Here is a 41,477-nt window from a genome sequence, read left to right on the forward strand (position 1 = left end):
GGAAGGGCGCGCCGATGGCGATCGCCACGGTCGTCTCGACCTGGGGATCGGCGCCGCGGCCAAGGGGCAGCCATATGCTCGTCCATGCCGATGGCCGTTTCGAGGGCTCGGTCTCGGGCGGCTGCGTCGAGAGCGACATCCTCGCGACCGCAGCCGAGGTGATCGCGGGCGCGCCATTCCAGGTGAAGACCTATGGCATCGCCGACGCAGCCGCCTGGGAAGTGGGCCTGCCCTGTGGCGGCGAGATTTCAGTAATGGTCCAGCCGGTCTCGGCCGAGGGTTTCGACCCCGAATTGTTCGACCGGATCGCCGAGGCGCGCGAGGCAGGCAAGGCGCTCACGATCGCCACCGACCTTGCGACCGGGCACAGCGATGCGCGGCCGATCGAGACGGGCTCGGCCTTCATCAACCGCTATGATCCGCCGCGCCGCTTGCTCATCGTCGGCGCCGTGCAGATCGCCCAGGCGCTGGCTGGTCTGGCGCGCGAGCTTGGCATCGAGACGGTGGTAATAGACCCGCGGGCGCGTTTCCTGACCGAGGAGCGGTTCCCCGGCGTGGCGCTCAATGACGGCTGGCCCGACGAGGCAGTCGCCGCCTATGCGCCCGGGCCTTCGACCGCTGTCGTCACGCTCAGCCATGACACCAAGATCGACGATCCTGCGCTGATCGCCGCGCTGGCCGCGCCGACTGCCTATGTCGGTGCGCTGGGATCGCGGCGCAGCCATGCCGCGCGGCGGGAGCGGTTGGCGGCGGCGGGAGTGACCGAGGCCGATCTCGACCGGATCGATGCGCCGGTCGGGCTCGATATCGGCGCGATCGGCCCGGCGGAAATCGCGCTGTCGATTGCCGCGGCGATGGTGGGCGCGTTCAACGCCCGCGAGGACAGGAAAAAGGCATGATCGCTGCCGAAAAGACCGCCCTGATCCTGCTCGCCGCCGGCCGTTCGAAGCGCTTTGGCGAGGCCGACAAGCTCGAGCAGCTGTTCCTGCGCAAGCCGCTCGCCTTTCATGTCGTGACCGCGCTCGAGGCTATTCCCTTCCAGGCCCGCTTCGTGGTCAGGAACGGCACCAATCTCGATTTCGAAAGCCGGGGCTACCGCCTGATCCACAATGACGCGCCGGAAATCGGCATATCGGAATCAGTGAAGCTCGGCGTTGCCTGCGCGAGGGCCGAGAGCCCGGAAGCGGTATTGATCGCGCTTGCCGATATGCCGCGCGTCACGGCGACTCATGTCTATAACCTGCTCGATGCGGCCGACAGTGCCGACGCCGTCGTCGCTTCGACCGACGGGGTGAATCCGTGCCCGCCGGCAGTGTTCGGCGCCGGCCGGTACGAGGCGCTGCTGGCACTGGAGGGCGATGCGGGCGCGCGGGCGATGGTGCTCGCCGGGCGCCATGTCTACGCGCCGGCGCGCGAGTTGATCGACATCGATACGCCCGAGGACCTGGAGCGGCTGCGGGCGCTGCGATAATCCGTCACTCGTGCCGAAGCGCATCGATCGGGTTGAGCGACGCAGCCCGGCGCGCCGGGAAATAGCCGAACACGACGCCGATCAGCGCCGAAATCGCAAACGCGATCACGTTGATCTGCGGCACGAACAGGAAGCTGACCTTCATCACCGGCGCGAGCGAAACGACCGCGATCTGCGCGATGACCAACCCGATCACGCCGCCCAGGCACGACAGGGCCACTGCCTCGACCAGGAACTGGAGCAGCACCTCGCGCGCGACGGCGCCGATCGCGAGTCGGATGCCGATCTCGCGGGTCCGTTCAGTGACCGAGACGAGCATGATGTTCATGATCCCGATTCCGCCGACCAGCAGCGAGATTGCGGCGACCGCTGTCACGATGCCGGTCAGCAAGGTCGTCGTGCCGGTCAGCGTGTCCGAGATCTGCTTGGTGTCGAAGATGTTGAAATCGTCTTCCTTGCTGCCGTTGATGTTGCGGCGTTCGCGCAGCAGATCCTCGATCGAGGACTGGACCACTGCGGTCGAATAGGCTTCGTCGACGCCGACCAGCATCAGGCGGATATCGCGGCTGCCGGTGAAGCGGCGCTGCACCGTCTTGATCGGCATGATGACGACATCGTCCTGATCGCCGCCGAACCCGGCCTGGCCGCGCGTCGACAGCGTGCCGATCACGTCGCACGAAATGCCGCCGAGACGGATTCGCGTGCCGATCGCCTCGCCGCCATTGAACAGATTCTTGGCGACGGTGCTGCCGACGATGCACACCGCCTTGCCGGCCTGTTCCTCGATCGTGGTGAAATAGCGGCCGCTGGTGAGCGGCCAGGGCTGGACGTCGAAATAGGCGCTGGTCGTGCCGTTGATCGTCGTCGACCAGTTGGCGCCTTCATAGATCGCCGTGCCGGTCGACTGGGCCTGCGGCGCGACGGCGGTGACGCCGGCGATCTGGTTGGCGATCGCCTCGACATCCTCGGGCTTGAAATCGGGCGGACGCGGGCCGCCGCCGCCGCGGCCAAAGCCCTGGCCGGGGCGGACCTGGAGGACGTTGGTACCGAGCGACGCGATCGACTTCTGCACCGCGGCGGTGGTCGCCTGGCCGAGCGTGACCATGGTGACGACCGCCGCGACGCCGATGATGATGCCGAGCGTTGTGAGGAACGACCGCAATTTGTGGCGCGCGATCGAGCGGATCGCGAGGAGGAAGGTGGTGCCGAGCATTATATTCCCCCCTCCCCTTCAGGGGAGGGACTGGAGGCGGGGGGCGCTGGCGGGCTGTCGAGTGAGCCTACCCCGACCCCTCCCCTGAGGGGGACAGACTCGTCTGCCGACACCCGCTCCCCGCGCGCGCGCTGAGTCTCGATCCGTTCGACCAGCCCGTCCTTGAAATGAACGATGGTGTGCGCGAAGGCGGCCATTTCCGGCTCGTGAGTGACCATCAGCACGGTGATGTTGCTGTCGCGGTTGAGCCCGCTGAGCAATTCCATGATCTCGACCGAACGCTCCGAATCGAGATTGCCGGTCGGTTCGTCGGCGAGCAACACGTCGGGCGAGGTGACGATCGCGCGGGCGATCGCGACGCGCTGCTGCTGGCCGCCGGAAAGCTCGGCCGGCGTGTGATCCCACCAGGCGGCAAGCCCCACCTTGTCGAGCGCGGCCATCGCCGCGTCGTGCCGATCCTTCTTCGCATCGCCGCGATACAGCAACGGCAGCTCGACATTTTCGAGCGCTGTGGTGCGGGCGAGCAGGTTGAAGCCCTGGAAGACAAAGCCGAGATATTTGCGGCGCAGCAGCGCGCGCTGGTCACGATCGAGCGTCTCGACATGCCGGCCCCGGAACAGGAAGGTGCCGGCACTCGGCACGTCGAGGCAGCCGAGGATGTTCATCATGGTCGACTTGCCCGAGCCCGAGGCGCCCATCACCGCGACGAGATCGCCCTGGGCGATGTCGAGATCGACTCCCTTCAGCGCCTGGAACGCCGTTGCGCCCTCGCCATAGATTTTGGTGACGCCGCGCAGCGAGATGATCGGCGCGGCGCGCGCGGCACCGGCGCCCGTCGCGGTCGTTACGGGCGCATTACTGGCCACTGCGCTGTCCGCCGCCAGCGGCCGCGCCGCTGCCCGCGCCCGAGCGCCGTTTCTTGCTGCTGCCCGACCCGGTGCCCGAAAGCTGGCCGGTGATCACCTGCATGCCGGGCTGGAGGTCGCCGCCGACCACCTCGGTCATGGTACCGTTGGTCACGCCGGTGGTGATGCTGACCGCCCTGGGCTGGCCGCTATCGTCCTTTACATAGACGGTCTGCGAACCGCCGCGAACGACCGACGCGTCGCCCCTGGCGCCGGCGCCGCCGCGTGGCCGTCGCGGCATGAGCGCGCCCGCGATTCCGCCGCTGGCGGCAGCGCTCGGCGTGGCAGTCGCAACGGGCTTGAAGCGCAGCGCCGCATTGGGGACGAGCAGCACGTTGTTCCGGGCGGTCGTCACGATATCGGCGGTCGCGGTCATGCCGGGGCGAAGCTGCTGATCGGCATTGGAGACGCTGAGCGTCGCGCCATAGGACACGACCTGAGCGGTCGTCGTGCTGGTCGTCGACGAGGTGCTCGACTGCGCGCTCAGGTTCGAGCCGAGATCGACCCGGGTGATCGAGGCGGGGAAGGTCTTGCCCGGAAAGGCGTCGACGGTGAAGCTTGCCTGCTGGCCCTGCTTGACCGAACCGACATCGGCCTCGTCGATCGCGACCTCGAGCTTCATCGAACTCAGATCCTGGGCGATGACAAACAGGGTCGGCGTGCTGAACGAGGCGGCCACGGTCTGGCCCGGCTCAATCTGGCGGGTGAGGACGACGCCGTTCACGGGCGAGCGGATCACCGTCTTGGTGAGCTGGGTGACGTTCGAGGAAAGCGTCGCCCGTGCCGACACGACATTGGCCTGGGCCGCACGGAGATTGGCGACGGCGCGGTCGCGGTCGGCGATCCCCTGGTCCATCTCGGTCTTGGCCGGGACGCGCCCGCCCGACAACCTGCTCACTTCCTGGAAGCGCGCGAGCGTCGCCTTCGACTGGTCAAGCGACGCCTGGTTCTGCGCGACCGTCGCCACCGCCGCGTCAAGGGCTGCCTTGCTCTGGTTGACGGTATCATTGAAGCGCGACGGATCGACCAAAGCGAGCGGCTGGCCTGCCGTCACCCGATCATTAACGTCGACGACGACCTTGGTGATAAGGCCGGACAGTTCGGAGCCGACTTCGACCTGGTTGGTCGGCGCGAGCTTGCCGGTCGCGGAAACGGTGACCGAAAGCGATCCGCGCGCGACCGGCTCAGTCGCATATTGGACGGTGGTCGTCCCGCCGAAAAAATGCAGGCCGAGCAGGACCAACAGGATGACGCCGACGCCAACGAGCGCCCATTTCGCGTAACGCTGCCACCAGGGCACTGGTTTCGCACCCAGGAATTCGTCGAGATTTTCATTGTCGATAGTGGCCATCGTCATTCCCGGGGCGATTGCGCAAGCGGTGCCTGCGGAACGCTGTTGCTGTCCCAGCCGCCGCCAAGCGCGAGATAAAGTTGAACCAGCGCCTGGGCCTGATCGGCCCTGGCGTTGGAGAGACCGTTCTGGGCCGACAGCAACGCGCTCTCATTCGTGTTGAGCGTGGTGATGTCGGTGAGCCCGGCGCGATACTGGCTGCGCGAGAGGATCGCTGCGTTGTTCGAGGCGTCGAGCGCGATCGCGAACTGAACCTGGCGATCCTTGGCGGCCTGGAGCGCAGTGAGCGCATTCTCGACATCCTCGAGGCCGGTCAGCACGACCTGCTTGTAATTGGCGAGGGCGCCCTCGGCAGCCGCTTCCTGCGCGCGGACCCGCGACCGGGTGCGGCCGCCATCGAAGATCAGCTGAGTCAGCCCGGCGAACAGGCTGCCGGTGACGACACTGGCCAGCCCGCCGATCGAGCTGGCGGCGGTGCCGATATTGCCGGTGATGTTGAGCGCCGGATAAAGCTGCGCCTTGGCGACGCCGATCTGGGCGGTCGCGGCGGCGAGCTGGCGTTCGGCGGCGCGGACATCGGGGCGCTGGCGCAGCGTGTCGACGGGGATGCCCACAGCGAGCGAGTCAGGCCCCTTGGGGATCGGCGCGGTCGCCTCGAGCTCGGCCTTGAGCGCGCCGGGGGCCTGGCCGGTCAACACGCCGAGGCGATTGACCGCTGTCTGGTAATTCTGCTCGAGCGTCGGAATGGTCGCCGCGGTCTGGGCGCGCTGCTGGCGTGACTGTTCGCTGTCGAGCGAGGAGACGAGCCCGGCCTGGACGCGGAATCCGGTGATCTCGAGATTGTCGTCCTGAATACCGAGCGAATTGCGCGCAATCGCCAGGTTCGCCTGCGCCTGGCGGGCAAGGATATAATTGCGCGCCGCCTCGGCCTCGATCGAGGTCTGCACCGTCGCGAGATCGAAGCCGCTTGCCTGGTAGGTCGCGCGCGACGCCTCGATACCGCGTCTCACGCCCCCGAACAGATCGGCCTGGTAGGAGACATCAGCGCCCAGCGAGAAATTGTCGCGCGCGCCGACAGCATCGAACACGGCGCGATTATACCCGGCCGAGCCCGAAACCGAGGGCAGCAGGTCGGCCCGCGACTGGATCAGCGATTCATGCGCCTGGCGGAGCCGCGACACGGCCTGGGCTATGTCGAGATTGCCGGCACGGGCGCGCTCGACGATCGCGACAAGTTCGGGATCGTTGAAGTTTGTCCACCAGGACCGGATGTCGGCCGGCTCACCCGCAGGTGCCGGGGTCGAATAGGTTGCCGGGACGCCGAGCCCGGCCGGCGCGGGCGGCGCATAATTCGGGCCGACCGCGCATGCCTGGAGCGGCAGCGAGACGACCAACAGCAGAGCGATGCGCGAGCGAAACATTTGGCTCAAATGGCTATCGAGCCGATTTTGGTCCATCGAAATATTGTCGCAATTTGTATCCTTGCAGCGCAACGATCGGTCTCGAGCCCGGCCCGAGGCGAGCGCGAACCGCTATTCCATCTCGAGAATCACCGCGTCCACGGCAAGGCTGTCGCCCGGCGCCGCGTTGATCAGTTTGACGGTCCCGGCCTTTTCCGCGCGCAGGATATTTTCCATCTTCATCGCCTCGACGACCGCCAGCGGCTGGCCGGCCTCGACCTTGTCGCCCGCGGCGACATCGAGCCGCATCAGCAGGCCGGGCATCGGCGCGAGGAGGAATCGCGAGAGATCGGGGGGGATCTTCTCGATGAGATGCGCCGCATAAGGCGCGACGTGAGCGGGAAGGACGCGGGCGACATGGCTCGCGCCGTGCGCGGTGAGCTTGAAGCCGGCGCGGACCCGCGCGATCTTCACCACCAGGTCGTCGTCGCCGAGCTCGGCCTCCACCACCCGGTCGCCGGGCGTATATTCAAGCGCAATCTCGAGTGCCTCGCCATCGACCAGGATGCCGTCAGTCGAAACCGAGACCTGATGCTCGGCGCCTTCGATCTTCACGCTCCATTCGGCGGGCGGCCGCAGGCGCTTGCCGAGCTGGCCGTCGATCCGCCGCGCCCGATCAGCCTCGGCCGTCGCAGCGAAGGCAGCGATCGCGGCGAGGCTCCGAAGCAATTCTGGCGACGCCGGGGCGCCGTGGAACCCATCGGGATATTCCTCGGCGATGAAGCCGGTGGTCAGCGCGCCCGCACGGAAGCGCGGATGCTGCATCAGCGCCGAGACGAAATCGATATTGTTGCCCGGTCCCTCGATCTCGAAGGAATCGAGCGCCGCGATCTGCTGGTCGATCGCCTCGAGGCGGGTCGGCGCCCAGGTGATCAGCTTGGCGATCATCGGATCGTAGAACATCGAGACCTCGCCGCCTTCGCTGACGCCGTCATCGACGCGGACATAAGCATCCGCTTTCGGATCGACCGGGCCGTAAGCGGGCCGGCCGTCCTCGGGCGGATTGTAGCGGATCAGTCGCCCGATCGAGGGCAGGAAGCCACGATAGGGATCCTCGGCATAGACCCGGTTCTCGATCGCCCAGCCGGTGAGCCTCACATCGTCCTGGGTGAGGCCGAGCGGCTCGCCCGCCGCGACCCGGATCATCAGCTCGACCAGATCGAGCCCGGTGATGCATTCAGTGACGGGATGCTCGACCTGGAGCCTTGTGTTCATCTCGAGGAAGTAGAAGCCCTTGCCCGAGGTGTCGGCACCCGAGACGATCAGCTCGACGGTGCCCGCCGAATAATAGCCGACCGCTGCCGCGAGCGCGACTGCCTGCTCGCCCATTGCCCTGCGCATTTCAGGCGTGACGAAAGGCGACGGCGCCTCTTCGACGACCTTCTGGTGGCGGCGCTGGACCGAGCATTCGCGCTCGCCCAGATAGACGATGTTGCCGTGCTGGTCGCCCATCACCTGGATTTCGATGTGGCGCGGGCTCTCGATGAACTTCTCGATGAACACCCGGTCGTCACCGAAGCTGGCCAGGCCTTCGCGCTTGGTCGCCTCGAAGCCTTCGCGGACATCCTGCTCCGAATAGGCAAGCCGCATCCCCTTGCCGCCGCCGCCGGCCGAGGCCTTCATCATCACCGGATAACCGATGTCCGAGGCAATCCGGACTGCGTGCTCGGTATCGTCGATCTCACCGAGGAACCCGGGGACGACATTGACGCCGGCCTGCTTGGCAAGCTTCTTCGATTCGATCTTGTCGCCCATCGCGGCGATCGCGTGCGGCGGCGGACCGACAAAGGCGATGCCCGCGTCGGCGCAGGCCCTGGCGAAACTCTCGCGTTCGGACAGGAAGCCATAGCCCGGATGGATACAATCAGCGCCGGTTTCCTTCGCGGCGAGCAGGATCAGATCGGCCTTGAGATAGCTCTCATTGGCGGGTGCCGGCCCGAGCCGCACGGCTTCGTCGGCCATCAGCACATGCGGGCTGCGCGCATCGGCATCCGAATAGACCGCGACAGTGGCGATCCCCATCTTCTTGGCGGTGCGCATGACACGACAGGCGATCTCACCACGATTGGCGACCAGGATTTTCTTGAACAAACTCTACTCCCCTTCCGCAAGCCGGGCCGGGGGATGGGCGCCCGGCCTACCACAAACGGAAATAATTGCGGTGAGCGCGAGCCCACCCCCTGCCCCCTCCCGCAAGCGGGAGGGGAATAAATTCATTCGGCCGCGACCCGCATCGGCTCCTCGCCTTCCATCGGCTTGAGCCCCAGCTTGGCGAACAATGCCGCGTCGGCGCCGCCGCCGGCGTTGCCCGTGGTCAGCAGCTTCTCGCCGGTGAAGATCGAATTGGCGCCGGCGAGGAAGCACAATGCCTGGGTCGCCTCGCTCATGCTCTCTCGGCCCGCCGAGAGGCGCACCATGCTCAGCGGCATGGTGATGCGCGCGACCGCGACGGTGCGGACGAACTCGATATCATCGATCTTCGCCATGGGCGTGCCAGCGAGCATGTCGCCGAGCACCGTGCCGCGAACCGGCACCAGCGCGTTGATCGGCACGCTTTCGGGATGGCGTGGCAGGGTCGCCAGCGCATGGACGAAGCCGACCCGGTCGGCGCGGGTCTCGCCCATGCCGACAATGCCGCCGCAGCAGACATTGATGCCGGCCTGGCGGACATTCTCCAGCGTATCGAGCCGGTCCTGGAAAGTCCGGGTGGTGATGACATCGCCATAATGTTCGGGCGAGGTATCGATATTGTGGTTGTAATAATCGAGGCCGGCATGGGCGAGTTGTTCGGCCTGGTGCGGCTCGAGCATGCCCAGCGTCATGCAGGTTTCGAGGCCCATCGCCTTGACGCCCTCGACCATCGCGACCACCGCGCCCATGTCGCGGTCCTTGGGGTTGCGCCACGCCGCGCCCATGCAGAAGCGCTGCGAACCCGACGCCTTTGCCTCGGCGGCGGCGGCGAGGACTGCGTCCACCTCCATCAACTTCTCGGCCTTGAGGCCTGAATCGGCGGAAGACGATTGCGAGCAATAGCCGCAATCCTCGGGGCAGCCGCCGGTCTTGATCGACAGCAAAGTGCAGAGCTGGACTTCGCCGGCGGCGTGATGGGCGCGGTGGGTTTCGGCGGCGCGGAAGACGAGTTCGGTGAAGGGGAGATCGAACAGGGCGGCGATGTCGGCGCGGGTCCACGTCTTCTCCCCCTCCCGCTCGCGGGAGGGGGCCGGGGGGTGGGCGCCCGGCTCCAACGAACGGTCCGCCTGAGGAGAGCACGAGCCCACCCCCGGCCCCTCCCGTAAACGGGAGGGGAGTTCAGAAACGTCACTCATTCCGCGGCTTCCTCGATCGGGGGCTGGTTATGCCCAAGCAATTTCAACACCTCGGTCGCGGCGTTCACCAGATTGGTGCCGGGACCGAAAATCCCCTGCACGCCAGCATCGCGCAGATATTGATAATCCTGCGCCGGGATCACCCCGCCCGCGATCACCTTGATGTCGCTCCGGCCAGCGTCGCGCAAATGGCCGATCAGCTCCGGGATCAGCGTCTTGTGGCCTGCCGCCAGCGACGACGCGCCGACGACATCGACATCGGACTTGATCGCCAGATCCGCGGCCTCCTTGGGCGTCTGGAACAAAGGCCCCGGCACCACCTCGAAGCCGAGATCGCCGAACGCCGAGGAGACGAGGTTTGCGCCGCGATCATGCCCGTCCTGGCCCATCTTGGCGACGAGCAGGCGTGGCTTGCGGCCCATGCGGTGAGTCAGCGACCCGACCCCGTCGAGCAGGCCACGCCAGCGCGCGTCGAACTCGTGCGCGCCGCCATAGATGCCGGAGACCGGCGTCGGATTGGTGCCGTAGCGCCCGAATACATCCTCCATCGCCTGGCTGATCTCGCCGAGCGTCGCACGCTGGCGGGCGCATTCGACGGCCAGGCCGAGCACATTCTCGGTGCCGCGCGCACCTTCGCGGAGCGCATCGAGCGCCGCCCGGCACTTCGCTTCGTCACGGCCGGCCTTGGATTTCTTGATCCGCGCGATCTGCGATTCCCGCACCGCGACATTGTCGACGTCGAGGATGTCGATATCATCCTCTTCGGCGAGCTTGTACTTGTTGACGCCGACGATCACGTCCTCGCCCATATCGACCCGCGCGGCGCGACCCGCCGAGGCCTCTTCGATCATTGCCTTGGGCCAGCCGGCCGCGACAGCTTTCGCCATGCCGCCCTCAGCCTCGACCCGCTCGATGATCTCCCAGGTCTTATCGTAGAGCTCCTGGGTCAGGCTCTCGACATAATAGGAGCCGCCAAGGGGATCTACGACATGAGTCATGCCCGTCTCTTCCTGGATCACGATCTGCGTGTTGCGCGCGATCCGGGCGGAGAAGTCGGTCGGCAGCGCAATCGCCTCATCGAGCGCGTTGGTGTGCAGAGACTGCGTACCGCCGAGCATCGCTGCCATTGCCTCGATCGTGGTGCGGATGACGTTGTTATACGGATCCTGCTCGGTGAGCGACACGCCCGAGGTCTGGCAATGCGTGCGCAGCATCTTGGAGCGCTCGTCCTTCGCGCCAAGATCGGTCATCACCCGGTGCCAGAGCTTGCGCGCGGCGCGGAGCTTCGCGACTTCCATGAAGAAGTTCATGCCGATCGCGAAGAAGAAGGACAGCCGTCCGGCAAAGGCGTCGAGATCGAGCCCCGAGGCCATCGCCGCCTTGGCATATTCGCGGCCGTCGGCGATCGTGAAAGCGAGCTCCTGGAGTTGCGTCGCCCCGGCTTCCTGCATGTGATAGCCGGAGATCGAGATCGAGTTGAACTTCGGCATGTGGCGCGAGGTGTAGCCGATGATGTCCGAGATGATCCGCATGCTCGGCTCGGGCGGGTAGATATAGGTGTTGCGGACCATGAACTCCTTCAGGATGTCGTTCTGGATCGTGCCGTCCAGCAATTCCTGAGGGACGCCCTGCTCCTCGCCCGCGACAATGAAGAAGGCGAGGATCGGGATGACCGCGCCGTTCATCGTCATCGACACGCTCATCTTGTCGAGCGGGATGCCGTCGAACAGGATCTTCATGTCGTCGATCGTGTCGATCGCGACGCCGGCCTTGCCGACATCGCCCGTCACACGCGGATGATCGCTGTCGTAACCGCGGTGCGTGGCGAGATCGAAGGCGACCGACAATCCTTTCTGCCCGGCGGCGAGGTTGCGACGGTAGAAAGCATTGGAGGCTTCAGCGGTCGAGAAGCCGGCATATTGGCGGATCGTCCAGGGCCGGCCGGCGTACATCGAGGCGCGCACGCCGCGGGTGAACGGCGCGAAACCCGGCAGGCCGGGATCGATACCGGCGACGTCCTCGGCGGTGTAGAGCGGCTTGACGTCGATCCCTTCCGGCGTGTGCCAGGTGAGATCCTTGCCTTTCACTTCCTTTGCGGCGGCAGCCTGCCAGGTGTCGATGGTTGGCTTGGCGGTCACGATGTCACGCCCCCCGGAACGCCGGCTTGCGCTTCTGCAGAAAGGCGATTCCGCCCTCCAGCGAATCCGCTGAACCGCGCGCAGCGCGCTGGTTTTCGGCCTCGTGCTTCATCGCCGTCGCGTAATCGACCTCGAGCGCATGGGCGAGGCCGCGCCGCATCAGGCCGAGCGCCACCGTCGGCCCCGCCGCCAGCCGCTCGGCGAGCGCAAAGGCTTCGGCATCGAGCGCATCGTCGGCGACGACCTTGTGGATCAGGCCCCAGTCGAGTGCCTTCGCCGCCGGCACGCGCTCGCCGAGCATCATCATCTCGGTGGCGCGGGCCTTGCCGATCAGCCGCGGCAACATCCAGCTCGCACCGCCATCGGGCACAAGGCCGATATTGACGAAGGCCTGGAGGAAATAGGCAGTCTCGCTAGCGACACAGAAATCCGCCGCGAGCGCGAGGCTGCAGCCGATCCCCGCCGCCGGCCCGCGCACCGCGCTGACCACCGGCACGGCGAGATCGGCGATTGCCGCGATCGTCGTGTTGTAGTGTCTGGTCAGCGCCTGAAAGGTCGTCTCGGCCGGATCGCTATCGGTCGCGAAGGCGCCGCCGGCGACATCAGCGCCCGAGCAGAAGGCGCGGCCGGCGCCGGTGAACAGCACCGCGCGGGCGCCGTCCAGCCTGCCGATCGCGTCCCGCAACTCGTCGAACATCGCAGGCGGCGCCGCGTTGAGCCGGTCGGGCCGGTTGAGGGTGAGGACGAGTACATCGCCCCGTCGCTCGCTCAGGATCATCTCGTACGCCATCAATGCCCTTCCCGGGGTGTTTCCATCAGCTCGACCAGGGTGCCGCCCATATCCTTGGGGTGGACGAAGACGATCAACGTGCCGTGCGCGCCGATCCGCGGCTCGCCGAGCACCCGTGCGCCCTTGGCACCAAGCTCGGCTATCGCGACATGGATATCGGGCACCTCGAAGCAGATATGGTGCTGCCCGCCTGCCGGATTTTTCGCGATAAAGCCTGCGATCGGCGATTCGTCCGAGAGCGGCTCGATCAGCTCGATCTGCGTGTTGGGCGTGTCGATGAAGCAGACCCTCACCCCCTGCGCCGGAAGATCGAACGGCGCATGCACCCTCGTTGCCCCGAGCAGGTCGCGATAGAGCGCGATCGACGTCTCGATCGACGGCGTCGCGATACCGATATGGTTGAGGCGGCCCAGGTTCATGGGTTCGGCGCCGCCGGCGGTACAGCTTCGCGCACGGGCACCACGCCAAAGGTGTAGCCGCACGCTTCGACGACCTGCCTGATCGGCGCGTCGCTCGGCGGACCGGCAAAGGTCGCGTCCATGGTCTTTTCGGCTGGATCGATCGCATGGACCTTGATCACCTTGCCGTGCGCGATAGCGAGGGTGAGGTTGGTCACGATCGTTTCATCCGAAACCACTGCGCCCCGTCCCGGGAAATCCCAGTTCGCCCCGAGCGCGGCGCCGCCATCGATGGCGATCGACACCGGCCGCGGCGTCGCTGCAGCGAAAGGCGGGGTCGGGATGAACTGAATCGACACGACATTCTCGTCGCGGCGATCGCAGCGGACCACCAGCCGGCTATTGCCGTCAGCCGAGGTTACCGAGACCGAGCCAGACGTTTTGTTGGTCACCGGATCCAACCGCATCCGCGGCGTCCAGGGTGGCGGCGGTGGTGCGGGCGGGGCCGCGGCGGCTGGCGCCGCCGCCTGAAGGGCCATGGTCAGGAAAAGGAGCATGCTTCACCACCTGTCTCGAGTTGCGGCACGAACCCTGCGCCAAAGCCGACACCGAGTGCAAGGGAGCGCCGCCTGAGAGGCGCCGGGCGCGCGCATGATGAGGATGGCCGGGTCACAGCGGTATATTGTCGTGTTTCTTCCACGGATTTTCGAGGCTCTTGCCACGCAGTTTCCGCAAGCCGAGCGCGACCCGCCGCCGGGTCGAATGGGGGAGGATCACCTCGTCGATGAACCCCTTCGATGCGGCCACGAACGGGTTGGCGAAGCGGGCCTCATATTCAGCGGTGCGTTCAGCGATTTCGGCTGCGCTCTTGCCGCGGAAGATGATCTCGACCGCGCCCTTGGCGCCCATCACCGCGATCTCTGCGGTCGGCCAGGCATAGTTCAAATCGCCGCGCAGATGTTTCGAGGCCATCACGTCATAGGCGCCGCCATAGGCCTTGCGGGTGATGACGGTGATCTTGGGTACGGTCGCCTCGGCATAGGCGAAGAGCAGTTTCGCGCCGTGTTTGATAATACCGTTCAGCTCCTGCGCGGTGCCCGGCAGGAAGCCAGGCACGTCGACGAAGGTGATGATCGGAATCTCGAACGCGTCGCAGAAACGCACGAACCGCGCCGCTTTTTTCGAGGAGTTGATGTCGAGGCAGCCGGCCAGCACCATGGGCTGGTTGGCGACGACACCGACCGTGCGCCCTTCGATCCGGCCGAAGCCAATGATGATGTTGCCGGCATGAGTCGGCTGCACTTCGAAGAAATCGCCCTCGTCGACTGTCTTCCGAATCAGCTCGTGCATGTCATAGGGCTGGTTCGCGTTCGCCGGGACCAGCGTATCGAGGCTCTCCTCGATCCGGTCCCAGGGGTCCGAGCTCGGGCGTTCGGGCACTGCCTCGCGGTTCGAGGCAGGAAGGAAGTCCACGAAGTCGCGGGCCGCGAGCAGCGCCTCGATATCATTCTCGAAGGCGATGTCGGCGACCCCCGACTTCGTGGTATGCGTCACCGCTCCACCCAGTTCCTCCTGCGTGACAATCTCGTTTGTAACGGTTTTCACTACATCCGGGCCGGTGACGAACATGTAGGAGCTATCCTTCACCATGAAGATGAAGTCGGTCATGGCCGGAGAATAGACGGCGCCCCCCGCGCATGGCCCCATGATCAGCGAAATCTGGGGTACGACCCCCGAGGCGAGCACGTTGCGCTGGAACACCTCGGCATAGCCACCGAGCGAGGCAACGCCTTCCTGGATGCGCGCGCCGCCCGAATCGGCGATACCGATCACCGGCGCGCCGACCTTCATCGCCATGTCCATGATCTTGCAGATCTTCTGCGCGTGCCGCTCGGAGAGCGAGCCGCCGAACACGGTGAAATCCTGGCTGTAGACGAACACCAGTCGCCCATTGACGGTGCCCGATCCAGTCACGACGCCATCGCCCGGAATGATCTGGTCGGGCATGCCGAAATCGACGCAATTATGCTCGACATACATGTCGAGCTCCTCGAACGATCCCTCGTCGAGCAGGATGTTCAGCCGCTCGCGCGCCGTCAGCTTGCCGCGTGCATGCTGGGCGGCGATCCGCTTCTCGCCGCCACCCAGGCGGGCGGCCGCGCGCTTGCGCTCGAGCTCGGGAATCGTCGACGACATGTATACTCCGGGGACAAGGCAGGCCCCTCCTCTTTCAAGCCGGACAGCGATTTGCAAATGTGAATTTGCGAAGTTGCGAATATCTATTTTGCGAAGTAGGCGCGAATGAGAGTGGAAATTTTTTCACGCGAAGGCGCGAAGACGCGGAGAGGATCTGGTCCGACGGCTCTTCCGAAATCCTTCGCGCCTTCGCGTGACATTCTTCAAGGACGGTGAACATGAGTCCGATGGTCGCTGTGGAAAAGCCGTCATGCCCCGCCTGACCGCCCGCCTCTACGCCGGAGAACAGCTCCGTGCGCTGCGCCGTTCGGCCGGGCTCAACCAGGCAGCGATGGCGGCGCGGCTCGGGATCTCCGTCAGCTATCTCTCGCAGCTCGAAAGCGGCGACCGACCACTCACGCCCGCGGTGACCGCCGCGCTCCGGCGGCGTCATCCGGGAGCGCTGGCCGCGATCGAGAGCGCAGCCCCGGCGCTGCGCCTGTCGGGCCTTGCCGACGCGCTCGCCGATCCGGTGCTGCCCCCGGCACCCCCACCAGAGGCAATCGCCCGGCTTGCCGAGGAACGGCCCGAAATCGCCGATCGGATCATCGCCCTTCACGGCGCGGTGCGCGCGGCCGAGGAGCGGTTGCAGATGGTCGAGGAGAGCATGGCCGCCGGCGCATCGGGCGCGGGCGCCCGCATGCCATGGGAGGCGGTGCGCGACTGGTTCCACATTGCCGGCAATTATATCGATCCGCTCGACCGCGCTGCCGAGGCACTCGCCGAGGAGCTCGGATCGGACGAGGCTGCGCTGGTCGCCCGCCTGGCGTCGCACGGCATCACCATCGTGACTCCCGCCGACGACGACGCGCCCTTGCGCGCGCTCGATCGCCGGCGCGGCACGCTGACGCTGGGCGGCGCCTTGCCGCCCGAGAGCCGCCGCTTCCTGATCGCCCACCAGCTCGCGGCGACCGCGTTCAAGGGAATGATCGAGTCGATCGTCGAGAGCGCCGCTGTATCCAGCACCGAGGCCCGCAACCTGCTCCGTATCGGCCTCGCCAATTACGGTGCCGGCGCGCTGACCATGCCCTATGCCCGGTTCCGCGCCACCGCCCGGGCAATGCGCCACGATATCGACCGGCTGTGCCGCCGCTTCGGGGTCAGCTTCGAACAGGCCTGCCATCGGCTCTCGACGCTGCAGCGACCCGGCGCGAAGGGCGTCCCCTTCTATTTCTGTCGGGTCGACATGGCCGGCAACATCACCAAGCGGCATTCGGCGACGCGACTGCAATTCGCGCGGTTCGGCGGCGCCTGCCCCTTGTGGATCGTGCATGAGGCCGTTGCGATCCCCGACCGGATCATCGTCCAGCATGCCGAGACGCCCGATGGCGTGCGCTATGTCTCGATGGCAAAGGGGCTGGTGAAACCGTCGGGCAGCTTCACCCGAATCCCGCGCCGTTATGCAGTGACGCTCGGCTGCGAGGCGGAGCATGCCGGCGACTTCGTCTATGCCGATGCGCTGGACCGGAGCGCGCCGCCGATCCCGATCGGCATCTCGTGCCGGCTATGCCCGCGCGACGATTGCGACCAGCGCGCCTTTCCGCCCGCCGATCGCGAGATCAGCGTCGATCCCGATATGCGGGGCACGGTGCCCTATCGGGTCGTGTGAGCCCCTTTCCCCGGGTGCCGGGATTTGGCACAGCATGAGAATGTGCATGGATCATCTTCCCGAAGCCGAATGGCCACAAGAGGGGCGCGAGCGGATCATCGTCCCGGCGCCTGTGGCGATCGTCGGCACCGGGCAATCGACCGGCGAGCATGAGGCGCTGGCCCGGCTGGGCCCCGATACGGTGATGATGATGGGCGACAATCCTGCATTGCCGCGGATGCCCGAGGCGCCGACCCTACTCGATTTCTTCCGGCTGCGGATCACCGGCATCACCGGCCGCCACCTGCTGACCGCAGCGAAGCGCGCGATGGACGAAGGTCAGGAGGAAAAGATCGTCCTTGCCTGCCTGCTCCACGACATCTCGAACGCATGCCTGATCCGCTCGGACCATGGCTATTGGGGGGCGCAGATGATCGCGCCCTATGTCGACGAGGAAGTGGCCTGGGCAGTGCAGCAGCATCAGGCGTTGCGCTATTTCGCCGATTCGTCGGTGGGCTATGAGTATCCGGAGAGCTATCACCGCTTCTTTGGCGCCGACTATGTTCCGCCCGATTATATCAGGCGCGATGCCGAGGCTGCTCGAGCGCATCGCTGGTATATGAGTGCGCGGCTGGTGACGCTCTATGACCGTTATTTCTTCGACGAGGTGCCGGTACCCGATCCGGAATTCCTGACTGACGTGATCGGCCGCAATTTCCGCCAGCCGGCCGAGGGGCTTGGCTTCGACGGCTCGCCGACCGCCCATATGTGGCGGACGATGATCTGGCCGAACAACTTCCTGTAGCGCAGCCTTATCTCGATCTCGCCGCCGGACTCGCAAAGGGAAATTCGCGGCCGAGCGCCAGATCGGCAAGCAGCCGGTCGATCGTGACCCCCGGCGTGCCGAGCGGCCGCTGCCACGGCGCGAAGGGCAGCATCAGCTGCGCCAGGCTTTCGCACGCCGCCAGCGCCTCGGCCGCCGTCATCGGACAGGATTGCGGGTCGGCGATATGGCGCTTCAGCAGCGCGGCGAGCGATTCCTTGCGCACACAGGTGTCTGCAGTGAAGATGCGCAGGCAAACAGCGTAGCCGCCCTTGATCCAGTCTGCCCATTCCCGCGCTGCCTGCGCGCCGGCGGCAGCGGCAACCACCCCGCTCGCGTCGAAACAATCGGCATAGGCGATCCGGGCCTCGGGCAGTTGCGCCAGGGCGGCGACGAATTCATCCTCGAACAGCACCTGGTTCAGTCGCGCGGCCGCTTCGGGCGAGGCGCCCTGGCGGCGCGCCAGAACCGCGCGCCGCAGCCCCCACACAGCGGCCGGCGCGAACCAGCACTCGGCGCCGGGCGGTGGCGGCCCGGCATGGCCGCTGCGGTGACCGCCAAGCGCGCTCCACCAGCCATGCTCCCTGCTGAACGCGTAGATCGCGCCGGGCGCACAGCCGGCGCCGATCATTTCGCCCAATTCGGCCGTGGCAACGCCCACTGCCTTTGCGAGCATCTCGAGGTCCCAGAACCAATCGGACACATAGCGGCGGTCCAGGTCCGTCGTGATATCGTTGCCCATCCCGCCTCCACCGACTGAAAGCGCCGTAAATAGCGACGGGATCAGCAGCATTGGTTCGGCAGAGATCGAACTATGCCCGCGCTCAGACCTTGACGATGCCCCGGTCGATCAGGCTGCGTGCGGTCTCGATGATCGAATCCTCGGCGGGCCTCGGCACCCAGCCAAGCACGTCACGGGCATGGCTCGAATCGGCTGCGCGCGTCCGGCCAAGTTCCCCGGTGACTTGCCTGATGCTCGCGTCGAACAGCGCCATCAGCTTGATGACGAAATCGGGAACGACGCGCTTCGGCACCTTGTTCGCCTCGGAGCCGAGCCGCTCGCGCAGGATCGCACCGACATCCTTCATCATCAGGAAGGGCCCGGCGCCAATGAAGCGCTCATTCGCCATGCCCGGCGCATTAAGCGCGCGGACATGGAGATCGGCCAGATCGCGCACGTCGACAACCGCGAACCCAAGCCGCGGGAAGCCCGGCATCGATCCGTCGATCAGGCGCTTCACGAATTCGATCGAGGCGGAGAAGTCGTCGCTCAGCAAGGGACCGAGAACCGCGGATGGGTTGATCGTGCAGAATTCGAGTCCGCCGCCATTGGCCGCCACCCACTCCCGCGCGGCGCGCTCGGCGACTGTCTTGGACTTTACATAGGCGCCAAGGCCGGGCGCGTTCACGTCAGTCCAGTCGGCCTCGGTATAGGTTCGCGCGTCCCCTTTGTGGCCATAGGCGATCGCCGCCACCGAGGAGGTCATCACAAAACGCGTTACCCCGGCTGCAGCGGCGAAACGCAGCGCCCGCAGCGCGCCTTCACGCGCCGGCACGATCAGATCGTCCTCATGTTTCACCGCACCCGGCGGGAAGGGCGAGGCAACATGCGCGACATGGCTGCACCCGGCGACCGCCTCGGCCCAGCCGGCATCGTCCATCAGGTCGGCAGCGAAGAAGCGCAGGCTTGCCTCGGGTACGCCGAGCGCCGCGCGCACCTCAGCCTCACGCTTCAGCGACCGCACGGTGGTGTTGACCGTCCAGCCTTCGCTGGCCAGCTGGCGGATCAGGAAACCGGCAATATAACCGCTGCCGCCCGTCACCAAAATCGTGCCTGTCATCGCCCGCCTCCCGATTTTTTTCGCGATGGGTTTTACCTTGAAACCCACTCAGCACCAAGCCGGGCTTGCATTCACTGCCCTCCCCGGCAAATGGAGGTTCAGGAGAACTCTATGCCCGATCAGGACCTCTATCCCGTACCCCCGGAATGGGCGAAGCGCGCCCGTGTCGATGCGACTGGATATGAGAAGCTGTATGGCCGTTCACTGGCTGATCCGGGCAGCTTCTGGCTTGAACAAGCGCGGCGGCTCGACTGGATCAAGCGCCCCGAGATCGCCGGCGACTGGTCGTTCGCCGAGAAGGATTTTCGCATCCAGTGGTTCGCCGACGGCAAGCTCAATGTCGCCGCGAACTGTCTCGACCGACATCTGGCGAAACGCGGCGACCAGATCGCCCTGATCTGGGAGCCCGACGAGCCGGGCGAGGAACCGCGTCGCTTCACCTATCGCGAGCTTCATGCCGAGGTCTGCCGCTTCGCCAATGTGCTCAAGGACCAGGGCGCCAGGCGGGGCGACCGGGTCACCATCTACATGCCGATGATTCCCGAGGCTGCGTTCGCGATCCTCGCCTGCGCGCGGATCGGCGCGATTCATTCAGTCGTGTTCGGCGGCTTCTCGCCCGAGGCGCTCGCAGGGCGAATCACGGATTGCGACAGCGCCTTTCTGGTCACCGCCGATGAGGGTCGGCGCGGCGGCAAGCGGATTCCCCTGAAAGCCAATGTCGATGCAGCGGCCGAGCGCGCGCCCGCGCTGAAGACGGTCATCGTCGTCAAGGCGACGAGCGGCGCGGTGACGATGCACGAAGGCCGTGATATCTGGTATCACGAGGCGGCCGAGAGCGTACCCGCCACCTGCTCGCCGGAGCCGATGGGTGCCGAGGACCCGCTGTTCATCCTCTACACCTCGGGCTCGACCGGACAGCCCAAGGGCGTGTTGCACACGTCGGGCGGCTATCTGCTCTGGGCAAGTCTCACGCATGAACTCGCCTTCGATTACCGGCCGGGCGACGTCTGGTGGTGCGCCGCCGATATCGGCTGGGTGACCGGCCACAGCTATATCCTCTACGGTCCGCTCGCCAATGGCGCGACGACCCTGATGTTCGAAGGCTTGCCGACCTGGCCCGATGCGAGCCGGATCTGGCAGGTGGTCGATCGCCACAAGGTCCATACCATCTTCACTGCCCCGACGGCGCTGCGCGCGCTGATGAAGGAGGGCGATTCGTTCGTCGCCGCGACCAGCCGCCAATCGCTGAAGCTGCTCGGCACGGTCGGCGAGCCGATCAACCCTGAAGCGTGGCGCTGGTATTACGATGTCGTCGGCGAGGGTCGCTGCCCGATCATCGACACCTGGTGGCAGACCGAGACCGGCGGCGCGATGATCGCGCCGATGCCGGGCGCGACTGATCTCAAGCCGGGCTCGGCAACCAAGCCGATGCCCGGGGTCGACCCGCAGCTGGTCGATACCGAGGGAGAAGTGCTGCAGGGTGCGACCTCCGGCAATCTCGTCATCGCCAAGAGCTGGCCGGGGCAGATGCGCACCGTCTGGGGCGACCATAATCGCTTCTTCCAGACCTATTTCACCACCTATCCCGGCAAATATTTCACCGGCGACGGGGCGCTGCGCGACGAGGACGGCTATTGGTGGATTACCGGCCGGGTCGACGATGTGATCAATGTCTCCGGCCATCGCATGGGTACTGCCGAGGTCGAATCGGCCCTGGTGCTCCACCCGATGGTCGCCGAGGCAGCGGTCGTCGGCATGCCGCACGACATCAAGGGCCAGGGCATCTATGCCTATGTCACGCTCAATTCGGGCGAGACGGCGTCGTCCGATCTCCGGGCCGAACTGGTCAAATGGGTCCGCGCCGAGATCGGCCCGATCGCCGCACCCGACAAACTCCAGTTTGCGCCCGGCCTGCCCAAGACCCGTTCGGGCAAGATCATGCGCCGCATCCTGCGCAAGATCGCCGAGGGCGATGTGTCGAGTCTCGGCGACACCAGCACGCTGGCCGACCCCTCGGTGGTCGATGACCTGGTGGCGAATCGGGTCGTGTAGCCAGCTTTTCGAGGGCGCTTGACTTATCGGTTAGTGATGACTTACGGTTAGTCATGACTAACCGAACTGCTCGCGCTTTTGACATGCTCGCCGATCCCACGCGCCGGGCAATCCTGGAGCGAATCGGGCATGCCCCGGCTGCGGTCGGCGAGATCGCGGCCGGCCTCCCCGTTTCGCGCCCCGCGGTCTCGCAGCATTTGAAGCTGCTCAAGGAGGCGGGGCTGGTGACCGAAACCGCCGCCGGCACACGCCGCATCTACCGCATCGATCCGCGCGGCCTCGGCGCCATGCGCGACTGGCTCGACCAGTTCTGGAGGACCAGCCTCGACAATTTCGCCGCCTATGCTGAAGCCCAGGCCAAAGAGGAGGAGAAGGAATGAGCATTGCTCCCATCGTCCAGTCGGTGACCGTCAGCCTGCCGCCGCAGCGGGCATTCGACATCTTCGCCACCCGGATGGGCCGCTGGTGGAAGCCCGGCATGACGATCGGCGCGCAGCCGCATGCCGATATCGTCATCGAGCCCGCGCCGGGCGGACGCTGGTTCGAGCGCGATGCCGATGGTGCCGAAACCGAATGGGGCAAGGTGATCGCCTGGGATCCACCTGAGCGCCTGTTGCTGGCATGGCAGCTCGACGCAACCTTCTCCTACGATCCCGATTTCGAGACCGAGGTCGAAGTCCGGTTCGAGGATCTGGGCAACGGTACAACCCGCGTCACGCTCGAGCATCGCAACCTCGAACGTTTCGGCCCGACAGCACAGAAAGTCGCCGAATCGCTCGGCAGCGGCTGGCCGGGCCTGATGCAGCTTTATGCCGACCTGGCTCGATCAGAGGAGAAAGCCCAATGACCGACTTCGTCCTTCATGGAATCCCCGGCAGCCCCTATGTCCGCACGGTGGCGCTGACGCTCGAGGAAAAGGACTTGAACTGGCGGCTCGCCGCGGTCCCGATGGGCGGCCACCGCACGCCTGAGTATCGTGCGATCCATCCCTTCCACAAGATCCCGACGCTCGATCACGGGGATTTCCGCCTCTACGAGACCATCGCAATCCTGCGCTATCTCGACAGCATGGCCGATGCCCCGGCGCTTGTTCCGGGCGACGCGCGAAGCGTGGCCCGGATGGACCAAGTGATCAGCATCACGGCGTGCTATGTCGCGCCGCGGATCAGCGGCGCGCTGAGCTTTCCGCGCCGGGTCGGCCCGATGATCGGCATGGCGGTCGACGAGGAGGCATTGGCCGCGGCGATCGAGCCCGCAGCCGAGACGCTGGAGGAGGTCGCGCGTCTACTCGGCGACCAGCCCTTCCTCGCCGGCGACGCGATCACCCTCGCCGATCTGATGCTCGCGCCGCATATCTCCTTCCTGCCCGAGTTCGAGGAAGGCCGGCAGCTCCTGGCGCCCCACGCCAATATCGATGCCTGGATCACCCGCATGGAGACGCGGCCGGGCATGGTGGCGACGACCTGGGAGCGGATGAATGCAATGGCTGCAGCTCGGGAAACCGTCGCCGCCTGAACCCCGCCGCTGGACAAGCGCGCATCGAGCGGGTTGAGAGAAACATCTCCAGCCCGCGCGAGGCCGCATGAAACCGCTCGACAACGCCGCCGCGCCACTCCCGCTCGACCTTCAGCAACCACGCCCGCCAGTTCGGCGGGATCTTGCCGATGACTGAGGCGCGCATACTTCCATCGCCCGCGCGCTGGGGGCTGCTGCTCGGCCTGTCGGTTGCATTCGGCGGCGCGCTCGAAGCGATCGGCCTGCCCGCTGGTCTGCTGATCGGGCCGATGATCGCAGCGATCATCGTCGCGGTGCGTGGGCAGGCAGTGGCGGTGCCGGGCCTGCCCTTCCAGGCAGCGCAGGCGATCGTCGGCTGCCTGGTCGCCTCCTCGTTCAACGCAGCGACCATCCATATGGTGATCGCCCATTGGCCACTTTTTGTCGGCACGACCGCGGCGACTCTCTCGGTGGCCGTGCTGATCGGCTGGGCGATCGCGCGGCTCGGCTGGCTGCCGGGCAGCGTCGCGATCTGGGGCTGCATGCCGGGCGGCGCGGCGGCGATGGTGCTGATGGCGCAATCCTATGGCGCCGAATGGCGGCTGGTCGCAGTGATGACCTATAGCCGGGTGGTCTGCGTCGCCGGCACTGCCTCGATCGTCGCCTTGCTGTTCGGCGCACATGCCGGGGGGCACAGCCCGACGGCCGACTGGTTCCCTGCGATCGACCCGGTCGCCTTTGCCTGGACGCTGGCGATCGCGGCGGCGGGCGCCTGGGCCGGGATCAGGTTGAGACTGCCGGCCGCCCCGATGATCGGTGCCCTGATCCTCGGCGCAGCGCTCAACATCGCCGGGCTGGTGCGCTTCGAATTGCCCGGCTGGCTGCTGGCGATGAGCTATGCGGTCGTCGGCTGGCGGATCGGCCTGCATTTCACCCGCGACATCGTCCAGGCGGCGGCGCGCGCCCTGCCGCGCATCCTGCTGTCGATTGCCCTGCTGATCGGCTTTTCGGCTGCGCTCGGTTTGCTTCTCGCCAGGGTCGGCGGCGTCGATCCCGTCACTGCCTATCTCGCCACCAGCCCCGGCGGCATGGATTCGGTCGCGATCATCGCCGCCTCGACAAAGGTCGATGTGCCCTATGTGATGGCACTCCAGGCGCTCCGTTTCTTCGCCTGCGTGATCGCGGGGCCGGCACTGGCGCGTTTCGTGGTTGGACGACGAGGCGCCAAGACCGCCTAGTCAAGGAATAGGCGGGCGTTCTGCGTCTTGTGGGCAATGCGGGTGGTTTCAATTCGATGCTCGATGATCCGGCAATAGGCGTAATGCCGGCGCCATCGGTAAGCGAAATGCTCAGCCGTGCCATGGCTCCATCCTGCAGATTCGCGCGGACTTATTGATCTCAGCGCAGCAGCACCAACTCCTCCGCCATGGTCGGATGCAGCGCGACCGTATCGTCGAACGCGGCCTTGGTGAGGCCGGCCTTCACTGCGATCGCCGCCGCCTGCAATATTTCGGGCGCATCGGGGCCGATCATGTGAAGGCCGAGAATCTTGTCGGTCTCGCTGTCGCAGACCATCTTGTAGAGCGAGCGCTCGTTGCGGCCGGCCAGCACATTCTTCATCGGCCGGAAGTCCGAGGTATAGACCTTCACCGAACCGAACTTCGTCTTGGCCTGCCCCTCGGTGAGCCCCACGCTCGCGATCGGCGGATGGCTGAACACGGCGGAAGGGACATTGGCATAGTCGACCCGGCTCGGTTTGTTGCCGAACAAGGTGTCGGCAAAGGCCTGCCCCTCGCGGATTGCGATCGGCGTCAGCTGGATTCGGTTGGTGACGTCGCCCACCGCATAGATGCTGTTGCAGGTCGACCGATTGTCGTCATCGACCTTGATCGCGCCCTTCGCGTCGAGCTCGACGCCCGCCTTCTCGAGTCCGAGCCCATCGGTATTGGGATCGCGGCCGGTCGCGAACATCACGCAATCGACAATCATCGGCTCGTGCCCCGACATGGTGACCTTGAGGGAGCCGTCCTCCATCTTCTCGATGCCCTGGAAATCGGCATGGAAGCGGAAGTCGATGCCCTTCATCATCGAAATCTGGAGCAGCCTGTCACGGACCGATTCATCATAGCCGCGCAGGATCACGTCAGTGCGGTTGATCAGCGTCACATGCGCGCCGAACTGGTGGAAGATGCCGGCGAACTCATTGGCGATATAGCCCGCGCCCGCGATCAGGATGCGCTTGGGCACTGCCTCGAGATGGAAAGCCTCGTTCGAGGTGATGCCGAGCTCATGGCCCGGGCATTTCGGCACCGACGGCGTGGCGCCGGTCGCGACCAGAATGGTTTTCGCGGTTACCTCGCGTCCATCGCCCAGCTTGATGCCATGCGGGCCCGTAATCGTGGCACGATCGAGGATGATGTCGACGCCGTGGTTGGTGAGCGTACCGGAATAGGCGGCGTTGATCCGGTCAACCTCCTCGAAGACGTTCTTCGTCAGAACCTGCCAGTCGAATTCGCATTCGGGCACTTTCCAGCCGAAGCGCCGCGCATCGGCAAGGTCCTCGGCGAAATGCGCGCCGTAGATCAACAGCTTCTTGGGCACGCAGCCGCGGATCACGCAGGTGCCGCCGATGCGGTATTCCTCGGCAACTGCAACCTTCGCGCCATGCGCCGCGGCGACGCGCGACGCGCGCGTGCCGCCCGAGCCGGCGCCGATGACGAACAGATCATAATCGTATTTGGCCTCGGCCATCATCGCTTCCCTCGTCGTCCCGGACTTTTCCGGGGTCCATTATTCCACAGTCACCGATGCGCCTTGGCGCACGGCGAACGCCGGAACCCCCGCCTGCGCGGGAGCAGGCAAGTCCGGCATGACGGCAACTAGCCGAACGCCCGCTTGATCAGATCCTCGGTCGAGACATCGAACTTCTGGCCGCCCTCACCCGCCGCCTTGGCCATTTCCTTGCCAAGCTCAACCCCGAACTGATCGAAAGGATTGATCCCGAGCAGAGTCGCATTCACGAACACGCGCTGCTCGTAAAAGGCGATCAGCGCGCCGAGCGTGCGGGCATCGAGATCGTCGAGCAGGATGGTCGAGCTCGGCCGGTCCCCCGAATAACTCCGTGCCGGATCCTTGTCGTTGGCGCGGCCCTTCATCAACGCTGCGCCTTGCGCAAAGGCGTTCAGGAGCAGCTGGCGGTGATGGTCCTCGGCAAGCGTGTCGCCGGCCTCGATCACGGCGACGAATTCGACCGGCACGAGATGCGTGCCTTGGTGGAGAAGCTGGAAAACCGCATGCTGAGCGTCGGTGCCGACCCCGCCCCAGGTGATCGCGGCGCTCGGTCGGTCGAGCAGCGTGCCGTCGACCGTCACGCCCTTGCCGTTCGATTCCATCTCGAGTTGCTGGAGATAGGAGGGCAGCAACCGCAGCCTCTCGTCATAGGCAAAGGTCGCGCGTGTCTCGGCGTGGCGGACCTGGGTATAGTAAAGATCGGCGAATGCCGCGAGCGCGGGGGCATTCTCCGAAAGCGACGCGAGGCGGAAATGCCGATCCATCTCGGCGGCGCCTTCGAGCAGTTCCTCGAAGCAATCCCAGCCGAGCGCAAGCGCTGCCGGAAAGCCGATCGACGACCAGAGCGAATAACGCCCCCCGACTGAATCGGCGAAGGGCAGCACCCGCGTTTCGTCAACGCCCCATTCGATCGCCTTGTCGGGCTCGGCGGTGAGCGCGACGACGCGGCCATAGACGTCCTCGACGCCGTTTTCGCTCATCCATTGCAGCACCGATTCGGCGTTGAGCAATGTCTCGGTGGTGGTGAAGGTCTTCGAGGCGACAACCAGCAATGTCGCTGCGGGATCGAATTTCGCGAACGCCTCTTCGAGCGCCATGCCATCGACATTCGAGACGATCGCGACGTCATAGCGCCCCGAATCGCGGCCGAGCGCGTCGACCAGCAGATGCGGACCGAGCGCCGAGCCACCGATGCCGACATGGAGAACATGGCGGATCGGGCCGAGCGCCTCGGCCTCAATCGCGTCGATCAGCGCGCGCATCCGTGCATGAAGCGCGCGGGCGAGCCCGACATCCTCGGCCTTGCCCTCGCCGCGCTCGGCGACATGGGTGGCGGCGCGGCCTTCGGTGACGTTGACGATTTCGCCGGCGAACAACGCCTCGCGCTTTCCGGCGAGATCCTGCGCTTTTGCGAGCTTCTCGAACGCAGCGATCGCTTCCGACGTCAGATGAGTCTTCGACCAGTCGAAATGGAGCCCGGCGACGTCGAGGCTCAACTTGCTCAACCGGTCGGGATCGTCAGCGAACAATGTTTCCAGCCGGGGCGAAGGCAAAGCTTCGATCGAAGTCCAGTCGGCAGCCATGGTCACCTCTTATGTCGTCGGGGTCGGAGCGAATCCCGCCTCAGATCGCCCTAGGGTCCAAACTTCCTCCCCACAATGGCCGGGGTCGCCTGGAGAAGGGCGCTGGCAAGGAGCGTTGCGCAGTCGCGGGCTGGTGGCCTGCGCAAGCAGCGCGACGCCGCCAGCGCCCTTCTCCAGGCGACCGCTTCGCGGCGGGCGGCTTTTGGCGCAAGGCGGCGTCGCGCGTCGGTCACGATGACAAAGCATCGCTCCCTCCTTGCTCCTACCCTTGCGCCAAAATCCGCTCCGTCACGGCCGTTGCGGGGAGGAAGTTTGGACCCTAGCTTCCCGCAGTTACAACCGCCAGCTTGACGCCCGGCCCCGGCCACCGCAAACCGCCGCGCATGTCCGATATCGAAGACCAGCCCAATCCCGTGCCCGCCGGCGGCACGACTCAAGCAGCCGCAAAGCAGCGTTCCGAAACGCGCGACACGATCGTCTTCCTGATCAAGCTGGCGGCGATCGTGCTGATCTTCCGCAGCTTCATCCTCTCGCCGTTCAGCATTCCCTCCCAGTCGATGCTGCCCCGGCTCTATATCGGCGATTATCTGTTCATCTCGAAATGGAACTATGGCTATTCCCGCCACTCGCTCCCGTTCAGCCTGCCGCTGATCCCGGGACGGATCTTCGCGCACGATCCGGCGCGCGGCGATGTCGTGGTGTTCCGCGGGCCTCCGGTCGACAATCACGACGTCATCAAGCGAGTCATCGGCCTGCCCGGCGACACGATCCAGATGCGCCACGGCCAGCTGATCCTCAACGGCGTGGCGGTGCCGAAGCAGCGCGTCGCCGATTTCACCATCCCGATCAGCCCCAATTATTCGGCCGGCAGCGAGCAGGAGGGTCATCAATGCCCGGCTGAATTCCAGGATACCGACGCGGGCACGCCGATCTGCCGCTACCAGCAGTTCCGCGAGACCCTCCCCAACGGCAAGAGCTATTTCGTGATCGATCGCGGCGAGATGCCCGATCGCGACGATACCGATCTCTACACCGTCCCGGCGGACCACGTCTTCGTGATGGGCGACAATCGCGACGACAGCGGCGACAGCCGGTTCGAACCGCCCCAGGGCATGGGCATGGTGCCCATGGATCGGATCGAGGGCAAAGCAGTCGTCTCCTTCTTCTCGACTGACGGATCGGCCAACTGGTTCCTGCCCTGGACCTGGTTCTCGGCGGCGCGGTGGAAGAGGATCGGAGAAGGCTTTTGAGCGTCGCGGAATCCGATGTCCGGCTCGCCGACTGGATCGCGACGACCTTCGGTCACAGGCCGACCGACCTTGCCGGTTTCGAACGCGCGCTGACCCATGGCAGCCAGGCAGCGGCGAATTACGAACGGCTCGAATTCCTCGGTGACCGGGTGCTCGGGCTGGTGATGGCCGAATGGCTGTTCGAGGTGTTCGCCGGCGAGCCCGAAGGCGCGCTGTCGAAGCGGCTCAATGCCTTGGTGACGGGTGCGGTCTGCGCCGATGTCGCGCGCGAACTCGGTGTCAGCGCCCAGCTCAGGCTCGGCAAGCAGGCGCGCGACGATGGCGCGGCCGACAGCGACAATGTGCTCGGCGACGTCATGGAGGCATTGATCGGTGCGCTCTATCTCGACGCGGGGCTGAGCGCGGCGCGGGACGTGATCCGCAAGGCCTGGGGCAGCCGGGTGGTGACTCATTCAAGCGCGCCGCAACATCCGAAATCGGCGCTGCAGGAATGGGCGGCCGCTCATAATCGCCGCACCCCGGCCTATGAAGTGGTCGAGCGTTCAGGACCACACCACGCCCCGCGTTTCACGGTAAAGGCATCGATCGGCCCCCTCGCCGAGGCCATGGCTGAGGGAAGCTCCAAGCAGGAGGCCGAGACGGCGGCGGCGGCGGCCTTGCTCGGGAAGCTGCGTCGATAGCGAGGTCACCCCGCTTCGAAGCGGGAACCGATGTCTTTCCATGAACATTGGCTGCAGCCTGTATTCGGCGTCAGTTCAGCCCCGATGTGCCAGAACTGAACCATAGGCTGGCGTGAAGCGTTTATCTTCGCGCCGCCATCCTGTGAGGAGTTCATGTCGTGAAAAATCTGGTGACTAAGGCCGTTGTCGCCGCCACGCTCGGCGCGACTGCGCTGACATCGGCGGCGCCTGCGGACGCACAACGCTATCGCCACGGATATGACCATGACGACACCGGCGCGGCAGTGGTCGCCGGTGTGGCCGGGCTGGCAATCGGCGCAGCGCTCGCCTCAGGCGACGGCGGCTATTATTATGAGGAATATCCTGCCTACCCCTATCCTTATTATGCGGCTGATCCGTATCCCTATTATTACGATGCGCCCTATCCCTATCCCTATCCCTATCCATACCCCTACCGATACAGCTACCGCTATTATGGACCGCGCTTCGATCACTATTACGCGCGCGGCGGTTATCGTGGCGGCTATGGGGGTTATCGCGGCGGTGGCGGGTACCATGGCGGCGACTATCATGGCGGCGGCCACCACCGCTAAGCTGGTGATCGACTGATCCGACGATCGAGCCGGGCGTGACGGGCGGCGTGGGAGATATCCACGCCGCCCGATCGGTTATTGGGCGCTGGCGTCGTTCGCCGGCAGATCGTCGCGGTGGACGCGCGCAGTCATCCCAGTCGCGTCGGCGTCATCCTGGGTCTGCGTATCCGGCGCAGGAGGTTCGGGGCGCGTGATGGCCTCGGCGGCGTTGGCGGTTACTTCGGGGGCCTTGGCGACCGGCGTCGCCATAGTGGATGGCGTCGCGGCCGGGGTTTCGGTCTCGGTTGCATTGTCGGTCGGAGCAGGTTGCTCGGGCGCCGACTGGCCGCAGCCCGCCAAGACAAGCAACGCCGCCACAATGACGGCACCGGCGGCGATATTCTTCTTCATAGCACATCCTCGAGTTGCAGCGTGATCTGGTGCGCCGACCGCGCCTCGATCTTGGCGGCCAGCGTGCGATCCCAGCCATAGGGATCGCCGCGGAAATTCATCTGGCCGTTGGCGCTGGCAAAGGCCGTCCAATAGAGCAGATAGACCTGGACCGGCCGGGCGCTGACCCTGATCGTCTTGCCCCTGGCTACCGCCGCAGCGACCGCGTCGGGGGTCCATACGGGATCGCCGCGGAGCAGCAGATTGGCGAGATCAGCGGGCTTTTCCAGTCGCACGCAGCCATGGCTGGCGAGCCGATCGAAGCTCGCGAACTTGGCGCGCGACGGCGTGTCGTGGAGATAGACCGAATAGGGGTTGTCGAAATCGAACTTGAAGCGGCCGAGCGCGCTCTGGTTGCCGGCTGCCTGCTGCAGGCTGGTGCCGTTCACGACGAAGCCGTTGCGCTTCAGGTAACCGGGGCTCTTCCTCTCCTTCGGCCATAGCTCGTTGGTCGCAATCGAGGTCGGCACGTTCCACGGCGGATTGATGACGACGCTGTGGATCGTCGAGGACAGCATCGGCGTCTCGTGGCCGGGCCGGCCGGTGACGGCGCGCATCGACAGCACGGGCGTATCGCCATCGAACACCGTCATCAGGGCGGCGGCGATGTTGACCTGGATCCGGTCGCGCGGAAGCTCTTGCGGCAGCCAGCGCCAGCGCTCCAGATTCGCCATGATCTGGCGGACCCGGTCTTCCGCGGGCACGTTGAGCGCGGCGAGCGTCTGGTTCGAGACCACGCCCTGGGGGTTGAGCCCGTAGCGCCGCTGCGCACGCTGCACGTCGGCAAGCAGCTCGGCATCGAAGCTGTCGCCCGTGGTGACGACGGCGCTATCCTCGACGGCCAGGCGCTGGCGCAACGCCAGCACGCGCGGTCCGGTGGCGCCAAGGGTGAGATCGGGCCCGGGATCGAGCTTGGCCCAGCCGCCCGCGGCGGCGATCGCGCGATAGGTTGCAAGGCCCTTCACGAGCCCGTCATAACCCGCATAGGGCGGCGGCAGCGAAGCGATCCACGCCGCCAGCCGGTCGCGCCGGACGGCATCGGCAAAGGCAGGCAGCGGATCATAGGGCGGCGGGATCATGCCCCAATTCTTGTCGAAATCGCTCGGCGCCAGCCGTCCGGCATGGACTGCCCTTGCCTGGTCGAGCGCGGCACGGACCAGCGCGTCCCCGGCAAGCGGCGCCGCCGCGAGCGGCGGCGTCGAGCGCAGCCCCTGCGCCATCGCATTGGCCGCGAGCAGCGTGCGCAACTGATCAGCCTGCACCGGCGTGAGGACCGGCAGCGGCATCGGCGCCGGCTTTATTGCCGGGACGGTCGATGTCACCGGCGGCGGCGGCGGGACCGTCTGCGCGGCATGGCTTGGCGCGGCGAGCAAGGCCGGCATCAGTGCCAGCGCGGCCAGCGCCCGTGCGTGCCGGGCGAGGCCGGAACGGTGTCGGTCGGGTCTTCCGAATGGGCAATCCATATAGTGTCATCTCCGGCGTTTCCCGGCCAATTGGCACGCCACCGCTCGCTCTAGTCTGAACGGGATAGGTTATGCCAGCAGTGCAGAGCGAGAAAAATAGGCCGCCGCGATCAATTCGTCCGTCCTGGCCAGCAGTCCGGGGCGTTCGCAAGAGATCGTCCGACGCCAATTCCCTCGTCACCCCGGACTTGCTCCGGGTCGATGGTTCCGCATGCGCAATGGCAGCACTCTTGGGGAAAACAGGGATGCCGAAGCAAGCCCGGCATGACCGATGGGGAGCGACGCATGATTCTGCACCCCGGCCCGCTGCGGATGATCGTCCCGGGCGCCGTCTACCCGATAGATTTTCACTGCCGGACAAATCGCGGACCATGACGACGACCTCCCGGGCCCGAGCCCTCCTCGCTTTTTTCCTGCTGCTTGACGCGGCGCCGCTCGCTGCCGACATGATCGGCCAGGATGCCCCCGCCTGCGCCGCCGGGCACGGCCCGGCGATCCAGGCCAATATCGTCGGCCTGAAGGACCGGGTCGGCGAAGTCTGGCTCGAACTCTATCCAGCGACCGAGGCCGATTTTCTCCGCCCCGATGAAGAGCTGATCGCCGAGGGCAAGACCTTTCGCCGCACAAGATCGCACCTTCCGGCATCGGGCGCGGTCTCGATCTGCGTGCGGGTCCCCCGACCCGGGCGCTACGCACTGCTGCTGCGCCACAACCGCGTCGGCAAGGATAAATTCTCCATATTCAGCGACGGTGCCGGCTTCCCGAGCAACCAGCGGCTCGGGCGATCGAGGCCGAAGCACAGCCAGGCGCTGATCGACGCCGGCCCGGGAATCACTGTCGCCAATATCCGGGTGCAATATCTGCGAGGCCTCGGCGGATTCGGCCCGCTTTGAGGAGGCCGCACGGGCAAATGCCCGCCCGGCCGCCCGAGCTCAGGGCTTGAGACCCTTCGCCATGTTCAGATGCGCGGTGACGGTCGGCACGAGACTGGTCGCGAAGGTCTTGAGCTGGGGCACGTCGCCGCTCGCTGCATAGGCCTTCAGCGCGTCGAGCGTCTTCTGATGACCATCGATCTGCGCAGCGATATAGGCCTGGTCGAAATCGGCCCCGGTTTTCGCCTTCAGCGCATCCAGCGTCTGCTGCTGGTCGGGGGTGAGCGTCGCATCGGGCGTGATCGCCGGCGATGCCGCGGCGGCGGCCGTTTTCAGCTTGGCGGTCGAGCCGGTATGCGCTGTGACCATCTTCCCGGCAAAGGCCTTCACGGCCGCCGAGTGCGATGTGCTCAGCGCCGCGTTGGACGTCGCGATCTCGAAGGCGTCGCTGGCCGCGGCTGCGTTCGCGAAGGTCTGGCCCTGGCTGGGAATAGCGGGGGTCGAGATGTCAGTCACATTGTCGGCAGCTACCATGGTGTCGTTGACTGACGTTTCGGTCGTGGTGCTCGTCTCGCTCTTGTGGCCGCACGCAGCGAGCGCCAGCGTGGCTGCCGACAGCAGAATGATGCTTCTGTATCTCATGATCCGTCTCCTGTTGGTAGCGCCCGAGGAGGCGCACCGCGACATAACGGGCCGCTTCCGCCTCTGTTCCGCCAAGCGTCGGCGCGGTCGTCGCTCTGGACGGACCTTTCGACGCCCTGCGCCGTTCTACCGTGACCCTCGGCCGGTATCGGCCGCAATCCGGCATGGAGACGACAGATGGGCATTTTCGGCAGCATCATGGACAAGATCTTCCATCACGAGCCAGCGGCCGCTACTCCGACGCCTGCTCCATCCGCACCCGCGGCCGCGCCGGCCGCGCCGGCAGCCCCCGTCCCGCAGCAGAGCGTCGATGTCGGTGCCGTCCTGTCCGAGATGGCGTCGCTGAAAAATGGCGGCGGCAATTATCAGAGCTCGATCGTCGATTTGCTCAAGCTGCTCGATCTGGATTCCAGCCTCGCTGCGCGCACCGAACTCGCGAACGAACTTGGCGTTCATGTCGGTGCCGATGGCAGCGCCGAGCAGAATATTGCGCTTCACAAGGCGGTGATGGCGAAGCTGGCCGAAAATGGCGGCGTCGTGCCCGATAGCCTGCGGCACTGATTCGGATCACCGCACACGGGAAGCAAAATCGGCCCGGCGCGGTGCGCCGGGCCCGAGGTTGCGCCGTTCGCTAGGGAGCATCGGCATCCACCGTATAATTCCTATCGGATAAGTAGGAAATATAGTCCTGCTTGGGATTGCGACAGGAGGACTTTGGCGCGAGACGAGCGATCGGAAAACGAGCCCGTGCCGAGATTGAATCAAAAAGGACGCGCGCCCGGTGGGACGCGCGGCCTTCGCATGCATCGGCGCGTCGCCGCGCCGACGTCTTACTTTGCGGTAACGTTCGAAACACCGCTGGCGTTGTCGACGATCGTCGCATTGTCGATCGCGGCATTGGCCGTCGCGTCGTCGATCGCCGTCGTGTTCGCGTCGATGGGAGCCTCGCTGTTCAGCGTGGTCTCATTGGCGACCACCGTGTTGTCGATGGGCGCGTCTTTCTTGCAGGCGGCGAGGCCGAGTGCGGCGACAGCGATCATCGGGAGGAAAACGAGCTTCTTCATGGACAATACTCCGTGGTTATGCAGGCCGAGCCCCGGACGCGCCCCATAGCTCGCCCTCTCCCGACCTGATCAGCGTCCGCCTTGTTTATGCCGCAATTCCGATCCGCTTGATAGGAAAAAGATTGTTTCCGTCACCAGGGGGCGATAGCGGATGCTGGGCGCTTCCCGGCCGACATCCCGACCCCGAAGGGGGGAGTGCCAAAAATCCGATCCGATCCGAATTTGGGCAAACTTCCGATGACACCCGGCGCCCCTTCGACATTACAGCCCCAACCGGTGTAGAGAGGGTCTCCCTATTCGCTCCGGGCTCGCCCGATGCGTTGATCACCTTCGAGGTTTCCATGAGCACACCCACCCAACATTGCGGCCTTGTCGCCATCGTCGGCGCGCCCAATGCCGGCAAATCCACCTTGGTCAATGCGATGGTTGGCCAGAAGGTCGCGATCGTCAGCCCCAAGGCGCAGACCACGCGGGCGCGGTTGATGGGAGTCGCGATCGAGGGCGACACTCAGCTGTTGCTGGTCGATACTCCCGGCATCTTCGAGCCCAAGCGTCGGCTCGACCGGGCAATGGTCTCGGCCGCCTGGGGCGGGACGGAGGGTGCCGACGTGCTGGCTTTGGTGGTCGACGCCAAGGGCGGGCTCGGCGCAAAGGTCACTGACATCGCCGAGGGGATCAAGGATCGCCCCGGCCCGAAATATCTCATCCTCAACAAGGTCGATCTGGCCGACAAGGCAAAGCTGCTGCTCCATGCCGAGCGGCTGAACGGACTGGTCGACTTCACCGAGACCTTCTTCATCAGCGCGACGACCGGCGACGGTGTCGCCGAGCTGAAGACGATGCTGGCGAAGGCAATGCCCGAAGGGCCATGGCATTTCACCGAGGACCAGGTCTCCGATGCAAGCGAGCGCAGCCTCGCCTCGGAGGTGACCCGCGAGCAGCTCTATCTCCAGCTCCACGCCGAGCTGCCCTATGCGAGCGCAATCGAGACCGAGCAGTATAAGGAGCGCGAGGATGGTTCGGTCGAGATCCGCCAGCAGATCCTGGTCGAGCGGCCGACCCAGCGCGCGATCATCCTCGGCAAGGGCGGCGCGCGCATCAAGGAAATCGGCGCCCGCGCCCGCGCCGAATTGAGCGCGATCACGGGGAAGCCCGTGCATCTCTATCTTCATGTGAAGGTAAAGCCGGGCTGGGACGACCAGCGTGACATCTACCGGGAGATGGGGCTCGACTGGGTGGAGTGAATTCCCTCCCCCGGGGACGGGCGCGCGTAGGAGATCAACCCCTCCACCCACAGCGGCACCAGTTCGCCCGCCGGCCCGAGCCGCGTCTCGTGGAAATATCCGCTCCCCGCCGACGGCTCGAGATTCATCTCGAGCGTCCTCGCCCCGTGATAGCGCGCGGTCTGGACGAACCCCGCCGCCGGATAAACTGCGCCCGAGGTGCCGATCGACACGAACAGATCGGCCTCCGCCAGCGCCCGCTCGATCCGGTCCATTTCATAGGGCATCTCGCCGAAGAACACGATGTCGGGCCTCATCGAGGGTGCGTCACAGGCAGCGCAGGCGGTCCCCGGCGGCATCCCGCCTGTCCAACCGGAACGCGCACCACATGCCGCGCACAGCGCAGAATTCAGCTCGCCATGCATGTGCAGCATCCGCCTCGCACCGGCCCGCTCATGCAGATCGTCGACATTCTGGGTCACGATCAGCAACTCCCCGGTCCACGCGGCATCGAGCCGGGCGAGCGCCCGATGCGCGGCATTGGGCTCAACCGCCACCAGCGCGGCGCGCCGCGCGTCGTAGAATCGGTGGACCAGCTCGGGATTCCGGGCGAGCGCCTCGGGCGTGCAGACTTGCTCGACACGGTGGCCCTCCCACAGGCCGCCCGGCCCGCGAAAGGTCGCGAGGCCGCTTTCGGCCGAGATGCCCGCGCCGGTGAGGATGACGATATTGGCAATCTCGTGCATGGCATCTCTCTACCGGACCCGTTAAGCGATCGGGAGTGAGAAAACGGAGAAGTTCGTGACGGCGATCGGAATCATCGGCAGCGCGGGGCGTATGGGGCAGGCGCTCGCCAGCGTGGTCGCTGACATGGGTGCCACGCTCGCTGGCGGCATCGATGCCGGGGGTGACCCTGCCGCGATTGCCGCTGCGGCCGACGTGCTGGTCGATTTCTCCGCCCCCTCGGCGCTCGAGACGACGCTCGCCGCCGCGATCGCGGCCCATACGCCGATCCTGGTCGGCACCACCGGGCTGTCGCCGGCGCATCACGCGATGATCGACGCGGCGGCGGCAAAAATCGCGGTGCTGCAGACCGGCAATGTTTCCCTGGGCGTCACCCTGCTCGCCCGGCTGGTGCGCGAGGCGGCAGCGAGCCTCGGCAACGACTGGGATATCGAAATCGTCGAAATGCATCATCGCCACAAGGTCGATGCGCCCTCCGGCACCGCGCTGCTCCTCGGCGAAGCTGCCGCCGCGGGGCGTGGGGTGCCGCTTCGCGAGGTGAAGGTCGAAGACCGCGCCGGGCTGACCGGCGCGCGATCGGAGGGGACGATCGGCTTCGCCTCGCTGCGGGGCGGCTCGGTCGCCGGCGACCATCAGGTGATCTTCGCCGGGCCCGGAGAGCGGATCGAGCTTGGCCATCGCGCCGAGGATCGCGCTATCTTCGCGCGCGGTGCGATCACTGCGGCGCTGTGGCTCGCCGACAAGCCGGCCGGGCGCTATCAGATGAGCGAGGTGCTCGGGCTTTGAAGAAGGCGGATATCGTCGAATTCTATGCTCGGCTCGCAGCCGACAATCCGCATCCGGAGACCGAGCTCAACTACACTAACCCCTATACGTTGCTCGTGGCGGTCGCGCTCTCGGCGCAATCGACCGATATCGGCGTGAACCGAGCGACCCGCCTGTTGTTCGAGGAAGTCGACACCCCCGAAAAAATGGTCGCGCTGGGCGAGGAGGGGTTGAAGCGGCACATCAAGACGATCGGGCTGTTCAACACCAAGGCGAAGAACGTGATCGCCCTCTCGCAAAAGCTGATCGCCGATTATGGCGGCGAGGTGCCGCGAAACCGCGACGCGCTGGAGACGCTACCCGGGGTCGGCCGCAAGACCGCCAACGTCGTGATGAACACGGCGTTCGGCGCCGAGACCTTCGCGGTCGACACCCATATTTTCCGGGTCTGCAACCGTACCGGCCTCGCGCCTGGCAAGACGGTGCTCGCGGTCGAACTCAAGCTCGACAAGGCGACGCCGCAGCCCTTTCGCCTTCACGCTCATCACTGGTTAATCCTGCACGGCCGATATGTCTGCAAGGCGCGCACGCCCGAATGCTGGCGCTGCGTCGTTCGTGACCTGTGTGCGTTCAAGCCCAAGACCCCGGCGCCGCGACAGCGGGGGTCATCAGAGGAGAGCTAGCCATGCGCATGATCCTGACCGCCCTCGCCATCGCTGCCGTCGCCGCCCCGGGGGGCGCGCGCGACCGCAGCCAGATCCCCGAAGCAATAGCGGCCGGCAAGCCGGAAAACTGCATCCGCACCATCAGCATCCGCGAAACTCATGTGCGGAGTGATTCGGTCATCGATTTCGACATGGTCGGCGGCAAGGTCTATCGCAATACCTTGCCCCAGGCGTGCCCCGAGCTCGGCTTCGAGGAGAAATTCCTCTACAAGACGTCGATCGGCCAGCTCTGCTCGGTCGATACCATCACCGTGCTGCACGACGGGCCGGGCGGTGCGGGCCCGACCTGCGGCCTCGGCGTCTTCCAGCCGGTGACGCTGGTCAAGGCGCCGAAACACCCCTGATCGAAACGGCTGGCGCGGGCGCCCTGCCTTTGCTAGGCGCTGCCTCCAGGCACCCGTAGCTCAGCTGGATAGAGCGCTGCCCTCCGAAGGCAGAGGCCACAGGTTCGAATCCTGTCGGGTGCGCCAACTTTTCAAGCACTTAGTCTAGACTAGGAGCGGTTTTGTAGGCCAGATCACGGTTTTTGGCGGACGGGAACGCCGCCGGCGGTGGAGTGACGAAGAGCGGCTGCAGATTCTGGGGGAGGCATTTGCGCCCGGCGCGCGGCCTGCACCAGCCGCTCAACAGCCAGCGCGACCGGCTCGAGAGTGAGGGCATCGCCTTGAGCCTGTCGACGCTCGCCGATCAGATCGGGGCGGTGAGCGTGGCCGCCAGGCCGTTGTTCCTGTTGATCGAGGGTCACGTCCTGGCGGCCGAGCGCCTCCACGGCGACGACACCACCGTTCCGCGCCTGGCGAAGTACAAGACGGACGTCGCTCGAATATGGGACTATGTGCGCGACGATCGTCCGTTCGGTGGTCCCGCACCGCCGGCGGTGCTGTGCTATTACTCGCGTACCCGCAAAGGCGAGCATCCCCGAGGACATCTCGCGGGCTACACTGGCATCCTTCAGGTCGACAGATATGCCGGGTTCAACGAGATGTTCCGTGACGGCTGGGCGGACAAGCCCATGACGCGCGCCAACTGCTGGGCGCATGCCAGGCGGCAGTTCTTCGAACTGGTCGACGTGGCACGCCAGCTCAAGCGCAAGAAGAATACCGCACCGCTCGTCTCGCCCCTGGCGAGGGAGGCGCTGGAATGGATCGACCAGATCTTCGGCATCGAACGCGAGATCAACGGGCAGACCGCCGCCGAGCGCCTGGGGGTGCGCCAGGAGCGCGTCGCCCCGGTGGTCCGCGCGTTGGAAGCCTGGATGCGAGAGAAGCGTAACAGCCTGTCTCGTCACGACCCCGTCGCCAAGGCGATCGCCTATCTCCTCAACGACTGGGAAGGCTTCACGACCTTCCTTGAAGATGGGCGGATATGCCTGACAAACAATGCCGCGGAGCGAGAGTTGCGCAGTGTGGCGCGGGGCAGGAAAGCATGGTTGTTCGTCGGCTCGGACCGGGGCGGTGACCGCGCAGCGATGATGTACAGCCTGATCGGCACCGCCAAGCTGAACGGCGTCGATCCGCTCGCCTGGCTCACCGACGTGCTCGCACGCATCGCCGATCTGCCTCAGGCTCGTCTGCATGAGTTGCTGCCTTGGGAATGGAAATGCTTGCGCGAAGCGCCACTCGTCAAAGAGGCCGCCTGATGACCGATCCCGAACCCGAACTGATCGAGTCCCCGCTCACCTGCTCGATCGAGCGGGGCGGCAGGCGACTGAAGGTCCACATCGTTCGACTGGCTACCGAGCGAGGATGGTCCCTTGAAGTAGTCAACGATCACAACACATCGATCGTCTGGGACGATCAGTTCGAAACCGACCGCGACGCTGATGCAGCCTTCCGAAGCGCAGAAGAGGGCTTCGAGGCCTTCCTCGACAAAGACTGAACCGCTAACCCCGTTGCACAACGCGCCGACCCGCGGCCGCTATCGGATGCGTACGCTGGTGGCGTCGCTGGCGGAGATGTACGTCCAGGGTGTCTCGACCCGCAAGGTGAAGGCGATCACCGAAGAGCTGTGTGGCCACAGCTTCTCCGCCTCGACCATCTCGGCGATCAACAAGCGACTGGATGAGAGCCTGACGGCTTTTGCCCGGCGCCGGCTCGACGAGCCGTTCGCCTATCTGATCATCGATGCCAAGTACGTGTCAACGGGCACCGAAGTTTCCGCAAAAGTGGGTTCTTCCGCACTTTCGGTGCAGGCATCAGGCCATGACCCTTGCGCGAAGCAGGTCGATACCGGCTCGACCGTACATGGAGCGCTTGATGAGCTTTAGTTTGTTGATCTTGCCTTCGACTGGCCCGGTGCTCCAGGGAAGCATCAGCGCGGCGCGCACTGCGTCGATATCGCGCACGAGTCCCCGCGCGAACGATCCCAGTGCGCTGCCGAGCGTCATGGCGAGCCAAGGATCGAGATCGGTCGATACTCGCCCGACGAGGATTTCGTGGAACCGTCGCGCGAGGTCGGCAGCTTCAGCAATGGTGGGCGAGGCGGCGCGTATGGCATCGACGAAGCGGATGTCATGCTCACGAAGCGTTTCGCGGGGCGCGCTCAGGAGCCTGGTGGTCTGGCGCGACGATGGTGGTTTCCAACGGGGGAGCGTAACAGATGGCGCCGCAGCTGGTAACTGGCCGTCGCGCAGCCTGATTTTGATCCAGCGCCGGAAGCCCCGCGCTTCGCCATGGTAGCCACGATCACAGACTTCCCGATAGAGTTGGGTGGCATTGCGACAGCCTTCATCCCACCGCGCCTGCAGATACGCTTCAAACGCGTTGGCGGCGTGGCGCGATGGGTGGTCCCACATTCCCGGGCGCTGGTCGCGAAGCCATTGGCGGGCATGGAGTGCCCGTAACCCTCTTCGGCTGACTGTCGCCCCGATCGAGAAACCGGGCAGGCAATTTTTCGATGCGGGCAGGTACGGGACCGCAAAATAAGCTAAACATTTCCGCGATCCTCCTGATCTGCCTCTCGGCATGGCCTGAGCACGCATTTTTTCGTGCCCGGCCGGGGGGAGATGACGATGGTCGCGATCATTACCGGTAACGGCGCTGGTCTTGAGAAAAGCTCCGCGAAGATTCTCGGCGCCCAAGGGGTGCTTGGAAGCGCCGCACTGGGCGCGGCGAACAATCAGGTCTTCGTCAACGCCGCCAACGGCAACCTGGTTATCACACGTGCTGATGAGTTCCTCGTCGGACGCGGCCCGGTTGTGGAAATCGATCAGACCTACAATAGCCAGGGCGATCTGAGCGACGACAACGGGGACAATTGGCGCCCGAGCGTCTATCAACGCGTTACGGGGCTCACCGGAACTGTGAATACGGCCGGCAGCACCGTCCAGCGCGTCGACTGGGATGGGTCGGTACAGCTTTATACCTACAACAGTGGTTCCGGCGCCTATACGTCGACTGACGATGCGGGCGCCTATGACAGCATGTCGTTTTCAGGAACGACTTGGACCTGGAAAGACGGCAGCGGTCTTATCAGAGGCACGTACGATTCGTCCAATAATGGACGGGACTGTCAGGATTTCCGTGTGTGGGCGGACGGTTGAACATTACGCCGCCATGGCCCTGATGAAG

The 41,477-nt window shown here is 65.6% G+C and carries 41 protein-coding genes, 1 tRNA gene and 2 pseudogenes (1 of these 44 running past the window's edge); 23 read left to right on the forward strand and 21 right to left on the reverse strand.

Translation table 11 applies throughout. From position 1 onward, the window contains the following. Positions 1-899, forward strand: partial view of an XdhC family protein gene (locus ABD050_RS13190; protein WP_343889842.1) — the 3' portion only. Its footprint begins 40 nt before the window's first position; only the last 899 of its 939 coding nucleotides appear in the window; the start codon falls outside the window, past its left edge; the stop codon is at positions 897-899. Next, positions 896-1,471, forward strand: coding sequence for a nucleotidyltransferase family protein (locus tag ABD050_RS13195; RefSeq protein ID WP_343889844.1), 576 nt, complete (start codon positions 896-898; stop codon positions 1,469-1,471). The genes ABD050_RS13190 and ABD050_RS13195 overlap by 4 nt, the downstream gene beginning before the upstream one ends. Before the next feature lie 4 nt (positions 1,472-1,475). On the opposite strand, the gene ABD050_RS13200 is transcribed toward ABD050_RS13195, so the two are convergent. The 11 genes from ABD050_RS13200 to ABD050_RS13250 all read right to left on the reverse strand — a co-directional run bounded on the left by ABD050_RS13200 (position 1,476) and on the right by ABD050_RS13250 (position 15,248). Continuing rightward, positions 1,476-2,684 carry an ABC transporter permease gene (locus ABD050_RS13200; RefSeq protein ID WP_343889845.1) on the reverse strand — a complete coding sequence of 403 codons (1,209 nt, stop codon included), beginning with the start codon at positions 2,682-2,684 and terminating at the stop codon, positions 1,476-1,478. Beyond that, positions 2,684-3,550, reverse strand: coding sequence for an ABC transporter ATP-binding protein (locus tag ABD050_RS13205; protein ID WP_343889846.1), 867 nt, complete (start codon positions 3,548-3,550; stop codon positions 2,684-2,686). The genes ABD050_RS13200 and ABD050_RS13205 overlap by 1 nt, the downstream gene beginning before the upstream one ends. Beyond that, the gene (locus ABD050_RS13210) at positions 3,540-4,940 is read right to left on the reverse strand and encodes an efflux RND transporter periplasmic adaptor subunit (protein WP_343889885.1); all 1,401 of its coding nucleotides are present in this window, start codon (positions 4,938-4,940) and stop codon (positions 3,540-3,542) included. Before ABD050_RS13210 ends, ABD050_RS13205 begins: the two co-directional genes overlap by 11 nt. 2 nt (positions 4,941-4,942) lie before the next feature. Continuing rightward, positions 4,943-6,361, reverse strand: a complete 1,419-nt coding sequence (locus tag ABD050_RS13215; protein WP_343889847.1) for an efflux transporter outer membrane subunit — start codon at positions 6,359-6,361, stop codon at positions 4,943-4,945. A gap of 111 nt (positions 6,362-6,472) precedes the next feature. Continuing rightward, positions 6,473-8,491: an ATP-binding protein gene (locus ABD050_RS13220; protein ID WP_343889848.1), complete on the reverse strand. Its 2,019-nt coding sequence runs from the start codon at positions 8,489-8,491 to the stop codon at positions 6,473-6,475. A 122-nt stretch (positions 8,492-8,613) separates the two neighbouring features. Continuing rightward, entirely contained in the window at positions 8,614-9,645 is a 1,032-nt protein-coding gene (bioB, locus tag ABD050_RS13225; RefSeq protein WP_343889849.1) for a biotin synthase BioB, read from the reverse strand. A 77-nt stretch (positions 9,646-9,722) separates the two neighbouring features. Further along, positions 9,723-11,864: a methylmalonyl-CoA mutase gene (scpA, locus tag ABD050_RS13230; RefSeq protein ID WP_343889850.1), complete on the reverse strand. Its 2,142-nt coding sequence runs from the start codon at positions 11,862-11,864 to the stop codon at positions 9,723-9,725. Positions 11,865-11,868: 4 nt separating this feature from the next. Beyond that, positions 11,869-12,654, reverse strand: a complete 786-nt coding sequence (locus ABD050_RS13235) for an enoyl-CoA hydratase-related protein (protein ID WP_343889851.1) — start codon at positions 12,652-12,654, stop codon at positions 11,869-11,871. Continuing rightward, positions 12,654-13,073: a methylmalonyl-CoA epimerase gene (mce, locus tag ABD050_RS13240; RefSeq protein WP_343889852.1), complete on the reverse strand. Its 420-nt coding sequence runs from the start codon at positions 13,071-13,073 to the stop codon at positions 12,654-12,656. Before mce ends, ABD050_RS13235 begins: the two co-directional genes overlap by 1 nt. Further along, on the reverse strand, positions 13,070-13,609 hold the full coding sequence (locus ABD050_RS13245) for a hypothetical protein (RefSeq protein WP_343889853.1): 540 nt from the start codon (positions 13,607-13,609) through the stop codon (positions 13,070-13,072). Before ABD050_RS13245 ends, mce begins: the two co-directional genes overlap by 4 nt. Positions 13,610-13,721: 112 nt before the next feature. Then, complete coding sequence (locus ABD050_RS13250; RefSeq protein ID WP_343889854.1) at positions 13,722-15,248, reverse strand: acyl-CoA carboxylase subunit beta; 1,527 nt, start codon at positions 15,246-15,248, stop codon at positions 13,722-13,724. Positions 15,249-15,498: 250 nt separating this feature from the next. Between ABD050_RS13250 and ABD050_RS13255 the strand changes: the two genes are divergently transcribed. Further along, positions 15,499-16,896 (forward strand): helix-turn-helix domain-containing protein, encoded by a 1,398-nt coding sequence (locus ABD050_RS13255; RefSeq protein WP_343889855.1) that lies wholly within the window; start codon positions 15,499-15,501, stop codon positions 16,894-16,896. A 46-nt stretch (positions 16,897-16,942) separates the two neighbouring features. Next, positions 16,943-17,680, forward strand: a complete 738-nt coding sequence (locus tag ABD050_RS13260; protein WP_343889856.1) for an HD domain-containing protein — start codon at positions 16,943-16,945, stop codon at positions 17,678-17,680. 7 nt (positions 17,681-17,687) lie between these two features. Here ABD050_RS13260 and ABD050_RS13265 read toward each other — a convergent pair whose 3' ends face one another. Together ABD050_RS13265 and ABD050_RS13270 are read right to left on the reverse strand one after the other, a co-directional pair. Further along, positions 17,688-18,440, reverse strand: coding sequence for a DUF6058 family natural product biosynthesis protein (locus tag ABD050_RS13265; protein WP_343889857.1), 753 nt, complete (start codon positions 18,438-18,440; stop codon positions 17,688-17,690). A gap of 82 nt (positions 18,441-18,522) precedes the next feature. Then, a complete protein-coding gene (locus tag ABD050_RS13270; RefSeq protein ID WP_343889858.1) occupies positions 18,523-19,539 on the reverse strand; it encodes an NAD-dependent epimerase/dehydratase family protein in 1,017 nt (338 codons plus the stop codon). 111 nt (positions 19,540-19,650) lie between these two features. Here ABD050_RS13270 and acs point away from each other — a divergent pair, with 111 nt between their 5' ends. The 5 genes from acs to ABD050_RS13295 all read left to right on the forward strand — a co-directional run bounded on the left by acs (position 19,651) and on the right by ABD050_RS13295 (position 24,323). Continuing rightward, positions 19,651-21,591 (forward strand): acetate--CoA ligase, encoded by a 1,941-nt coding sequence (gene acs / locus ABD050_RS13275; protein WP_343889859.1) that lies wholly within the window; start codon positions 19,651-19,653, stop codon positions 21,589-21,591. Positions 21,592-21,644: 53 nt separating this feature from the next. Further along, positions 21,645-21,971 (forward strand): ArsR/SmtB family transcription factor, encoded by a 327-nt coding sequence (locus ABD050_RS13280; RefSeq protein ID WP_343889860.1) that lies wholly within the window; start codon positions 21,645-21,647, stop codon positions 21,969-21,971. Continuing rightward, positions 21,968-22,438, forward strand: a complete 471-nt coding sequence (locus tag ABD050_RS13285) for an SRPBCC family protein (protein WP_343889861.1) — start codon at positions 21,968-21,970, stop codon at positions 22,436-22,438. Before ABD050_RS13280 ends, ABD050_RS13285 begins: the two co-directional genes overlap by 4 nt. Next, the gene (locus tag ABD050_RS13290) at positions 22,435-23,106 is read left to right on the forward strand and encodes a glutathione S-transferase family protein (RefSeq protein ID WP_343889862.1); all 672 of its coding nucleotides are present in this window, start codon (positions 22,435-22,437) and stop codon (positions 23,104-23,106) included. The genes ABD050_RS13285 and ABD050_RS13290 overlap by 4 nt, the downstream gene beginning before the upstream one ends. A gap of 149 nt (positions 23,107-23,255) precedes the next feature. Continuing rightward, on the forward strand, positions 23,256-24,323 hold the full coding sequence (locus tag ABD050_RS13295; protein WP_343889863.1) for an AbrB family transcriptional regulator: 1,068 nt from the start codon (positions 23,256-23,258) through the stop codon (positions 24,321-24,323). Positions 24,324-24,483: 160 nt separating this feature from the next. Here ABD050_RS13295 and gor read toward each other — a convergent pair whose 3' ends face one another. Together gor and pgi are read right to left on the reverse strand one after the other, a co-directional pair. Further along, the gene (gene gor / locus ABD050_RS13300) at positions 24,484-25,836 is read right to left on the reverse strand and encodes a glutathione-disulfide reductase (RefSeq protein ID WP_343889864.1); all 1,353 of its coding nucleotides are present in this window, start codon (positions 25,834-25,836) and stop codon (positions 24,484-24,486) included. Between the two features lie 128 nt (positions 25,837-25,964). Further along, complete coding sequence (gene pgi / locus ABD050_RS13305; protein ID WP_343889865.1) at positions 25,965-27,458, reverse strand: glucose-6-phosphate isomerase; 1,494 nt, start codon at positions 27,456-27,458, stop codon at positions 25,965-25,967. 383 nt (positions 27,459-27,841) lie between these two features. On the opposite strand from pgi, the gene lepB reads away from it, so the two are divergent. From lepB to ABD050_RS13320, 3 genes are all read left to right on the forward strand, one after another. After that, positions 27,842-28,708, forward strand: a complete 867-nt coding sequence (gene lepB, locus ABD050_RS13310; protein ID WP_343889866.1) for a signal peptidase I — start codon at positions 27,842-27,844, stop codon at positions 28,706-28,708. Then, positions 28,705-29,388 (forward strand): ribonuclease III, encoded by a 684-nt coding sequence (gene rnc, locus ABD050_RS13315; protein ID WP_343889867.1) that lies wholly within the window; start codon positions 28,705-28,707, stop codon positions 29,386-29,388. The genes lepB and rnc overlap by 4 nt, the downstream gene beginning before the upstream one ends. Positions 29,389-29,558: 170 nt before the next feature. Then, a complete protein-coding gene (locus ABD050_RS13320; RefSeq protein WP_343889868.1) occupies positions 29,559-29,981 on the forward strand; it encodes a hypothetical protein in 423 nt (140 codons plus the stop codon). Between the two features lie 75 nt (positions 29,982-30,056). On the opposite strand, the gene ABD050_RS13325 is transcribed toward ABD050_RS13320, so the two are convergent. Both ABD050_RS13325 and ABD050_RS13330 read right to left on the reverse strand, forming a co-directional pair. After that, complete coding sequence (locus ABD050_RS13325; RefSeq protein ID WP_343889869.1) at positions 30,057-30,371, reverse strand: hypothetical protein; 315 nt, start codon at positions 30,369-30,371, stop codon at positions 30,057-30,059. Then, a complete protein-coding gene (locus tag ABD050_RS13330) occupies positions 30,368-31,873 on the reverse strand; it encodes a L,D-transpeptidase family protein (protein WP_425542454.1) in 1,506 nt (501 codons plus the stop codon). The genes ABD050_RS13325 and ABD050_RS13330 overlap by 4 nt, the downstream gene beginning before the upstream one ends. A 371-nt stretch (positions 31,874-32,244) precedes the next feature. On the opposite strand from ABD050_RS13330, the gene ABD050_RS13335 reads away from it, so the two are divergent. After that, positions 32,245-32,766: a DUF2141 domain-containing protein gene (locus ABD050_RS13335; protein ID WP_343889870.1), complete on the forward strand. Its 522-nt coding sequence runs from the start codon at positions 32,245-32,247 to the stop codon at positions 32,764-32,766. 39 nt (positions 32,767-32,805) lie between these two features. Here the strand turns inward: ABD050_RS13335 and ABD050_RS13340 are convergent, their stop codons facing one another. Beyond that, positions 32,806-33,387 (reverse strand): DUF4142 domain-containing protein, encoded by a 582-nt coding sequence (locus ABD050_RS13340; RefSeq protein WP_343889871.1) that lies wholly within the window; start codon positions 33,385-33,387, stop codon positions 32,806-32,808. A gap of 177 nt (positions 33,388-33,564) precedes the next feature. On the opposite strand from ABD050_RS13340, the gene ABD050_RS13345 reads away from it, so the two are divergent. Continuing rightward, a complete protein-coding gene (locus ABD050_RS13345; RefSeq protein ID WP_343889872.1) occupies positions 33,565-33,948 on the forward strand; it encodes a DUF3597 family protein in 384 nt (127 codons plus the stop codon). Positions 33,949-34,217: 269 nt separating this feature from the next. Here ABD050_RS13345 and ABD050_RS13350 read toward each other — a convergent pair whose 3' ends face one another. Continuing rightward, positions 34,218-34,451, reverse strand: coding sequence for a hypothetical protein (locus tag ABD050_RS13350; RefSeq protein ID WP_343889873.1), 234 nt, complete (start codon positions 34,449-34,451; stop codon positions 34,218-34,220). A gap of 341 nt (positions 34,452-34,792) precedes the next feature. Here ABD050_RS13350 and era point away from each other — a divergent pair, with 341 nt between their 5' ends. Further along, positions 34,793-35,695 carry a GTPase Era gene (gene era, locus ABD050_RS13355; protein ID WP_343889874.1) on the forward strand — a complete coding sequence of 301 codons (903 nt, stop codon included), beginning with the start codon at positions 34,793-34,795 and terminating at the stop codon, positions 35,693-35,695. Here the strand turns inward: era and ABD050_RS13360 are convergent. Then, complete coding sequence (locus ABD050_RS13360) at positions 35,662-36,420, reverse strand: NAD-dependent deacylase (RefSeq protein WP_343889875.1); 759 nt, start codon at positions 36,418-36,420, stop codon at positions 35,662-35,664. The genes era and ABD050_RS13360 overlap by 34 nt on opposite strands. 55 nt (positions 36,421-36,475) lie before the next feature. On the opposite strand from ABD050_RS13360, the gene dapB reads away from it, so the two are divergent. The 7 genes and pseudogenes from dapB to ABD050_RS13395 all read left to right on the forward strand — a co-directional run. Next, positions 36,476-37,204, forward strand: a complete 729-nt coding sequence (gene dapB, locus ABD050_RS13365) for a 4-hydroxy-tetrahydrodipicolinate reductase (protein WP_343889876.1) — start codon at positions 36,476-36,478, stop codon at positions 37,202-37,204. After that, positions 37,201-37,866, forward strand: a complete 666-nt coding sequence (gene nth, locus ABD050_RS13370) for an endonuclease III (RefSeq protein WP_343889877.1) — start codon at positions 37,201-37,203, stop codon at positions 37,864-37,866. The genes dapB and nth overlap by 4 nt, the downstream gene beginning before the upstream one ends. A gap of 2 nt (positions 37,867-37,868) precedes the next feature. After that, on the forward strand, positions 37,869-38,252 hold the full coding sequence (locus tag ABD050_RS13375) for a hypothetical protein (protein WP_343889878.1): 384 nt from the start codon (positions 37,869-37,871) through the stop codon (positions 38,250-38,252). 49 nt (positions 38,253-38,301) lie between these two features. Beyond that, a tRNA-Arg gene (locus ABD050_RS13380) sits at positions 38,302-38,378 on the forward strand. A 137-nt stretch (positions 38,379-38,515) separates the two neighbouring features. After that, positions 38,516-39,547: pseudogene (tnpC, locus tag ABD050_RS13385) on the forward strand (IS66 family transposase); the annotation flags it as partial. Next, entirely contained in the window at positions 39,547-39,786 is a 240-nt protein-coding gene (locus tag ABD050_RS13390; protein WP_343889879.1) for a hypothetical protein, read from the forward strand. The pseudogene tnpC and the gene ABD050_RS13390, both read left to right, overlap by 1 nt. A gap of 49 nt (positions 39,787-39,835) precedes the next feature. Continuing rightward, positions 39,836-40,174: pseudogene (locus tag ABD050_RS13395) on the forward strand (transposase); the annotation flags it as partial. Here the strand turns inward: ABD050_RS13395 and ABD050_RS13400 are convergent. Further along, positions 40,103-40,888: a transposase gene (locus ABD050_RS13400; RefSeq protein ID WP_425542455.1), complete on the reverse strand. Its 786-nt coding sequence runs from the start codon at positions 40,886-40,888 to the stop codon at positions 40,103-40,105. The pseudogene ABD050_RS13395 and the gene ABD050_RS13400 overlap by 72 nt on opposite strands. A gap of 30 nt (positions 40,889-40,918) precedes the next feature. Here ABD050_RS13400 and ABD050_RS13405 point away from each other — a divergent pair, with 30 nt between their 5' ends. Beyond that, complete coding sequence (locus ABD050_RS13405; RefSeq protein WP_343889882.1) at positions 40,919-41,449, forward strand: hypothetical protein; 531 nt, start codon at positions 40,919-40,921, stop codon at positions 41,447-41,449. Positions 41,450-41,477: the final 28 nt, after the last annotated feature.

The sequence above is a fragment of the Sphingomonas oligophenolica genome (assembly GCF_039522915.1).
Classification (GTDB): domain Bacteria; phylum Pseudomonadota; class Alphaproteobacteria; order Sphingomonadales; family Sphingomonadaceae; genus Sphingomonas; species Sphingomonas oligophenolica.

Excerpts from the sequence above, each read along its gene's own strand:
- ABD050_RS13195 (WP_343889844.1), top strand. The coding sequence starts at position 896 with ATGATCGCTGCCGAAAAGACCGCCCTGATCCTGCTCGCCGCCGGCCGT.
- ABD050_RS13200 (WP_343889845.1), bottom strand. The coding sequence starts at position 2,684 with ATGCTCGGCACCACCTTCCTCCTCGCGATCCGCTCGATCGCGCGCCAC.
- ABD050_RS13210 (WP_343889885.1), bottom strand. The coding sequence starts at position 4,940 with ATGGCCACTATCGACAATGAAAATCTCGACGAATTCCTGGGTGCGAAA.
- ABD050_RS13215 (WP_343889847.1), bottom strand. The coding sequence starts at position 6,361 with ATGTTTCGCTCGCGCATCGCTCTGCTGTTGGTCGTCTCGCTGCCGCTC.
- ABD050_RS13235 (WP_343889851.1), bottom strand. The coding sequence starts at position 12,654 with ATGGCGTACGAGATGATCCTGAGCGAGCGACGGGGCGATGTACTCGTC.
- mce (WP_343889852.1), bottom strand. The coding sequence starts at position 13,073 with ATGAACCTGGGCCGCCTCAACCATATCGGTATCGCGACGCCGTCGATC.
- ABD050_RS13245 (WP_343889853.1), bottom strand. The coding sequence starts at position 13,609 with ATGCTCCTTTTCCTGACCATGGCCCTTCAGGCGGCGGCGCCAGCCGCC.
- ABD050_RS13250 (WP_343889854.1), bottom strand. The coding sequence starts at position 15,248 with ATGTCGTCGACGATTCCCGAGCTCGAGCGCAAGCGCGCGGCCGCCCGC.
- ABD050_RS13255 (WP_343889855.1), top strand. The coding sequence starts at position 15,499 with ATGCCCCGCCTGACCGCCCGCCTCTACGCCGGAGAACAGCTCCGTGCG.
- ABD050_RS13260 (WP_343889856.1), top strand. The coding sequence starts at position 16,943 with ATGGATCATCTTCCCGAAGCCGAATGGCCACAAGAGGGGCGCGAGCGG.
- ABD050_RS13265 (WP_343889857.1), bottom strand. The coding sequence starts at position 18,440 with ATGGGCAACGATATCACGACGGACCTGGACCGCCGCTATGTGTCCGAT.
- ABD050_RS13270 (WP_343889858.1), bottom strand. The coding sequence starts at position 19,539 with ATGACAGGCACGATTTTGGTGACGGGCGGCAGCGGTTATATTGCCGGT.
- acs (WP_343889859.1), top strand. The coding sequence starts at position 19,651 with ATGCCCGATCAGGACCTCTATCCCGTACCCCCGGAATGGGCGAAGCGC.
- ABD050_RS13280 (WP_343889860.1), top strand. The coding sequence starts at position 21,645 with ATGACTAACCGAACTGCTCGCGCTTTTGACATGCTCGCCGATCCCACG.
- ABD050_RS13285 (WP_343889861.1), top strand. The coding sequence starts at position 21,968 with ATGAGCATTGCTCCCATCGTCCAGTCGGTGACCGTCAGCCTGCCGCCG.
- ABD050_RS13290 (WP_343889862.1), top strand. The coding sequence starts at position 22,435 with ATGACCGACTTCGTCCTTCATGGAATCCCCGGCAGCCCCTATGTCCGC.
- ABD050_RS13295 (WP_343889863.1), top strand. The coding sequence starts at position 23,256 with ATGACTGAGGCGCGCATACTTCCATCGCCCGCGCGCTGGGGGCTGCTG.
- gor (WP_343889864.1), bottom strand. The coding sequence starts at position 25,836 with ATGGCCGAGGCCAAATACGATTATGATCTGTTCGTCATCGGCGCCGGC.
- pgi (WP_343889865.1), bottom strand. The coding sequence starts at position 27,458 with ATGGCTGCCGACTGGACTTCGATCGAAGCTTTGCCTTCGCCCCGGCTG.
- lepB (WP_343889866.1), top strand. The coding sequence starts at position 27,842 with ATGTCCGATATCGAAGACCAGCCCAATCCCGTGCCCGCCGGCGGCACG.
- ABD050_RS13325 (WP_343889869.1), bottom strand. The coding sequence starts at position 30,371 with ATGAAGAAGAATATCGCCGCCGGTGCCGTCATTGTGGCGGCGTTGCTT.
- ABD050_RS13330 (WP_425542454.1), bottom strand. The coding sequence starts at position 31,873 with ATGGATTGCCCATTCGGAAGACCCGACCGACACCGTTCCGGCCTCGCC.
- ABD050_RS13335 (WP_343889870.1), top strand. The coding sequence starts at position 32,245 with ATGACGACGACCTCCCGGGCCCGAGCCCTCCTCGCTTTTTTCCTGCTG.
- ABD050_RS13340 (WP_343889871.1), bottom strand. The coding sequence starts at position 33,387 with ATGAGATACAGAAGCATCATTCTGCTGTCGGCAGCCACGCTGGCGCTC.
- ABD050_RS13345 (WP_343889872.1), top strand. The coding sequence starts at position 33,565 with ATGGGCATTTTCGGCAGCATCATGGACAAGATCTTCCATCACGAGCCA.
- ABD050_RS13350 (WP_343889873.1), bottom strand. The coding sequence starts at position 34,451 with ATGAAGAAGCTCGTTTTCCTCCCGATGATCGCTGTCGCCGCACTCGGC.
- era (WP_343889874.1), top strand. The coding sequence starts at position 34,793 with ATGAGCACACCCACCCAACATTGCGGCCTTGTCGCCATCGTCGGCGCG.
- ABD050_RS13360 (WP_343889875.1), bottom strand. The coding sequence starts at position 36,420 with ATGCACGAGATTGCCAATATCGTCATCCTCACCGGCGCGGGCATCTCG.
- ABD050_RS13375 (WP_343889878.1), top strand. The coding sequence starts at position 37,869 with ATGCGCATGATCCTGACCGCCCTCGCCATCGCTGCCGTCGCCGCCCCG.
- ABD050_RS13390 (WP_343889879.1), top strand. The coding sequence starts at position 39,547 with ATGACCGATCCCGAACCCGAACTGATCGAGTCCCCGCTCACCTGCTCG.
- ABD050_RS13400 (WP_425542455.1), bottom strand. The coding sequence starts at position 40,888 with ATGCGTGCTCAGGCCATGCCGAGAGGCAGATCAGGAGGATCGCGGAAA.
- ABD050_RS13405 (WP_343889882.1), top strand. The coding sequence starts at position 40,919 with ATGGTCGCGATCATTACCGGTAACGGCGCTGGTCTTGAGAAAAGCTCC.